We start from the raw sequence: 57,359 nt of genomic DNA, 5'->3' as shown, positions 1-57,359 counted from the left end.
ACTTGATGACGTGGCGTGAGGTAGTCGCGTGACGATGAGTGTCGGCACGCGGGCGGTAAAAGCATCCACCGTGGTTTGCCTCGCCTAGAGCGATGAGCGGGCAGACGGTGACTGTCGTCCTGATCGACGACGAGAAAAACATTCGCCGCGTCGTGCGCGCCGCGCTGGAGGCCGACGGCATGCTGGTTTTCGATGCCAGCACGGGCTTGCAGGGGCTGGCTCAGGCCGCCACCCGGCGGCCAGACCTCGTGATCGTCGATCTCAGCTTGCCGGATATGGACGGCACCGAAGTTATCGAGGAACTGCGCGCGTGGTCGACCGTGCCGGTGATCGTCCTGTCCGGTCGCTGCCGCGAAGAAGACAAGGTGAGGGCGCTCGACGCCGGCGCTGACGATTATCTGACCAAGCCCTTCGGTTTGCCAGAATTGCTGGCGCGCATTCGTGCCCATTTGCGCCGGCAGGCGCGTGGCAGCCGCGCTGCGTTGTCGCGGGTTCGCTTTGGAACCGTCACGCTCGATCTGGGCGAAAGGCGCGTGCTGCGCGGCTCCGAGACCGTTCATCTGAGCCCGATCGAATACCGCCTGCTGTCCGCGCTGGCGCAGCATCCGGGGCGGGTGCTCACACATCATCAGCTCTACCAGGAAGTCTGGGGCCCGACTCGCTCCGACAACTACCACTATCTGCGCATCTACATGAGCCACTTGCGGCAGAAGCTCGAATCCGATCCGGCTCAACCCGAGCATATCGTCACCGAGAGTGGCGTCGGCTACCGGCTGATCGGCGTTGAAGATGGGCCGGCCGGGTAGGGCGCGGGTCACGTCATTACACATTCTTTGCGCCTGACGCGCGCGGTTTTGCGTGTTCTTGACGCGGCCTATGCTGAAATGACGTTGATCCCGCACAGGCCGCATTGCAGCGCGGCCGCACCAACAGTAGAGACTGGTAAGCAATGCAGAATAACGACATCAAGGCTTTGATCGTGGAAATCCAGCGCTATGCCGAGAATCGTCAGAGCGACGTCGCACGCGGCGCGGAAACACCGGCCCTCGCGGCGCTCATGGTGGAGAAATTCGGTGAGGGCATCGCCAAGGCCGCTCAGTTGCTCGGCGTTGCGGATTGCGACGAACTCGGCCGCGAAATCGACCGCTTGGCGCGCGAACTGGATCCGCATTATCCCAAGCATCTTCAGTGCCGTTTCGAGGCGCGGCCAGCGGGTCTTGCGATCAACGGCGCAGCACATTAATCGGGAATGCGAAGGAATAAATATGGCGTTCAAACAGACCAAGGGAAACATGACCGTAGAGGCCTGCGTGTTTCCCGCTCCGGGCCAGATGTTCAAAGGCGCGCTCCGTGTGACCACTACGCGTAACAGCAAAACGCTGCAGCAGATCACAGGGCGCGGCTGTGGCCGACCCATGCGCAGTTCCGACGCGGCGCTGGAATTGGCGGAACTCGAAGCCCGGCGCATTCTTGGCCTCTGAGACAGGCGGCATGCTCTTCGACTGCCTTTCCGGTCGCGTTTGCCCGCATGCGTCGACATGCGGTGGTTCGAGCTGAGCGCGACGGGAAAAGCGGTTGGCACATGCCGAAGATTTTTACGCGATCTTGACGCCGGCTCGTGTAGCCTGACATCAAGCAAACGAAACGAGGGGCGACATGACGCACCCAATGACGAGCCTGCGGGCTCTCCTCGGAGCGGGCAGGCGCGCCGCTCAGCCGCGCTCTCATAGGACGGTGGGCCGCAACGTGATGATGCACGTCACGCTCGACGCGCAACACGCCACACCTTTACGCCAGGCGCTGACCCGCGATTGCGGCGATCAGCCCTGGACCATCCGCGTCGCGCCGCTGCCCGGCAGCGGGCGCGTGCGGCTTTCGCTTTATCTGCCTAAAACAGCGGTCAACGGTGCGATCCAGCGCGTCGCGCACATTGCGCCGACCGCGCAAATGGGCCAACTCTTCGAAGTCCCCGATGCACCCACCGATGTGTGGCGCGGCTTGATGCATGCCGAGCCCGCACCCCGTGCGAACGCGGCCGGCGCCGCGAATGAAGCAGTCGCAAGCGAGGCCGCTCCGGATGTCGGCGGCGACGCAATTGCGCAATTGATGTCGCGGGATCATGTGCTGCTCGGTCTGGACGTGGCGGACCGGGAGGCCCTGTTCGTCGAACTCGGCCGCTTCTTCGAACAACGCTATGCACTGCCGGCGGCTGCGGTTGCGGCGGGATTGGCGGCGCGTGAGGCGCTGGGGTCCACCGGTCTGGGACAAGGCGTGGCCGTGCCGCATGGCCAGATCAAGGGCTTGCGCGAGGCCATGGTGCTTTACGTGCGGCCCGTTACGCCGATTGCATTCGATGCACCGGACGGAAAGCCCGTTAGCGATATTGTCGTCCTGCTGGTGCCGAAATGGGCCAACACGACGCATTTACGGCTACTCGCGGATGTGGCGGAGCGTTTTTGCGACCACAACTTCCGCGAGCAATTGCATGGCTGTGACGATGCGCATGCGGTGCGCCGCCTGTTCGTGGAGTACGACGCGGGTTGATCTCCTGAGCGTCGGCGTCTTTTCAAGCGGCCGCGTCGAGAAAAAACTAACGGGGCTCATCAATATGGCATTGATGGGCCCCGTAGCTATTGTGTAATGCTAATGAATTGCGGGAATCAGTTAAGCGGCCACGGAATCACGTCTGATGCGCCACGCCCACAAACTCCGAGCGCAAATCCTGCAATGCTTCGCGAGCCTCACTCAGGCGTGCGACCAGATCGGCGCAAGCGCGGCTAATCGGCATGCGTGTTTCGTCGGTCATGGGATGATCGAATGCTAGCATGGCCTTGATCGCGGAAGGATTAGGCGCGGCGAACAGCAACCGCAATACCGGCTGCAAGCTTGTGAACAATGCCGTGGCCTGCTCCATGCGTCGGCTGTCGGCAAGTGCCTGCACTTCGACCAGCAGATCCGCGCAACTATGCGCGCTCGCCAGAATGCCACCCGCGCCGCCCTGGCGGATGCAGTCGAGGAAGGCGTCGTCTGTGCCGCACAGCAAACTGACCGGTAGCGTGCCCAGTTTTTCGAAATTCTCCTTCACGCATTCCTTGATCGCGACCACGTTCTCATATTCGGCGAGACGCGCGACGGTATCCGGCGCAATGGCGACGCCCGTGCGATGCGGCACGTTGTACAGCACTACCGGTCGACTGGTTGCGAGCGCAACCTGTTCGAAATGCCATTGCACGCCGGCCTGATCCGGGCAAATGTAAGAGGGGGGTGAGACCAGATAGCCGGCACAGTCCCAATGCTCGTAGCGGCGTATTTCGCGGATCACTTCGCGCGTGTCCGGGCCGCCTACGCCGACCAGCACCGGCAGACGCCCGCCGACCACATCGGTGATGGCCTGCAACACGGTGACCCGTTCGGTTTCCGTCAGCAACGCCGCTTCGCCGGTTGTGCCCAGCGCCACGAAACCGCTGATTTCGCTGTGCGCATAGTAGTTCGCCAGATGCTGGAGCGCGTCGATGTCCACCTCGCCGTGGCGCATGGGCGTGACGAGCGGCAGCCAGATGCCTGAATACATGATTAGCTCGCCTCCCTGGCCGCATGGCGGCGCTTGAGCGGTCCGATCATGGCATAGGGGAGCGTGGTGATGAGCGCGTGCATCGTGAAGTCGAGGTCGTCGGACGCGATGTCCAGGTTCAGATGAACGTGGTCGTGTACGACTTCGGTACTGACGACATACACGCCCAGTGGCGAGTGCAGCAGCGTCTTCAGTTGGGTGCGCACATCGTCCTCGGAGACCCCGAGGAGGGTGACCGGCAGCCGCACGCGCGGCGAAGGAAAGGGGATGACGTTCTGGTGTGCAGCAGGTTGCGCGTTCGGCGCACGTTCGGCTTGTTGAGGACCGGCATCGAAGCGGTGAGTTGACAGGGGAAGAGCCATAAGAAGTTAGTCGCGGCAGTGGTTGTTCAACACAGTGACTAGGGTAGACCCCTCGGTGTAAACATCTCGCTAAAATCCGCGTCCCCGGCAGAAAAATGCGGTGCGGATCACGCCGCGCCTCTTATCCAGACAAACCCTGATTGCTGCATGGAATTAGCCGCTGCTATCGTTCGCAGGTCTTGTGGAAGCGCTTCCACTGCGCTTCAACCCAAGCGGTCCAACGATCAAGCGTGGAGAGAATCCGTGGCAAACGACGCATCCGCCCAGTCCCGAGACCCCAACGGTGATCCGTTTTCGCCGCCGGCTAATTCCGCGCTTTGGCGCAAGCAATTCCTGCTCGGCGCGGCCACCGCGTCGTATCAGATCGAAGGCGCCGTGCATGAGGACGGCCGCCTGCCGTCGATCTGGGACACGTTCTCCGCCAAGCCCGGCAAGGTGCTCGCCGGCGACACCGGCGAAGTGGCCTGCGATCACTATCATCGCTGGGAAGGTGACCTCGACCTCCTCTCGTCGCTCAATTTCGAAGCCTACCGTCTCTCGATCGCCTGGCCGCGCGTGATGGATGAAGCGGGCCGGCCGAATCAGAAAGGGCTCGATTTCTACAAACGTCTGCTCGACCGTCTCAAGGAGAAGGGCCTCCAGACCTTCGTCACGCTGTATCACTGGGATTTGCCGCAGCATCTGGAGGATCGCGGCGGCTGGCTCAATCGTGATGTCGTGTACCGCTTCGCCGATTATGCGGATCTGATGAGCCGCGAACTCGCGGGTAAGGTCGACGCGTGGATGACGCTCAACGAGCCGTGGTGCTCGGCGTATCTGGGCTATGGCAACGGACATCACGCGCCGGGTCTCGCAAACGGACGCTATGCCACCCAGGCCATGCATCATCTGCTGCTCGCGCACGGCACGGCGATTCCGGTGTTGCAGGCGAACGACCCGGCGTCGAAGAAGGGCATCGTCGCGAATGTCGGCCGCGGCACCGCGAATTCGGCCAGTGCCGAAGATCAACGCGCGGCGCATCTGTTCGAAGTGCAACATAACGCGTGGATTCTCGACCCGCTGCTCAAAGGCGCTTATCCGAAGGATCTGTTCGAACTGTGGCCCGGCACCGAGCCGCTCGTGCTGGACGGTGACCTCAAGACGATCGCGGCGCCGCTCGATTTCCTCGGTATCAATTACTACTTCCGCACCAACGTGAAGAGCGATGGCGCACACGGTTTTACCGAAGCGCCGCCGGAAGGCGTCGAACGCACGCAGATGGGATGGGAAGTGCATCCCGACGGCTTGCGCGATCTGCTGATCGGCTTTCACCGGACTTACCCGAACCTGCCGCCTATCTATATCACCGAAAACGGCATGGCGTCGGACGACAAGGTGATCGAAGGCCGCGTCGACGATCCGCAGCGCATTTCTTTCCTCAAGCGCCACTTCGCCGCGGTGGATAGCGCGATCAAGGAAGGTGTCGATATTCGCGGTTATTTCGTCTGGTCGTTGATGGATAACTTCGAATGGGCGTTCGGTTATGAACGGCGCTTTGGTGTGGTGCACGTCGACTACAAAACGCAAAAACGCACCGTCAAACGCAGCGCGGAACTGATCGCAAAATTTCTTGAAGAGCGAAAATCGCGCAACTGAACAGGCGCCCGCTGCACGTGCCTGTTTGCACGCGCCCGCTGCGCGCGCCCGAACACACAGAGCTGGTTCGTATGTCCACCTGAAACAAAGGCGCAAAGCCTGGAGGAGACGGAATGCACAGCAGAAGGAAACTCGTAAGCGCCATAGCTTTGGCGCTCGCGCTCAATGGTGTAGCGGCCCACGCCGATCCGTTGAAAGCCAACGTGATCCACTGGTGGACCTCGGGCGGTGAATCCGCCGCCATCAAGCAGTTCGCGGACGCTTACGACAAGGCCGGCGGTCAATGGGTCGACAACGCAGTGGCCGGCGCCGATCAGGCGCGTTCAACGGCGATCAACCGCATCGTCGGCGGCGATCCACCGACGGCGGCGCAGTTCAACACCTCGAAGCAGTTTCATGACCTGATCGATCAGGGCATGCTCAACAATGTCGACACGGTAGCGGCCAAGGAAAACTGGAACGCGATTTTCCCGCAGTCGATTCTCGACTCCATCAAAGTCAACGGGCATTTCTATGCCGCGCCCGTCGACATCCACATGCAGGACTGGTTTTTCTATTCGAAGCCCGCGTTCAAGAAGGCCGGTATCAACGGCGAACCGCAGACCTTCGATGAACTCTTCGCCGATCTCGACAAGCTCAAAGCGGCCGGTCTGATTCCGCTCGCGCTCGGCGGCCAGGCGTGGCAGGAGAAAATTACGTTCGACGCGGTATTCGCCGACGTGGGCGGCACCGACCTGTATATGAAGGTCTATCGCGATCACGATCAGAACGCAGTCAATTCGCCTGCCTTCAAGAACGTGCTCGCCACTTTCAAACGTCTGCACAACTATGTGGATGCCGGCTCGCCCGGCCGCAACTGGAACGACGCCACCGCGCTCGTGATTTCGGGCAAGGCCGGCATGCAGGTGATGGGCGACTGGGCGAAGGGCGAGTTCTCGGCGGCCCACCAGGTGGCGGGCAAGGACTTCGGCTGCTTCCCGGGTTTTGGTCCGAAATCGCCGTATATGGTGGCGGGCGACGTCTTCGTATTCCCGAAGACCGACAACGCCAATGCGATCAAGGCGCAGAACCTGCTTGCCACCGTCATGACTTCGCCGGCGGCCCAGGTGGCATTTAGCGCGAGGAAGGGTTCGATTCCGATTCGTCCCGACGTGGACACCAGCAGCCTCGACATCTGCGCGAAGGAGGGCATCGCGATCATGAAGGACAAGTCGCGTCAGTTGCCTAATCCGGAAATGCTGATTTCGCCGGATCTGCAAGGCGCCTTGACGGACGTCATCACCAACTTCTGGAACAAGAACGAGTCGGTCGACGATGCGCAAAAGGCCTTCGCCAGCGCACTGAAAAGCTGAGTCCACGATGCGCGCGCTCGGGCTGACCTCCACCCCCGCGACACCGGCCAGGCGCTCGAAGCCGCTTGGCCGGCGCTGGCCACTGGCCGCGTGGATAGCCTTGCTGCCGATGGTGGCGACGGTGATCTTCGCCTACCTCGGCACCATGTTATGGACCGCGCGGGTTTCGCTGACTCTCTCGCGCACCTTCCCGTCCGACCACTTCGCGGGCGTGACGCAGTACGTGCGGCTGTTTCATAACGACCGCTGGATGGTGTCGCTGCAGAACATCATGATTTACGGTCTGTGCTTCATCGTCGCATGCATGGTGATCGGCTTGCTGCTGGCTATTTTCATCGATCAGCGGGTGGTGGCGGAGGGCGCGCTGCGCACCGTGTTCCTGTATCCCTATGCGATGTCGTTTGTCGCTACCGGGCTCGTGTGGCAGTGGATTCTCAATCCACAGCTGGGCGTGCAGGAGGTCTTGCATCGCATGGGTTTCGTGCATGCGCGCTTCGACTGGATCGTCGATCAGGACTGGGTTATCTACACGCTTGTCATCGCCACGGTGTGGCAGGCCTCGGGTCTGGTGATGGCGTTGCTGCTGGCGGGCCTGCGCGGCATCGACGACGAGATCTGGAAAGCGGCTCGCATCGACGGCATTCCGCGCTGGCGCGTCTATATGAGTATCGTGGTGCCGATGCTCAAGACCTCCATGTCCACGGCATTCGTGCTGCTGTTCGTGATGGTCGTCAAGCTCTACGACGCGGTGGTGGCGATGACCCAGGGCGGTCCCGGCACGGCAAGCGAAGTGCCGGCCAAATTCATCATGGACTATCTGTTCGGCCGCGCCAACATCGGTCTGGCTTCGGCGGCTTCGATCGTTCTGCTAACGACTGTGCTGGCGATTCTCGCACCGTTCTTCTATCTGCGTAGCCGCGCCGCCTTGCGAAAGGACGTCTGATGAATACGGTCCCTTCAGTTGCCGAACCGGCTGTTCCGCCTGTCCAGGCTGCCGCAGGACGCGCCGCCGGACCCGCGCCGAAACGGCGCCGCCCGCGCTTCACCCCGGCGCGTTTGGGCGTGTATGCATTCCTGCTGACGGCCGCACTGTTTTTCCTGTTGCCGCTTTACGTGATGCTGGTGACCTCGGTCAAGCCCATGAGCGAGATTCGCATGGGCAATCTGCTGGCCTTGCCGCTGCATGTCACGCTCGCGCCGTGGCGCGATGCATGGGCCTCGGCCTGCACCGGGCTCGATTGCAACGGCATCCAGGTCGGCTTCTGGAATTCGGTGCGCATCGTGGTGCCGAGCACGGTTCTGTCGATCGCGATCGGCGCGGTGAACGGCTATGCACTGTCTTTCTGGCGTCCGCGTGGCGCCGGATTGCTGTTCGCCATCCTGCTGATGGGCGCCTTCATTCCGGTGCAGGTGATGGTGTATCCGCTGGTGCGCGTGCTGGCGAGCGTGCATCTGTTCAGTTCGCTGCCGGGCATCGTGGTGATTCATACGATCTTCGGCATGCCCATCATGACGCTGCTGTTTCGCAACTACTATGCGTCGATTCCGCTGGAGCTGTTCAAGGCGGCGCGCATCGACGGCGGCGGCTTCTGGCGCATTTTTCTGCAACTGATGCTGCCCATGTCCGCACCGATTATCGTCGTGGCCGTGATCATGCAGGTCACCGGTATCTGGAACGACTTCATTCTGGGGCTCGTTTTCGCGGGCACCAAAAATCTGCCGATGACGGTGCAGTTGAACAACATCATCAACACCACCACCGGCGAGCGTCTCTACAACGTCAACATGGCGGCCACCATTCTCACCTCCATGGTGCCGCTTGCCATTTACTTCATCTCGGGCCGCTGGTTTGTGCGCGGCATTGCTTCCGGCGCAGTCAAGGGATAGAGCATGACCAACGTATCGAACGTGTCGATTCGTAACCTGCGGATCGATCTGGGCGCGAACAAGGTCATCGAGGCGCTCGATCTCGATGTCAACGCGGGCGAATTCGTCGTGCTGCTCGGCCCCTCGGGCTGCGGCAAATCCACCTTGCTGCACAGCATTGCGGGACTGATCGACGTCACTGACGGCAGCATCGAAATCGGTGGCCAGGATATGACCTGGGCCGATCCGAAAGACCGCCGCATTTCGCTGGTGTTCCAGTCGTATGCGCTGTATCCGACCATGAGTGTGGAGCGTAATTTATCGTTCGCACTGCGTATCAATGGTACGCCGAAAGCGGAAATCCAGCGTCGAGTGACGCGCGCCTCGGAGATGCTGCAGCTCGGGCCGCTGCTCAAGCGCAAGCCGGCGCAACTGTCCGGCGGTCAGCGTCAGCGCGTCGCGATTGGTCGCGCCATCGTGCGCGAAGCCGATGTGTTTCTGTTCGACGAGCCGCTGTCCAATCTCGACGCCAAGCTGCGCACCGAACTGCGCCGCGAGCTGAAGCAGCTTCATCAACGGCTCGGCGCGACCATGATTTACGTGACGCACGATCAGGTGGAGGCGATGACGCTCGCCACCCGCATGGCCGTGATGCGCGGCGGCGTGATCCAGCAGATCGGTACGCCTGCGGAAGTCTATGCGCGGCCCGACAATCTGTTCGTGGCGACCTTTCTTGGCGCGCCGGCCATGAACCTGCTGCAGGGGCGGCTTGAGCGGATCGAGGAAGGCGTGCGCTTTCGCACGGCGCATCTCGATCTGGACGTGTCGCGCTATCCGTTCAAAACGCGGCCTGACCCCACGCGGCCGTGCGTGCTGGGCGTGCGTCCCGAGGATGTGCGGATCGGCGCGGACCTGCCGCAGCGAGGCAATGTCTCGCTGGTCGAGCCGATGGGCAACCACCGCGTTATCTGGCTCGATTATCATGGCGCCCAGATCGCGTCGATCGACCAGGACAAATCGCCGGTGGCGTTGGGCGACAACTGTGCCTTTTCGCTCGATAGCGCCCATATTTCGCTGTTCGACGAGGCTACCGGGGCCCGTCTATAAGCAGCTCGATGAGCAGCACGGATCGACGATGGAGCGTGTGTGGCAACCCTGAAAGACGTGGCGGAGCTGGCGGGCGTCGGCATGTCGACGGCATCGCGGGCGATTTCCGGCAAAGGGCCGGTATCGGCCGACGCCGCGCGCCGCGTGCAGGCCGCGATCGAAGCATTGAACTTCCGGCCGTCGTCGATTGGCCGCGCCATGGCGGCGCAATCGCTCGGCATGATCGGCCTGTTCGTGCCGACCTTCTTCGGCTCTTACTACGGCACCATCCTCAAACAGACCGATACCGAACTGCGCGCCGTGCATCGTCACGTGGTGGTGGCAACGGGATGCGGCGAGTCGTCGCCGCGCGAGCAGGCACTCGAAGCGGTGGAATTTCTGATTGGCCGCGATTGCGACGGTGTGATCGTGATCAGCCACGATCTGCACGACGAGGACCTGGTCCGGCTGCACAAGATGCATCCGAAGATGGTGTTCCTCAATCGCAACTTCGGGCAATTGCCCGAGGCTTCGTTTTGCGCGGATCACGAGCGCGGCGGCGAACTGGCCGCGCGCACGCTGGTCGAGCATGGGCACCGGGACATTGCCGTGATTGCCGGGCCGTCTACCGCCTCGGACAATCAGACGCGTATCCAGGGGTTTTTTGCGGAACTGGCGCGGCACGGCATCGAACGTGAGGATGTGACGCTGATCGAGTCGGACTTCTCGCCGGAAGGCGGCTACGCCGCTGCGCAGACGCTGCTCGAATCCAAACGGCGTTTTACGGCGGTGTTCTGCGCCAACGACACCATGGCGGTAAGCGTCCTGGCGCGCCTTCAGCAAGCGGGCATTGCAGTGCCGGGCGACGTCTCGGTGATCGGTTACGACGACGATTATTCGGCCGCGTATGCGGCGCCCGCGCTGACCTCGGTGCACATTCCCACCGCGGATTTGACGCGCAATGCCGTGCGCTGGCTCGTGAATCAATGCTATGGCACGGCGTGGGAGATCTTCCGCGAGTTTCCCGTCACCGTGACCATGCGTGCTTCGGTGGGACCGGCGCCGCGTCGCTCAGCCGCCTTCGCGCAGTGACTGTTCGTGGCGCACGCGCGCCTCTTCCTCGAGACGCGTGTCTTCCAGTTCCTGCAATACCGCATCCAGATCGACCGGTGTCGTGTCGAGTTCGACCCGTCCGGTCAGTTTTGCGTCGACTGTCAGACCGCCGCCTTCGAACAGCGCCCAGATTTCCTTGCCGTAGCTGGCTTCGAGCAGATGCGGCGCAAACTGGCCGAAGTAGGTGGCGAGGTTGTCTACGTCGCGCTCCAGCATGGCCGGCGCTTCGAGATTGCCGGCGGCATCCACGGCTTGGGGCAGGTCGATGATCACCGGGCCGTCGGCGGCGAGCAGGATGTTGTACTCGGACAGATCGCCGTGGATCACGCCGGCGCACAGCATGCGCACCACCTGGTTGAGCAGCAACGCGTGCAGTTCGATTGCGCGTGCCTCGCTCATCTCCACGTCGTTGAGACGCGGCGCAACGTTGCCGTCCGCGTCGGTCACGAGTTCCATCAGCAGGACGCCGTCCGTGCAGATATACGGCTGCGGCACCCGCACGCCGGCATTGGCGAGACGAAACAGGGCATCGACCTCGGCGTTTTGCCAGAGCTGTTCCTGCATTTCACGGCCATAACGGCTGCCTTTTTCGATGGCGCGCGCTTCACGGCTGTTCTTGACCTTGCGCCCTTCGCGGTACGAAGCCGCCTGGCGGAAGCTGCGCTGTTTGGCGTCCTTATAAACCTTCGCGCAACGGGTCGAATCGCCGCTGCGCACGACATAGACGGTGGCTTCCTTGCCGCTCATCAACTGGCCGATGACTTCGTCGATCAGGCCCTCTTCGACGAGCGGGAGCAGGCGTTTAGGTGTTTTCATATCGTCATCGCCTGAGGGTTGCACGATGTTGCAACGCGGGGGCAACGCAGGAGGGTGGGGCGCGTGAGCGAGGCGGCCTGTGCGCAGGCCGCGTGGAGCAGGGATAAAGTCATGCCCGATTATAAGGTGTTCGGGGCGGTTGGCTGAAAAGCGCGCTTCGATTCGCGCGCTCAGGCACGCGCGAACGTCGGCTGCATGGCCCGTTCAATGCAATCGAGCAGATATTCGGCGGGCCGCGTGAGCTGGGCCTCGGGAGGCGAGAGCAGATAAAGCCGCAACGGCGGCGGCGCGACCGGCAGTTGGAGTTGCACGAACGAGCGTCCGAGCTCCGTCTCGGTCAGCGAGTGACGGGTCCACGCGAACACTGCATCGAGGTTCTGCGTGAGACTGTAAAACAGCGCATACGAGGTGCAGCGCGTAATCACTCTGGGCGGCGGCAAGCCGGCCTGTTCGTGGATCTCGCGGATAAAGGCAGGGTAATTGTCCGTGACGTCCGTATGGATCCACTCCGCGTTTTGCAGCGCCGCGAGCGAATCGGCCTGTGCATAGATGCTGCTCGCGCGGGTCACGAAGACGGTCTCGAACGACGACATTTCGCGGATGCCGCCGGTGTCCGAGAGCGGCCTCGCAAACGCCGCAAATGCGAGATCCAGAGTCCGGTTGCGTAATTGTTCGTTCAACTGGTTAAAGCCCAGTTCGCGCAATTCCAGGGTGACGAGCGGCCAGTGCTGGCGAAACTCGACCAGCGCCTCGGTCAGCCCCGTAGTACCCACAATCGGCGTGATGCCGACCACCAGATTGCCGTCGCGCAGCCCCTTCAGATGCGCCATGTCCTCTTCGGCGCGTTCCATTTCCCGCACGACTGTCCGCGCCCGGCTGACCAGCGCCGCGCCTTCCGCCGTCGGAACCACGCCCCATGGATTGCGCTCGAGCAGACGCACGCCGAACTCGGTTTCAAGTTCGCGGATGGCTTTGGTGATGGCGGGTTGAGTCACGTATAGCGACTTGGCGGCGCCGTTGATGCTGCCAGTCGAGGCGACCGCGACCAACGCGCGCAGATGGTGAATTTTCATGATGCGGAATATAGCACTGCTGGTTATGCGCATCAAAATTTGTGCGTTTTTGTTTTTAGTTTCGCTCTTTACGCTTGATCCCAACGGCTGCAGGACAGCCGCATACAGCGGGCGCGGTAGCGGCACCCGTCGTGTCGTGCTCGTACATCAGGCTTGGACGGAGCAAAAAATGACGCAGGCATTTACCCGATTACTCGCAGAACTGCGCGAGTCCGAAGACGAATTCATTTCCATTCGCCACGACATCCACGCGCACCCGGAACTGGGCTTCGCGGAAACGCGCACGGCGGACCTCGTGGCGCGCAAGCTGGCCGAGTGGGGTTATGACGTGACGACCGGGGTCGGCGGCACAGGCGTGGTCGGCCAGTTGCGGCGCGGCAACCCGACTCGCAGTGTCGGACTGCGCGCCGATATGGATGCGCTACCGATCCAGGAGGCCACCGCGCTGCCCTACGCCAGCACGGTCGCGCAGACCATGCATGCCTGCGGTCATGACGGTCACACGGCGATCCTGCTGGCGGCGGCCCACCGGCTTGCCACGCGCGGCCGCTTCGACGGCACCTTGAACCTGATTTTCCAGCCGGCCGAAGAAGGCCTGGGCGGCGCGACGCGCATGATCGAAGATGGCCTCTTCAGGCGCTTTCCATGCGACATGGTGTTCGCCTTGCATAACGCGCCGGGGCAGCCGGTCGGTCATTTCGCGCTGCGCCATGGCTGCATGATGGCCTCGTCCGATTCCGTCACCATTACCGTGACGGGCAAGGGTACGCATGGCGCCATGCCGCAACTCGGCTGCGACCCGATCGTAGCCGCAGCCAACATCGTGCTGGCGCTGCAGTCGATCGTCTCGCGCAACCTCGAGCCGACCCGCGCCGCCGTGGTTACGGTCGGCGCGCTCCATGCCGGCACGGCGCCCAACGTGATCCCCGAGCAGGCCACGCTGCAACTCTCAGTACGCGCGCTGGATGCCGAGACGCGTGACATGGTCGAGGCGCGCATTCGCAGCATTGCCGATCTGCAGGCGCGAACCTACGGTGCCACGGCTCACGTCGACTACCGGCAGATCTCCCGCCCACTTCTCAACGACCGCGGCGCCGCCGAGCTGGCCATTTCGACCATCGCCGCGCTGGCCGGACCGGACGCGCTGACGCTACTGCCTGACGCCGTCATGGGCAGCGAAGATTTTTCGTGGATGAGCGAAGTCGTGCCGGGCTGCTACGTGATGCTCGGCAACGGCGTCGATTCGCGGGGCGGCTGCGCGGTCCATAACCCGCATTACGACTTCAATGACGAGGCGCTGAGCTGGGGCGCCGCCTATTTCGTCGCACTCGTGGAGCGCTATCTGCACGCGGGGTGACGCGATGTTTCGGTCCGGCATGGTGCCGGACCTTGCAAGAGGAGGGAGGGAGACCATGAAAAAACGTATAGCGATGAGCGCGGCGCTGCTGACGCTCGGGACCGGCTCGGCGCAGGCCGAGTCGTATCAGAGCACTTTGCTGTCGGCGGTGCCGGAGTTCAACGGCAAATTGCTGAACGGCGTCGCGCTGTATGGCTCGGTGGATATGGGCGTCAACTACCAGAGCGCCGGCGGCAGGTCGCTCTGGCAAACCCAGAGCGGCGGCGAATGGACCTCGAAGTTCGGCATGTTCGGGCGCGAGGACCTCGGCGGCGGGTGGCGTGCCGAGTTCAATCTGGAAAGCGGCTTTCTCGCCAACAACGGCGCGACGCAATCCAGCACCGCATTCTTCAATCGGCAGTCGTGGGTCGGAATCGGTTCGCCGGTCTATGGACGCTTGCGTTTCGGCGAGCAGATCGGCACGGGGCTGCCGCTTTTCATCGACGTGTTCGGCACGGTGGGCACCAATTCGGTGTACACGTGGCTCGGCACCGCCGTCGTGCAGACAGCCAAAGGCATCGGCTACAACAGCGATCTCGGACCGGGCGCGACGCAACTTCCCGCGCGCGTCAGCAATGCGATCACCTATCTCTCGCCGACCTACGCGGGCTTGAGCACCGAGCTGATGTACGCGCCCAGCAACGTCGCGGGGCGCTCGCCCACAGCCTCGGCGCAAGGCGCCTTGCTGCAGTGGTACAACGGCACGGCCTACGTGTCCGGCAGCTACAACCAGGTGTGGGGACAAAACGGCATGAGTACCGTGCGCAACGACCTGTATGGCATCGGCGCGGTCTACGACACGGGCAAGGTGGTGCTTTCCGCGGCCTTCAATCAATATGCGCCGCGGCTCGCGGGCGACGGCATCGCGCGGGTCTATACGCTCGGCACCATCGTGCCGGTTGGACACCACGCGTTGCGCGCCTCGGTGGTGTATCGCGATACATCGGGCGTGCGCGATGCGCAGGACAACCCCGGCAAAGACTCGGCGCTAGGCGTGATGCTCGGCTACGACTACACGCTCTCGAAGCGCACGGGCCTTTACGCGCGGGCGGGATTCATCCGCAACTACGGCATTTCAACGGTACTCCGGAACAATAACCCGCTGCCGACGCAGCCAGACAGCACCGTGCCGCAAACCGGTATGACGCCGGTCACGGCTTCGGTGGGCATGTATCACAACTTCTGACTGTGGAGAGCGTAAAACTGCCATGACTGCCATGAACGCCATCAACCAGACAGCAGGCGCCGCGGCGCCTGCTGCCAGTGAAGCCGCCCGGCGCACGACGCGCCGGACCATTCTCGCCACCGCGCTCGGCAACGGGCTGGAGTTTTTCGACTTTACGGTCTTCAGCTTTTTTGCGGCGCTGATCGGCAAGCTGTTTTTTCCGGTCGGCTCCGAGGTGGGCGCGCTGATGCTGTCGCTCGCCACCTTCGGTGTTGGCTTCGTCGCACGGCCGCTTGGCAGTATCGTGATCGGCGCCTACGCGGATCGGGCGGGACGCAAACCGGCGCTGGTCCTGACCGTGTCGTTGATGGCGCTCGGCACCGGCACCATTGGGCTCGCGCCGACTTACGCGACGATCGGCCTCGCGGCGCCGCTGCTGATCGTGGCGGGCCGCTTGCTGCAAGGATTCTCGGCGGGCGGCGAGGTAGGCGCGGCGACGGCTCTGCTGATGGAATCGGGAGGCGCCGGCCGGCGCGGCGCGTTGGTGAGCTGGCAGATGACCAGCCAGGGTGGTGCGGCGCTGGCCGGAGCGTTGGTGGCCGCGACGCTGTCCGGGACACTGTCGCATGAAGCATTGTTGGCATGGGGATGGCGTGTGCCGTTCCTCGCCGGCATGTTGATCGGCCCGGTGGGCTTTTATTTGCGCCGTCACCTCGACGATACTTTGCCGGCGGCGCAGTTGGAGCATGAAGCGCATCAGGCCCGCGAGGCTCGTGAGACGCATCAGGCTGCGCCAGCCGTGAAGTGCCGCCAACGTATGCCCATGCGGCAGATCGTGGCGGGCACGATGCTGGTGATCGGCGGCACCTCGACCATGTACACCATCGTGTTCTTCCTGCCGTCTTTTCTCACGCTGACGCTCGGCATGCCTGCGGCCGTGTCGCTGCTGGCCGGTTGTACCGCAGGCCTCGTGCTGCTGGTGGGCTCGCCGTTCGCCGGGCGTCTCATCGACCGTGTGCCGCGTCGCAAGACGCTGCTCTACGCGGTGTCGATCGTGTCGTTGAGCGTGCTATTGCCGGCGTTTTATGCCATCCGCACGTGGCCGTCCATCTATACCGTCATGGCGGTGGTGTGCGTGCTGATCGGTCTGATGACACTCTCCAGTCCCGCAGCGTTTGTGCTGATTCTCGAAGCGCTGCGGCCGGAGATTCGCGCTACCTCGCTCGGTGTGATCTACGCATTCGGCGTGACCGTGTTCGGCGGTTTCGCACAGTTGATCGTGAGCGGCCTATGGCGCATGTCCGGCAGTTTCTATGCGCCCGCATGGTATGTGCTGGCTTGCGGTCTGGTAAGCCTTGCGGGGTTACTGCTTTTTAGGGAGACCGACCACGTTATTGCCTAAACCGGCGAACGGGCGGCGGCTTCGCGAATTATTACGGAGTGAAAGATGCCAGTCACGCTGATGATGATTTGTCCGCTGGGATTGCCGCATGGTTCGGCTTCGCCCGGATCGACGATCCGCTCACCGGACGGCTCAAACGCTAGTTGTGGGTGGGCCGCGCGCCAAGCCGCGACGGGGTCATACGGCCCGCTCGGCCCGGTTGCGAGCCTGCCGGTTGTCGTACTGTCTAGTGTCTGTTCGACAATCGGCTCTTGCACTGTCATGCCCACTCGCGGCAGGATGCGGGATTCTCCACCCGATTGCGACGTCATTCCTGCATGCAAGCATCCCTGGAAAAACTAGCTTCACGTTTCGGCCTCTTGAAAGGCATCCTGCCGTTGCATCGCGCCGCTGCGCTGCGCGATGTCTTTGCCGGCATCACGCTGGCGTCGATGGATATTCCACAGGTACTCGGTTACGCGCGCATCGCCGGCATGCCTGCGGTGACCGGTCTGTACACGGTGTTTCTGCCGCTGCTGGCGTTTGCGTTCTTTGGTGCGTCGCGTCACCTGGTGGTGGCTGCGGACTCCGCGACGGCCACCATTTTCGCCAGCCAACTCTCCAAAATGGCGCCTGTTGCCAGCGGCGAATACGTCGCACTCGCCGGCGTGGTCGCCTTGCTGACCGCGATTCTGCTGCTGGTGGCGCGCGTGTTCAAGCTCGGTTTTCTCGCCGATTTTTTATCGCGCACCGTGCTGGTCGGTTTTCTCGCGGGTGTGGGGGTGCAGGTCGGCATTGCGATGCTCGGCGACATGCTCGGCATCGCCGTGTCCTCGCCGCGTAGCGTCGGGCAGTTGGCGCAGGTGGTGAGCCATCTAAGGCAAATCAATCTTCCCACGCTCGCCATTTCATTGATCGTCGTACTGAGCATTCTCGCCGCGAAACGCTTTCTGCCGCGCTTGCCGGTGCCGTTGCTGGCGGTGGTGGGCGGCATCGCCGCCAGCGACCTTTACCGGTTTTCCGCGCACGGCGTGGCGATTCTCGGCCCCGTCGCCGGCGGACTGCCGCCCTTGCGCCTGCCTTTCGCGCATTGGCGCGAGATTCTCGATCTGGTGCCGGTGGCCGCATCGTGCTTCGTGATGATCGTCGCGCAGAGCGCGGCCGCCGGACGCGTGTTCGCGCAGCGCTATCACGAGGAAGTCGATCTGAACGCCGACATTCTCGGTCTCGCCGCCGCCAATGCGGTGGCGTCGATCTCGGGGGCATTCGTCGTCAACGGCAGTCCGACCCAGACCGCGATGGCCGACCGCGCCGGTTCGCGCAGCCAGTTGGCGCAAGTGGCGTTTGCGGGTGTGGTGGTCGTGGTGCTGCTGTTTTTCAGTCGCTATCTGCAGTATCTGCCGCATTGCGTGCTGTCCGGCATCGTGTTCACCATCGCGATCGGGCTGATCAATGTGCCAAGCCTGCAGGCGATCCGGCGCGAGACGCCGGGCGAATTTACGCTGGCGGTGTTTACCGCGGTAGCGGTGGTGGTGTTGGGTGTCGAGCATGGCATTCTGACTGCCGTGGCGCTGTCGCTGCTGCGTCACGTGCGCCACAGCTATCGGCCGCATACCATGATGCTGGCGCCGGGGCCCGACGGACGCTGGCAACCGGTGCCAGCGCAACCCGGCAAGGAGACCGCACCGGGGCTGATCGTCTATCGCTTTGGCGCCGACCTGTTCTATGCCAATGATCACTTCTTTGTCGAAGACGTGCAGCAGTTGATTGCTCAGGCGCCGGACAAGGTGCGCACGTTCGTCGTCGACGCGAGCGCGATCACGGATCTCGACTATTCGGCGGCGCGTTCGCTGACCGATCTGCTCGAAACGTTGCGGCAACAGCACGTCACGGTGGTGTTCGCGCGGGTGAATCGTTATCTGCGATCGGACATGGACCGGCATGGCATCACCGAGGTCGTCAAGGCTTCGTGCATCTTCAGTACCCTGCATGAAGCTCTGGCGGCGGCGGGAGTGGCGGCGGATCCGCAAACTCAAGGCGTGCTGTAGCCGCGAGCGCGGCACGGGCCGGCGTGTTTTCTATCCGGCTTCCGGCGATGCCTCGGGCGTGTGGTGGTTGCCGTTGCGGTTGCCTTTGCAGTTGCCGGCCATATTGTCGCCCTTCCTATTTGACGAAATCGTCAGGGACTTCGGTCACGCGGCGCTGTGAGATGTGGTTCACCCACTCCGTGCCGCTCACGTTGCTTTTGACTACCGACGGTGAGGCGACTGTCGCGCCAGGCGGGCGTGCCTCGGTTGGCATCGTGACGGACGCGTATTCGTCGCTGCCGAGTCGCGCTGGCGCGAACGGCGAGTAGCCGCCCGCCGTCGACGGGCGAGCCAACGGCCGACGATGGGCAGCCAACGATGCCACCCGATGTGCTTCAGTGGACGCGGCCGCTGTCCGGCCATGCCGCGTCACCTTGAGAGTTTGCGAACCTGCTGGGTGGTGCTTGCGATGCACGCTATGACCCGTCTGCGTCATGTGTGAGTGCGTGTGGCGCGTGACATCCAGACCCGGCAAGCCGGGAAGCGGCGGAAGGAGTGGTATCGGCTCCTCGTGACCGGCGTCAGCCGGCGCTGTACTCGCGGACAGGTCGGGGGCGGCCAACGTATGCTGCGCCGTTTCGACGCGAGGTGGCGCGGTGCGCTGCTGAAGATAGCCGACCGCCGTCCAGGCGAGAATCGCGGCGCCGCCCAGCACACAGGCTCCGGCAATGTATCCACCTCGCGCGATGCCGCCGCCTCGGGACAGTTTTGATTCACCCGCCGTCGCGGATGGCGCCTGCGCGGACCCAGACCGACTCTCGCCAGCCGGCATGGCGACGGGTGCAAGCTGCTCGACCCCGCGCACAGCTGGTTGCCCCGGCCAGGTGGACGACCAATGGCACATCGACCACATGGTTTCATCGTGCAGGCAAAACGTTCGCAGCAGCGCGCTGAGATCGGCCCGCATGCCGCCGTCGGGCGCAAGCAAGGACCATTCGGCACCGAATGGAGGCGGGAAGGAACCCGCTGCGGCAGACCGCGGCTGACTGATACTGCCTTCGATTCGTACGAAAGGGCTGATCGTTGACATAAGGTTCAAGCGCATATTCAACAGCGAGTGCCGGCCCGATGCGCCTCAGCGGCCGTCGAAGTGCTGTTCAAAAAAGACGCCCGCCGGAGGCGGGCGCACTCATGAGCTACGACCCAGGGAGGTCGAAGCGCGCGGGGAAACCTCAAAGGACAGTACGATTTGAGTGTAATGGAATTTTGAGAAAAATCGGAAAAAATCTTATAAAAAATCGTGAATAAAAAATTTGAGATGTCAGAATTTCATAAGCCTAAATTATTTATATAATTGTTTCTATAAGGTTAAAAAAGAATGCATCCCGGTGATCTAAGTTAATATTTATTAAATAAAGATAATATGACTTATAAAATTATTTGACTGACGGATTGGATGGATCTGTTTCATGCGCGTCTTGATATTTACGTTTTACTTTCTATTTTATTTCAATTTCCATAAAAGCCGACGAGCGCTGACTTTTTCTAAGCTATTCATCGCGAAATCTGAAACAAAATGTCCTGATTAAGGTAATCAATTATCCTGCTTTTGACATCCCGTTATGGAAGCTAAATTGCGATTCCGATCTTCCCTGCGGATTAAAAATTGCGTATCGTACTTTCCTTGCCGTTCCTGTAGTCAATCAAAAGTTTGCGGTTCCAGGAGATCGTCAATGAAAACGCCCACGCGCGATACGAAAGTCTTTAGATCCGTTATCACCAGCGGTGCTCAATTCGAGGAGTACGTTAACGGCATCGGCCGGCCGCGCTTTGCCGTCAGTTGCGGCGGCGACGATTCGGGCGGCGCGCAGGCCAATCCCGACGAATGGCTGTTCGCCAACGATATCGATAGCCTGATGCGGGCCTTTCTGGACTGGGACGCCCGCGGCATTCGCATGGAGTACGGCCAGACGGCTGGCGAAGACGCGGACCTCGTCGCAAGCTGGAGCGTGGTGGGACTGCCGAATCACTTTAACGACGCGACGTCGAACCTGAATAGCGGTCTGCTCGGAGTGATGTGCAAGGCGATGGGGCAGGATGGGGCGCGCACGGCGTTCCTCGAGTCTCTGTTCAGCGACGCATGGGCCTACGATTTCGTTGCGCTGCGTTCGAGCCGCTACGACAGCTTTATCGAAGAGTGGAAGGCGGACGATGACAAGAATGCCCGGCCCGAACACTATCGGGCGCAGAAGCATTTCGGGGTGATCGTGGATGCCGGCGGTCTGGGCGTCGCCAATCGGCCGCTGCAGTACTGGGTGTACATCGGCGTGGCAAGTGGCAGCCTGACGGCTCAACAGCTCAATGATTCCGGATTCAGCTGCGAGGGGCTGATCGGCCAGGCGTGCGTGATCAATGGACTCGGCGAGGTCGAACGGGTGGGCAATTATCGCGTCACGGAGCGTGATGCCGCCTAGTGCGGGCGCGGCGGGCCGGTTATGAAGCATCGCCGTGATGCGTGACCCGGCGCGTTAGCCAGGGGCACGCGGCGGCGCAGGCGTGGTGGCCGCTGCGCCCGCACCTGGCGCCACCGTACCTCGCAATCAACGGTACAGCTAACGATCCCGATCGTCGGTCTGGTCGATCTGGTCTGTCTCGTCAGGCAAGGGCTCAAAAATCCGCGTATGTCCCGCCCAGAAACAAAGGGCGGCCACCGTGGCGCACAACGCCGCCACCGTATAGGCGAGCGGTTTGCCGTGCCAAAGACCGTCAAACCATTGATGAAGCCCGGCCATCGCCACTTCCGCGTTGCCGCCGATCCGTTGCAGTTCGAGGGTGTAACGCGGATCGTTGCTGACGCCGTAGATCAGTTCCGCGCGGTCTTTTTCTGGCGCCATGGCATAGATGACGACGGCGCCTGCGAGTCCCAGCACGAGAATGACGATGCTCGCCAGATACAGCCGAATCTGCCATGACGAGTAGCGTGCCTGTCTGTCCTGACTGCTCATGCGGTTTCCCGTTGCCTTGCGCCGATGCGAGACCGTCACAGTAGCGCAAAGCGGCGCCGCGCGGATGCTGCAAAAGCCGTCTAGCTGCGCGAGGTCAGCAGCTTGATGCCGGCCACGCTGAACACGATCGCCAGCGAGCCATCCAGCCAGCGGCGGATCGAGCCGTAGACGCGGCGCGCGGTTTCGGTCGAAAACAGCACGGCATAGCTGCTGAACACGAATACGCCGATCCCCATGCAGCCGAGCACGACCGGCGCGGTATGCGCAGCGCCACCGGTAGCCGGCACGGCCAGCGAGACAATCGAGAGCCAGACGAGGATCGCCTTGGGATTGGTGAGATGCAGCAGCAGGCCGCGCACGTACAGCCGTCGCGACGAGTCGGGCGCGCGCATTGTGCTGGCGGGCGGCATCTGCGGGGTGAGCGCCGAGCGGGCCGATTTCCACGCCAGCCACAGCAGGTAAAGGCCGCCCACCACGCGGATGGCCACCAGCAACTGCGAATAGGTGGCGAGTAGGGCGGACAGGCCGAGAGTCGCCAGCAGCGCCCACGAGAATGAACCGGACATGACGCCGAGCGCGAAGGCGAACGCCGCCTTTCTGCCCGAACCCATGGCGAGGGACATGATGGCGAGATTGCTCGGGCCGGGGCTCGCCGTGCCGATGAAATAGGCGGTGTAGGCGAGCAGGACGTTGGCCGACAGGAAGGCGCTGGCAGTCATGGAACGGGTTTCCAGGAGCGGGTTAGGGGCGGTGCTGCCGGTGACACGTGGCGGTTGGTGGCTAAGACCAACCTGAAGGCACCAATCTGAAGGTACCCATCTTCACGCAGCCGGACGGAATGCACGTCCATTCTGCATCAGGGCGTGGCCGGCTTCACAGAGACAGTTGGCGTCCGGCCGAGCATGACAATCCCAGAAGCGCCCACAAACGCCCGCTTGATTCATCAATTTTCGCGTTACTCACACCAAAAAATTATCGCTATTCAACAAATTCAGGAATGTCTAAACTGGTCCGCCAGGCATTATTTTTCTGTTCAACTTCCGGGTCTTGATCACCATGAGCACAACCGAAGCTGTTTTGCCGCCGTTCCATCTGGCGTTTCCCGTTCATAGCCTCGCTGCCGCCCGCGAGTTTTATGGCGATTTGCTCGGCTGCCCGGAGGGCCGCAGTTCCGACGAATGGGTCGACTTCAATTTCCACGGCCATCAGATCGTCGCGCATCTGGCGCCCGAAGAGGCCGGGCATCGGCAAACCAGTGCGGTCGATGGCGACGCGGTGCCGGTGCGCCACTTCGGCGTGGTGTTGCCAATGGAGCAATGGCAGGCCGCTGCCGACAGACTGCAAAGCGCCGGCATCAGCTTCATCATCGAGCCGCATGTGCGCTTCAAGGGCGAAGTGGGCGAGCAGGCGACGATGTTCTTTCTCGATCCGTCGGGCAACGCCCTGGAGTTCAAGGCGTTCGCCAATCTCGCTTCGCTGTTTGCGAAGTAAATCGCAAATGAGCGGGAAATAAGCCGTCTACCGGTTGACCAGCCGGGCGGGGATGCAGGCAAGAATCAGCACGGCGGATAGCGTCAAGGTCCCCGCCACGACGAACAATCCCGACGACAGCGTGTGCGTGTGGGTTTTCAGCCAGCCGATCACCGCCGGGCTGATAAACCCCGCCAGATTGCCCGTGCAGTTGATCAGCGCGATCCCGGCCGCCGCGCCGGTGCCGCCGAGAAACGCGGTGGGCAGCGCCCAGAACATCGGCAAGGCGGTGACCACGCCCGCCGCGGCGAGCGTGAGGCCGAGCATCGACAGCGCGGAACTGTCGCCGTTTAGCGCGCACACGCAAAAGCCGCTCGCGGCGACCAGCGCGGGCAGCACGATATGCCAGCGGCGCTCGCGCGTGCGGTCGGCGTGGCGGCCCGTGGCGATCATCGCAACCAGCGCCACGGAGTAGGGGATCGTCGTGAGCAGGCCGATCGTCAGCGGATCGCTCACTCCAGTGCCGCGAATGATGGTGGGCTGCCAGAAACCGATTGCGTAAGACCCCATCACCACGCCAAACAGCACGAGACACAGCAGCCACACCCGCGCCGAGACGAATACGGCGCGCACCGAGCCGTGAGTGCGCACGGCGGCGTCGGCGTCGATTTCGTGCTGGATCTGGCTTTTTTCCGCGGCGCTGAGCCAGCCGGCGTCGGCGACGCGATCGTCGAGATAGCAGTAGATCATGATGCCGAGCACGATCGAAGGCAGCGCCTCGACCACAAACAGCCACTGCCAGCCGTCGAGTCCCCAGACGCCGTGCAGCGCGTGCATGAGGTAGCCCGACAGCGGGCCGCCGACGAGTCCCGAGACGGGATTGCCGGCCATCAGCAGCGCCACCATCTTGCCGCGCCGGTGCGAGGGAAACCAGTAAGTCAGGTACAGGATCATGCCGGGAAAGAAGCCTGCCTCGGCGATGCCCAGGAAGAAACGCACCACGTAAAATTCGAGCGGCGTGCTGACCCATGCATTGGCCATGGAAAGCAGCGCCCAGCTGAGCATGATGCGGGCAATCCAGCGCCGCGCGCCGAGCTTGTGCAGCAAAAGATTGCTTGGCACTTCGAACAAAAAATAGCCGATGAAGAACAGACCCGCGCCGAGTCCATAGGCGGCTTCGCTCAGATGCAGGCTGTTGAGCATCTGCAGCTTGGCAAAACCGACGTTGACCCGGTCCAGATACGCGACCACGTAGCCGATGAACAGCAACGGCATGAAGCGCAACGCGACACGCCGGAACAAGGCGTCGGCGGGGTCGGTTGCGAGTGCGGGAGACAGCGGGGTGCGGATGAACATCAGGCCGGCCCGCTTGCTTCGTCCGCTGCCAGAGCCAGCGCGACGGCATCGGGAATTTCGAAGCCGATTTGCGCTAGCGACGCCTGCAGGTCTTCGCGCTGCGCCGCGTCGAGTTCGACGAGCGGCGGGCGCATGTTGGCCCAGCCCGGGTCGCCCGCTTGCCATGCAATGGCGGCCTTCATTGCCGCGATCATCGGAAAGCGCTGAAACACGGCGCGCGTGGTGTCGAGTTGCTGCTGCTGGCCGGTGGCGTCCGCGTCGCGCCAATGGGCGGCGAGTCGCGCGATGGCGGCGGCATTGACATTGCCGGTGGCGGTGATGCAGCCCGCGCCGCCGCCTTGCAGCGTGCGCAGCAAAAACGTCTCGCTGCCGGCAAACACGTCGAAGCCCGCCGGCTGGAATTCGCGCAACAAACCGGCGGTGTTTTGCCAGTCGCCCGAACTGTCCTTGATGCCCGCCACCACGCCGGGATAGCGTTTCAGCAGACGCGCGATCAGGCCGAAGCTGATCCCCACCTGGGCGACCGGTGGGATGTGGTACAGGTAGACACGCAAGCGCGCATCGCCTACCGCGTCGATCACCTGCGCGAAGCTGCGAAACAGGCCCTCGTCGCTCACGCCCTTGTAATAGAACGGCGGCAGCATCAGAACACCGGCGCAGCCGCTCGTCACGGCGTGGCGCGTGAGTTCGACGGTGTCTGGCAGGGCGCATGCGCCGGTGCCCGGCATCATGCGTTGCGGCGGCAAGCCGGCTTCGAGCAGTGCATCGAGCAAGGCGCGCTTTTCGTTCAGGGAGAGCGAGTTGGCTTCGGAGTTGGTGCCGAACGCGGCGAGCCCCACGCGTTGCCCGAGCAGCGCGCGGCAGTGCCGGACGAAGCGAGGCGCGGACGGCGAGCCGTCGGCGTTGAACGGCGTCAGGACGGGTGACAGCACGCCGCGCAAGGCGGGAGCGCCGGCTGGCGCCGGAATAGGGGGGCTCATGGGACGCGTCTCCTTCGATTTCCGTTTTTTGGTCAGGCCGCTTACGCAGTGCATCGAGGTATCAATGCAGTATTGCGTGAGCGCAAACGGCGAAGAAGGGCGGCGCGCTTGCTTCAAACGTTAATTATTTTTGTGTTTGGCGCGCCGTCAGATCCGCAAGAGTCATGTTCAGGCGGCATGGGCCGCTGCAACCGCCTAAGCCGGGCGGCAATAGAAGCGGGTGGCGACCGCGACGGGCCATGCGCCCGTCCGCATGCCTCACGCCTTGGGGATGGTGCCGCGTGGCTGGGCCGCCCGCAAAAAGTCAAAATCGACCCCCTGATCCGCCTGCGTGACGGTTTGCAAAAACAGCTTCAGATAGCCGCGTTCGGCGCTCGGCACGCTGACTGGACGTTCGGCTGCGCGCTGCGCCAACTCGGCGTCGCTGACCAGCAGGCTGATCTCGCGTTGCGCGACGCTCAGGCGGATCGTGTCGCCGTTGCGCACATGCGCAAGCGGGCCGCCGATCGCCGCTTCCGGCGTGACGTGCAGCACGATGGTGCCGAACGCCGTGCCGCTCATGCGGCCATCGGAGATGCGCACCATATCCTTGACGCCGGCGCGCGCGAGCTTTTTCGGAATCGGGATGTAGCCGGCCTCCGGCATTCCCGGCGCGCCCTTGGGGCCGATGTTTTTCAGCACGAGGATGTCGTCGGCGGTGACGTCGAGATCGTTGGCGTCGATGCGGCGCGCGAGGTCCTCGGCGTTTTCGAATACCACGGCGCGGCCGGTGTGTTCCATCAGTTTCGCGTCGGCGGCGGACTGCTTGATGATCGCGCCGTCCGGTGCCAGATTGCCGCGCAGCACGGCGATGCCGCCTTGCGGGTAGATCGGATTGTCGCGCGGACGCACCACGTCCTGCGCGAAACCGGGGCCGGCCGCCTCGATTTCTTCGCCGAGGGTGCGGCCGGTGACCGTCAACGCGTCGAGGTGCAGCCAGGGCTTCAGCTCGCGCAGCAAGGTGGCCATGCCGCCGGCCTTGTGGAAGTCCTCCATGTAATGCTGGCCGGACGGTTTCAGGTCGAGCAGTACGGGCGTTTCGCGGCCCATGCGGTCGAGCGCCTGCAGGTCCACGTCAAAACCGAGCCTGCCGGCGATGGCGCTCAGATGCACGATGCCATTGGTCGAGCCGCCGATGGCGAGCAGCACGCGCATCGCGTTCTCGAACGCCTTGGCGGTCAGCACCTGGTCGACGGTGAGGCGCGTATGCGCCATCTGCACGGCTTGCGTGCCGGTCAGCTCGGCGATGCGCATGCGATCCGCGGTCACGGCCGGCGGCGATGCGCCGCCCGGCACGGTCATGCCGAGCGCCTCGGCGAGACACGCCATGGTGCTCGCGGTGCCCATCACCGAGCAGGTGCCGACGCTGGCGACGAGCTGATTGTTGACCGCGGAGACTTCCTGTTCGTCGATTTCTTCGGCGCGAAAACGGCCCCAGTAACGGCGGCAATCGGTGCAGGCGCCGACCCGTTCCGCGCGATGCGAACCGGTCAGCATCGAGCCGGTGATCAGCTGGATGGCGGGAATGCCGGCCGAGGCGGCGCCCATCAACTGCGCGGGCACGGTCTTGTCGCAACCGCCGATCAGCACGACGGCATCCATCGGCTGGGCGCGGATCATCTCCTCGGTGTCGATGGACATGAGGTTGCGCAGGTACATGCTGGTCGGCTGCGAGAACGATTCGTGGATCGAGATGGTGGGGAAGTCCATCGGCAGGCCGCCCGCCAGCATGACGCCGCGTTTGACGGCTTCGATCAGTTGCGGCGCGTTGCCGTGGCAGGGGTTGTAGGCGCTGCCGGTGTCGACGATGCCGATTACCGGCCGGTCGAGCGCGGCGTCCGTGTAGCCCGCGCCCTTGATGAAGGCCTTGCGCAGAAACAGCGAGAAGCCGCTGTCGCCGTAATGGGTCAGGCCTTTGCGCAGACCCGTGGGGCTGTCGTCGGGCGGCGGGGCGGCGGGCTTGTCGGTCATGGTTTCGGCTCGTTTCTGCTGGATGGGTTGAAGGGGCGGCACATGGCGCACGCATGGCCTCACGAGCGGCATGACGCGCCGCATCGCACGCGCCAGGCTATCGCAGCTTCCAGGCCTGTAACAAGCGGGTCACGCTGTCTTCAGACACAAACATTATTGTGCTCCGGATGGGTGAAGCCTACTTTGCGCGACGGCGCGTGCTCTTGCCGGCCGGGTCGGGCTGCGCGATCGACGCGTCGGGCTCCAGGTCCATGGCGGTTTTGAGGAACGCGTGCACGAGCCGCATGCGCGCCGACGAACGGCCCCACAGCATGCCCACCACGCGCTTCGGAAAGGCGTGCGGCAACGGCCATTTGGCGAGCGCGAGCCCGGTGAAACGCGTCATGCGCCAGTCGGGCACCAGAGACACGCCGAGTCCACGATCCACCAGCACCGCGATCGCATCGAGTCCGTCCAGCTCGCAGCGCTGATGTGGCTTGATGCCGTGCTGGCGCAGATAGCCGTCGGCGAGTTGGCCGCCCACCACATTGCGGTCGTAGCGCAAAAACGGCTCGCGGCGCAGCACTTCGTGCACGTCGCTCACCGGCATTGAAGCCGGCGTGAGCAATACCAGCGGCTCTTCGCGGAACGTGTGCCAGTCGCAGCTTTTGGGTAGATCGAAGAGCGGCTGCACCAGCACCGCTGCGTCGAGATCGCCGCTCACCACCTTGCGGTACAGGTCCACCGAGGTACCCGGCTCGAGATAGATGTCCATGCCGGGATGGCGCGCCAGCAGTTCGGCGAGCACGTCGGGGATCAGGCTCGTCATCATCGTCGGGGTGCCGCCGAGGCGCAGTTCGCCGGCCAGCACGGTGGCGTCGTTCAGATCCGATTTCAGGTCGCGGATGTCGTGCAGGACCGCGCGCGCCCGCTCCAGAATCCGCTCGCCGGCCTCGGTCGTACCCACCGTGCGCCCCGAGCGGCGCACGAGTCTGGCGCCCAGTTCCTGTTCGAGCATCTTGACGCGCTGCGCCACCGCGGCAGGCGTCAGGTCGAGCCTGCGAGCAGCTTCGGCGATCGAGCCGAGCTCGACCACGTAGACAAAGCTTTGCAGATAGCGCGAGTCCATCGAATAAAACTTTTATCTTTTGAAGAAGCCAAAGGATACTGTTTTTGAGGCCTCGCGGCTATCACACTTCGTTTGTGCCCGAGTCACGCTCGACGTGGACGGCGTCTAAAAACGGAGGAGTGTAGACATGCCCAGAATCGAATCGGTGTCGGTTTGCGCGGCCGGCGTGCCGCTGGACCGCGTGACCTCGTTCGCCACCCGCACGGTATCGACGCGCCACTACGGGCTCGTGAAAATACGCTCGGGCGATGGCGTGGAAGGCATCGGCTTTTGTTATGTCGGCAGCGCGGCGGGGGAGTTGCTGCGGGTCGCCGTGGAGCAGTTGCTGGCGCCTGTGCTGATCGGTAAGGATTCCTATGCGGTAGAAGGGCTGTGGCAGGCGATGTACCAGGAGGCGTTGTTGCAGGGCCGCGCCGGCACGGTGATGCGCGCCATCAGCATTCTCGATACGGCCTTGTGGGATCTGAATGCCCGCACGCATGGCGTGCCGTTGCACAAGTACCTGGGCGCGAACGAACTGGAGACGGTGCCGGCTTACGCGAGTGGCGGCTATTACCTGGACGGCAAGACGCCCGGCATGCTCGGCGAAGAAATGGCGCATTACGTCGAGCTGGGTTTCAGGGCGGTGAAGATGAAAGGCGGCCGGCTTTCCCCGCGCGAAGAAGAGGCGCGGGTGCGGGCGGCGCGCGAAGCTGTGGGTCCGGACGTCGAACTGATGATCGACATCAACAACGGCTGGGTCGATCCCACCCAGGCCATGCAGTACGTGCGACGGATCGAGCAATACGATCCGTACTTTATCGAAGAGCCGTTTTCGCCGGACGATATCGACAATCACGCCCGTCTCGCGAAGCTGACGCGGGTGCCGATCGCAACCGGCGAAATTGGCTACGGCCGCTGGTATCACAAGGAACTGCTCGACAAGGGCGGTGCGGCGATTCTGCAAACCGATGCGCTGGTATGCGGCGGCATCACCGAATGGCGGCGCATTGCGGCGACGGCATCGAGTTACGGCGTGGTGATGTGTCCGCACTGGTTCCACGATGCCCACGCGCCGCTGGTGGCGGCGACGTCGAATGCGCGGTATGTGGAGTATTTCTGGGACGACCAGGTGCTCAACTTCCGGCGCCTGATTGACCGGCAGCTCGAACATAAAAACGGCCGCATTGTGCTGCATCAGACGCCGGGGCTCGGGTTTGGTTTTGATGAGCAGGCAGTGGCGAAGTATGGGAAGTGGAGTGAGGTTCGATAGGGGAAAATTGGCAGGGACGCCGGCCGTTGCTGCGCTTCGAACGTTACCTGCCTTTACCGGGTCCCTTTATTTGGCCCTTTACCTGGCCCTTTACCTGGCCCTTTACCTGATCCCAGCCGCGCCCGCCGCCGCAAATACAGGTTGTTGAACACCAGCGCGGCACAGGTCATGGCGCCGCCCGCGATTTGTGCCGGCGTGGCGATCACCCCCGCCAATGCCGAGACGATAAATGTCGTGAGCGGCACGACATCCATGAAGAGCACGCCGTTGAGCGGCGTCAGGATGCGGTTGCCGAGATTCCAGCACAGGATGCCGACGAATCCCGCGCCAAGCCCCATATACAGCAGATGCGGCACGATGCCCACCAGGTCGGCAAGCGCCGGCACGACAATCTCATGCGCTGCGAAAAGCGCGAGGTTCAGCCCAATGATGGTGGTCAGACCGAGGCAGATGGTCATGGTCGTGTACCGCAGCGGCGACCACTCCCTGAAGAAGGTCGCGCCGAAGGTGTAGATGACCCAGCACAGCGCGCCGACGACGATCAGCGCATTGGCCGCATAGTCCTGCGGTTCGCGCAGCAATCCGCCGATATCGCCTTTGGTCACCACCAGCGCTACACCGCAAAACGACAGCACAATGAACAGAAACGAGTAGAGCGGCGGCAATACGCGCCGCACCAGCGAATTCACCAGCAGTCCCAGCATCGGTTGCGTGGCCATCATGATCGAGGCCGTGAGCGCGCCGTCGCGTCCGGCCATTTGCTGGCCAAGAAAGACGAATGCACCAAAACCCGCGAAGCCGATCGACCCCAGCGCCCACGCGCGCAACACTGGCTGGCCCTTCAACCGCAGGGCCGTCGCTCCTTCCTTGTGGCGCAATAACAGCAGAAACGCAGCGCCGGCAACCACGTAGCGTAACGAGGTGAAGGTAAAAGGGTCGATCCGCGTGAGTGCGCTCGTCATCACGGGAAACATCAGGCCGAACGAAACCGTCGCGATCAGGCAGCACAGCAGACCTTTGGCGTAGCTGCCATAGGCATCAACCGACGGCTCGGAACTGGGTGGGGTGTCCTGAGAGGGAGTCAGCGCAGCGGGCGATTCGACGGGTGAATTCATGAATGATTGTTCAAAAATTAGGCGAGAGAGGGAGGCACCGGACCGTTCTTTGCCATGGAACGGGTGCGATTGCATGGCTACTAAAATAGTGCTTATTTAAGGCGAAATACCCAGAATGAATGTCGCCTGGATGATGCATAAAATCCACTGCGTCTGCACCCATTTACTTGCGGACAACGCGGCATTCCGGTCCAATATTATGACTGATCGTTCAATAATACAAGGTACACAGGGGCGGACCAAACTGGGTGCGGGTCGCACCGCTGCAATCTGCTGTAATAAACCGCGTCGCTTGCTGGGATCACACCCGATTCGCGTTGTAATACAAACCCGCTATGCTCGATGACGGTGCTTTATTTGCCAAAACCAATGGCAATCGGGGCGCCAGCGGGGTCGCCGGAATTATCCGTCGAGGCACACCAGCTTGCATTTGCCTTCCTGACAGTTTTGCCATTTTGGTGCCATGCAGACGTTGGTGCGAGGCAATTAGCATAGGCGCAGCTTTACCGTGGCGCGGGGTCGCTTTCGCGGGCAGCCTTGCCGGCGCGATTGTCGATGCGGCTGTTCCGCGCATTCGTCAACGTTGATCTGGCGCGAACGTCGTGTAAGTTCGGCCACGGCGACTTCTCATCCTTCCAGCATTCTTTCGGGCGCGTTTCAATGTGGATTGTCAACGTTGCGCTAAAGCGGCCATACACGTTCATCGTGATGGCTATTCTGATCCTGCTGGCAACGCCGTTTGTCTTGCTGACGACGCCAGTGGACGTGCTGCCGGAAATCAATATTCCGGTGGTCAGCATTATTTGGAGCTATACGGGTCTGTCCGCCGAGGACATGGCCAACCGGATCACGTCGGTCAATGAGCGCAGCCTGACCACGACGGTCAACGACATCGAGCACATCGAGTCGCAGTCGCTCGCCGGCATCACGATCATCAAGCTGTTCCTGCAGCCCACCGCGAATATCCAGACCGCCATCGCGCAGACGGTCGCGGTTGAACAGGCGCAGTTGAAGCAGATGCCGCCAGGCGCGACGCCGCCGCTGGTGATCAGCTATTCGGCCTCCAGTATTCCGGTGATCCAACTCGGCCTGTCGAGTCCGAGCGAGTCGGAGCAGGATCTCAACGACGTCGCGCTCAACTTCCTGCGCCCGCAACTGGTGACGATTCCAGGCGCAGCGGTGCCGTATCCATACGGCGGCAAATCACGCCTCGTTTCGGTCGACCTCGACACGCGCGCCTTGCTCGCAAAAGGCATGACGCCCGCCGACGTGGTGAACGCCTTTAACGCGCAGAACCTGATTCTGCCGACAGGCACCGCCAAGATCGGACCCAAGGAATACACCGTCAACATGAACGGGTCGCCCGCCACCATTGCGGGTCTGAACGACATGCCGGTGCGCACGCTCAATGGCGCCACCACTTATCTGCGGGAGGTCGCGCACGTGCGCGACGGTTATTCTCCTCAGACCAATATCGTGCGTCAGGACGGTCATCGCGGCGTGCTGATGTCGGTGCTCAAGACCGGTAGTGCGTCGACCCTGGCGATCGTGGATTCTCTAAAGGCGCTCTTGCCGACAGCGCGCGCGGCCTTGCCGGCCGATCTCAACGTCAAGGCGCTGTTCGACCAGTCGGTGTTCGTGAAAGCGGCGGTGCAGGGCGTGATCCGCGAGGCGCTCGTGGCGGCCGCGCTGACCGCGGCGATGATTCTGCTGTTTCTCGGCAACTGGCGAAGTACCTGCATTATTGCGGTGTCGATTCCGCTGTCGATTCTGAGCTCGCTCATCGTTCTGCACGCGCTGGGTCAGACCATCAATATCATGACGCTGGGCGGGCTCGCGCTGGCGGTCGGGATTCTGGTGGACGACGCCACGGTGACGATCGAGAATATCGAACGGCACCTGCATATGGGCACGGATCTGCACGAGGCGATTCTCGAAGGTGCCGGCGAAATCGCGGTGCCTGCGCTGGTCTCCACGCTGTGTATCTGTATCGTGTTCGTGCCGATGTTCTTCCTGACGGGCGTGGCGAAATACCTGTTCGTGCCGCTCGCCGAGGCGGTGGTGTTCGCCATGATCGCGTCGTACATCCTCTCGCGTACCTTGGTGCCGACTCTCGCCATGCTGCTGATGGGGCATGCGCACAAGCCGAAAGAGGGCGCCAAACCGAATCTGTTCATGCGGCTTTATCACCGCTTCGACGCCGGTTTCGAGCGCATGCGGGCCGCTTATATCGTCATCCTGAGCACCGTGCTGGTGCGCCGCGGCCGGTTCGGCGCGATATTCCTCGGCTTCTGTATTGCGTCGATGGGCTTGGTGTTCGTGCTCGGTGAAGACTTTTTCCCGGCCGTCGACGCCGGCGACATCCGTCTGCACATGCGCGCGCCCACCGGTACGCGTATCGAAGAAACGGCGCGTCTGGCCGACGAAGTGGAAAAGGTCATCCGTGAGGTGGTGCCGCAGAAGGAGCTGGTGACGATTCTCGACAACCTCGGCCTGCCATATAGCGGTATTAATCTTTCGTACAGCAATTCCGGCACGATCGGCACGCTGGACGGCGAAATTCAGGTGGCGCTTAATGAGGACCACAAGCCCACCCAGACCTATGTCGACAAGCTGCGCCAGATCCTGCCGCAACGCTTTCCGGGCGTGGAGTTTTTCTTCCAGCCCGCCGACATCGTGACGCAGATCCTGAACTTCGGGTTGCCCGCGGCCATCGACGTGCAGGTGGTGGGTAACGACCAGCAGGGCAATTTCGACGTGGCGCGCCAGCTCTACAAGAAAGTGCGGCAGATTCCCGGCACGGTGGATACCCACATCCAGCAGCTGATCGACGAGCCGGTGATCAATCTGGACATGGATCGGACCCGCTTGCAGCAGCTGAACCTCAGCGCCAACAACGTGGCGCAGAACGTGCTCATCTCTCTGTCGGGCAGTACGCAGACAGCACCGAGCTTCTGGTTCAACAACAAGAACGGGGTCGAATACAGCGTGGCGATCCAGACGCCGCAGTACGACATCTCCTCGATCGACCAGTTGTTGCGCACGCCGGTGTCGGCGGCTTCCAACGGGCCGACGCAACTGCTCGGCAACCTCGTGCGGGTCGGTCCGCAAAGCCAGTTCGCACTCGTGTCGCACTACAACATCCGGCCGGTGATCGACCTGTATGTGAGTGTTGAAAAGCGCGATCTGGGCAGCGTGGCCGCGCAGGTGAACAAACTGGTGGACCAGGCCCGTGCGACCTTGCCGCGCGGCAGCCAGATCGTCGTGCGCGGCCAGGTGCAGACTATGCGCACGTCGTTCTTCGGCTTGGGCGTGGGCGTCGCAATGGCCATCGTGCTGGTGTATCTGCTGATCGTGGTGAACTTCCAGTCATGGGTCGATCCGCTGATCATTATTAGTGCGCTGCCGGCGGCTTTGGCGGGCATCATGTGGATGCTGTTCCTCACCGGCACGCACCTGAGCGTGCCGGCGTTGACCGGCGCCATCATGACCATGGGCGTGGCGACCGCGAACAGTATTCTGATGGTGTCGTTCGCACGGCAGCGGCTGCACGCCGGTTCGCTGCCGCTTGCCGCCGCGCTCGAGGCCGGCGCGAGCCGGATCCGCCCGGTGCTGATGACCGCCTTCGCCATGATCATCGGCATGATCCCGATGGCGCTCGGTCTTGGCGAAGGCGCGGAGCAGAATGCGCCGCTGGGCCGTGCCGTGATCGGCGGCCTGCTGTTCGCAACGATTTCAACGCTCTTTTTTGTGCCGCTGGTTTTTGCGGCAATCCATACGCGCCTCGCTCGCCGTAACGGTGGCACGCATGGAGAGCAGGGCCCCGACGACGGCGTTAGCGCCGACGATGGCAAGCACGCGTAACGTTAAATGACGGCTGACTGAGATGACCGAAAAAACTCATGCTTCGCTAGCAATCCCCGCGCGGGACACTGAGGATGGGCACGCTTTGCCGCCCCGCCAACAGGAATGGAAACGCGCCAAGATCGCAATCTGGATCGTGCTGGCGCTGCTCGCGCTCGGTGCAATACGCACCGTGGTGGCCGATATTCTGCAAAATCGTTCGGTGGCCGAAACGACCCAGCAAAACGCCGTGCAATACGTGAACGTCGTGACGCCCAAGCAGGCCGACGGCAGCGGTAACACGCTGCTGCCGGGTACGCTGCGCGGCTATGTCGAATCGCCGATCTTTGCACGCGCCACGGGTTATCTGCTGCACTGGTACGTCGATATCGGCGCGCATGTGAAGGCAGGTCAGTTGCTGGCCGACCTCGATACGCCGGAAATCGACCAGGAACTGCAGCAGGCCAAGGCGCAGCGCGACCAGATCAACTCGAGCCTCGGCCTTGCAAAGAGTTCCTATGAGCGCTGGCAGCAACTGCGCCAGCGCGATGCCGTCTCGCAGCAGGAACTGGATGAACGGCAAAGCACTTACACCCAGGACGTGGCGAACCTCGCCGCCGCTGACGCCAACGTGCGGCGCCTGAACCAGCTCGAATCGTTCAAACGCATCGTCGCGCCGTTCGATGGCGTGGTGACGCAGCGTAACGTGGACGTCGGCGACCTGATCGACGCGGGCAGCGGCACCAGCCGCGCGCTGTTCGCGCTGGCCCAGTCCGATCCGCTGCGGGTCTACGTGCAACTGCCGCAGGCTTATGCGCAGAACGTGACGGTCGGTCAGCAGGTCGTGGTGACCCAGGCCGAATTGCCGGGCAAGCAGTTCCACGGCACCATCACGCACATTGCCGGCGCCATCGACGTGCCGACCCGTTCGCTGCAGATCGAAGTGCGCCTGCCGAATGCGGACGGCGCGCTGCGTCCGGGCGCATACGTGCAGGTGGCCGTACCGTCGACGACGCATGCCAATATCCTTGTGCCGGGCAATGCGCTGCTGTTCCGCGCGCAAGGCACGCAAATGGCAGTAGTCGACAATAATGGCGTCGTGCATCTGCGCAAGGTCGTGATTGCGCAGGATCTCGGCAACACGCTCGAAGTCGAAAGCGGCATCGAGGCGACCGACAAGATCATCATCAATCCGAGCGATTCGATTGCCGATGGCGATCACGTGCAGATCCAGAAGCCGTCGGCCACCAACAAGGGGGCGGCGTGATGCGCGGAGGTTCGATCGCTGTGCCGCCGCTGCGCGTGGTCGCTGCGGCGGTGGGCGCCGCGCTGCTGGCAGCCTGCACCGTGGGCCCCGATTATCACCAGCCGCACGCCGATGCGCCGCCCGAGTGGCGCACCGACTCGTACTGGCGGGTGGCCGAGCCGTCGCATGCGCCGATCGCCCTGACCTGGTGGACGGGCTATAACGACGCGACGCTCAACACGCTGGAAGGTGAGGCGCTCGACCAGAACCAGACGCTGGCCGCCGCGGTGGCGCATTACGAGCAGGCCAAGGCGACGCTCGCCAATACCGCCGCCCAGGAAATTCCCGAGGTTGACGTGGGCGGTAACGCCGAGCGGCTGAAGATTTCGAAGAACCGGCCGCTGACGAGCTATGGGACGCCCAACTCGTCGACCGTGCAAAACGGCCTGATCGTCGGTCCGTCGATCGACTACGACACCGACCTGTTCGGGCGGATTCGCCGCGAAGTCGAAGGCGCAAAGGCCTCCGCCGAACAATCGGCCGACGATCTCGCCAACGCGCGGCTCGTGCTGACCACCGATCTCGCCAGCGACTACTATTCGCTGCGCGAACTCGATTCCGAGATCGACGTGTTGAACCAGTCGGTGGTGCTGCAGCAGAAAGCACTCGACTACGTAACGTCGGAACACGATCTGGGCTCGGTATCGGGGCTCGACGTATTGCAGCAGAAGTCGGAACTCGATTCGACCAAAGTGCAGGCGCAACTGCTGCTCGTGCAGCGCGCCCAGTTCGAGCACGCGATCGCCGCGCTGGTCGGCGTGCCCGCGCCGCAATTCGTGATCGAGCCGAAGGTGGTCGCTTCGCAGGTGCCGGTGATTCCGCTCGGTGTGCCGAGCGACGTGCTGCAGCGGCGCCCCGACGTGGCCTCGGCGGAACGCGCGATGGCGGCGGCCAATGCGCAGATCGGCGTCGCCAAGGCGGCATTTTTCCCGAGCCTGACGCTCACGCCGAGCATCGGCTGGCAGAGCACCAATTTCGCCGATCTGTTGAGCGCGCCGAGCCTGATGTGGACGCTGGGCGCAGCGGTTTCGCAGGTCGTGTTCGATGGCGGCCGCCGCTCGGCGAACGTCAAGTTCGCGAGTGAAGGCTATCAGCAGGCCGAGGCAAATTATCGTCAGACCGTGCTCACCGCATTCCAGCAGGTGCAGGACGGCGTGACCGGTCTCTCGGTGCTGGACGGCGCGGCGAAGCAGTCGCATCAGGCCGTGGTGGATTCGCAGAGCTTGCTCTCGCTTGCCAACGACCGTTATTCCGGCGGCCTCGTCGCCTATCTGGACGTGATCACCGCGCAGCAGACGCTGCTCACCGCCGAGCGCCAGGACGTGCAGATTCTCGGCCAGCAGATGACCCTGTCGGTTGCGCTGGTAAAGGCGTTGGGCGGCGGCTGGGATGTCAGCGCGCCGATCGACGAGAAACAGCAGGCCATGAACCAGTCGAAATGAGTGTCACCTGTTCACCTGAAGAGGATAGGGCGGCCAGCCGACGTAAAAACAAGGTGTTTCGTATAATGTAAGGACTCAGGGGGCGTAATGAAACTGCTCATCGTCGAAGATGAACACAAAGTGGTGGACTACCTGCGCTCGGGTTTGACCGAGCAGGGATGGGTGGTCGACATCGCGCTCGACGGCGAGGAAGGCATGCATCTGGCCACCGAGTTCGACTACGACGTGATCGTCCTCGACGTGATGCTGCCCAAGCGCGACGGCTTCAGCGTGCTCAAGGCGCTGCGCATGCGCAAATCCACGCCGGTCATCATGCTCACCGCGCGCGATCACATCAACGATCGCGTGCGCGGCTTGCGCGAAGGCGCGGACGATTATCTGACCAAGCCGTTCTCGTTCCTCGAACTGGTGGAGCGCCTGCATGCACTCGCGCGCCGCACCCGTTCGCAGGAGTCGACGCTGATCTCGGTGGGCGACCTGTTCGTGGATCTGATCGGCCGCCGCGCCACGCGCGACGGCGTGCGTCTCGATCTGACCGCCAAGGAATTCCAGTTGCTGAGCGTTCTGGCACGCCGCCAGGGCGACATTCTGTCCAAGACCGCGATTACCGAACTGGTCTGGGACGTGAACTTCGACAGCCACACCAACGTGGTCGAAACCGCGATCAAACGATTGCGCGCCAAGCTCGACGGCCCGTTTCGCACCAAGCTGCTGCACACCGTGCGCGGCATGGGCTATGTGCTCGAAGTCCGTGAGGAGGCCGAATTGTCATGAACCGTTCGATTGCCCGCCGGCTTGCCGTGATGTTCGCGCTCGTCGCCTTGTCGGTGTTTACGCTGGTCGGCTCCGGGTTGTTCATCGTGATGCGCACGCAGTTGAACCACCATTTGCGCGAATCGCTCGACGACCGCATGGAGATCGCCAAGATCATCGTGTATCACTCGGTCACGGCGGACAAATGGCGCATGGCACGCGAAAAGCTGACGGACATGTCGCCGCGTGACGGCACCACCACCTACACGGTTTCCAGTTCCGACCCGTCGTTCCATTACGGCACGCCGGTGCAGGGACGCGTGACGGATAGCTGGACGGGCGGTTACATGCGCGTGGAACCCGCCGACGGCGGCGAGGCCATGCTCACGCGCACGATCTCGATACCGGCGAGCGGCGTGCGGCCGGCGGTGCAACTGCAGGTGGCGGCGAGCTGCCAGCCCAACGTGCGGACCATGCGGGCATTCGGCGCGGCGCTCGCCGCGCTGTCGGCGTTGGGCAGCCTCGCGGTGCTGCTGCTGAGTTATTCGGTGACGCGTATCGGACTCGCGCCGCTGCGGCGTCTCACCAAAGACGCTTCCGAGGTCAGCCCGAATAATCGCTCGCAGCGCCTGAATACGGCTTCGCTGCCGTTCGAGCTGAACGATCTCGCTAATTCGTTCAACGGCGCCCTTGAGCGGCTCGACGGTGCGTATGGGCGGCTCGAATCGTTTAATGCCGACGTCGCCCACGAACTGCGCACGCCGGTGACGATCCTGATTGGCCAGACCGAGGTGGCGCTGACCCGCAACCGCTCGGTGGACGACCTGCGTCATACGCTGCAATCGAATCTGGAAGAGTTCGAACGCATGCGCGCGATCATCAACGACATGCTGTTTCTCGCGCGCGCCGATCAGGGCGAGCGGGCGACCGGGCTCGTCGAGGTGTCGCTCGCCACGGAAGTGGCGCGCACCCTGGAGTTTCTGGAGATTCCGTTCGAAGAGGCTCAGGTGCGCGTAGTGTCGCGCGGCGACGCGATGGCGCTGGTGAACCGCTCGCTGTTCGGCCGCGCCTGCACCAATCTGCTGATGAACGCGATCCAGCATTGCGCGCCGCATGACACGGTGCGGGTGACGATTGCCCGCGAGGAGGACACGGTGCGCATCGCGGTCAGCAATCCGGGGCCGCCCATCGATCCTTCGAAGCTCGACCATCTGTTCGACCGTTTCTATCGGGCCGAAGCGTCGCGCACCAACAGCCGCGAGAATCATGGCCTGGGGCTGGCAATCGTGAAGGCGATTGCCGAGATGCATCGCGGCACGGTGTCGGTGGAAAGCGCCAACGGCATGAATACCTTTGCGTTCTCGGTCGACGCATCGCGTATCGACGTGCAAGGTGTGCGTGAGACGGCGGTGACGGTCGAACGTAACGTCAGCGTCAACAGCGGCGCTTGTGCCATCAACGCGGGCAATAAGGTGACGGCCGAGCCGGCCCCGGCAGGGCGCATGTCGATGTAAGGCGAGGGAAATGGAAAACGTCCCCGTCCTCCTACCTACCGATCGCTGTCTGCTCAGACCCGCGGTCGCCTCCGACCACGCGGCGTTAGCCGCGGCGGTCGGCTCAGCGGACTTTCCCTACGATTTGCCGCTCGCCGACCTGCAACGGCGCGGCAAGCTGCAAGCGTGGTTCGAGTCGATGCTCGCCATGTCGGTGGACGGCAAAGCGCGCGTATTTTCAATCGACCTTGCTGGCGGCGCACGTTGCGTGGGCCAGGTGTCGCTCGTGCAGCGCGACGTGCCGGGGAGCTGGAATCTGGCCTACTGGCTGCATCCGTCGCGCTGGAGTGCGGGGCTTGCCGTGGAAGCGGCGCAAGCCGTCATCCGCTACGCGTTCACGGTCATGCAGGTCGGCGAGGTGTGGGCCGGCGCGGCGCTGTGGAACCAGCGCAGCATCCGGACGCTCGACAAGCTCGGCTTGCAGCTTGTCGAACCCAACCAGACGTCGAAGGTGGTGAGCAGCGCGCCGAGCGATCTGCACATCTGTTCGATCTCACGCGCGCGCTGGCTTCAGACATGGGGCGAATCGGACGGCGGGCTGGCGTAAGCCGGGCGCGCGCACGAGGCGACCTGCCGGGCAGCGATGCCGGCAGCCGCTTAACCGCAAGCTCAATTGTCCCCGAAAGGATTGCCCTTTTTCTCCGCCACGGTTTGCGTCTTCGTCGCAAGATGATTCTGCAGCCAGAACGACGCCTTGTTCAGCCCTAGCGTGTGCCAGTCCTGACCCACCTCGGAGATGAACAGACGGTCGTCAGGCGCGGTTGCCGCTGAAAACGCGTTGGCGAGTTCTCGCGCGCCGCGGTCCGTGTTGAGCACCAGAAACGCGCCCATCTGATGCAGATGCAGGAACTCGTAGTCGCCCGCGGAGATTTGCGAGGCGATGTCCTTGATCTTGGCGTGCCGCTCCGTGGGCGTGCCAATGAAAATGCTGACGAGATACGTCACTTTCTTGCTGATGCGTTCCGTCATGGTTGCCGCCGTTGTGCGCAGATCACGCGTATGTGTTTTCAGGCGTGGCGATCAACGCGCACGCCGCTCGCGTGCCGCGCGGGCCAGCGTCTCGAGCACCGGCTCGGTCTGCACCCAGCTCAGGCACGCATCGGTAATCGACACGCCGCAGCGCAGCGGCACGCCCGGCTTCAGATCCTGGCGGCCTTCCTCGAGATTGCTCTCGATCATCACGCCGATGATGCGCTTTTCGCCAGCCGAGAGCTGACGCGCCAGATCCTGCGCCACGTCGATCTGCTTCAGATGCGACTTGCCCGAATTCGCATGCGAGCAATCCACCATCACCTGCTCGCGCAAGCCGGCCGCGCGCAACACGGCGCAGCTTGCTTCGACCGATGCGGCGTCGTAGTTCGGCCCTTTCTTGCCGCCGCGCAGGATCACGTGGGCGTCGTCATTGCCGCGCGTTTCGAAGATCGCCGCCATGCCCATCTTGGTCATGCCCATGAAGGCGTGGCTTGCGGCCGCCGCGACGATCGCGTCCGAGGCGATCTGCACGCCGCCGTCCGTGCCGTTCTTGAAGCCGATCGGGCAGCTCAGGCCGGAAGCCAACTGGCGATGGCTCTGGCTTTCCGTCGTGCGCGCGCCGATTGCGCCCCATGCCACCAGATCCGCAATGTATTGCGGGCTCAGCAGATCGAGGAATTCGGTCGCGGTCGGCAGGCCGAGCGCGCTGATTTCCAGCAGCAGTTGCCGCGCCCGGCGCAGCCCTTCGTTGATGCGGAAGCTGCCGTCGAGCCGCGGATCGTTGATGTAGCCCTTCCAGCCCACCGTGGTGCGCGGCTTTTCGAAGTACACGCGCATGACGATCAGCAGGTCTTCCTGCAGCGCGTCGGCGGCCTGCTTGAGGCGGCGCGCGTAATCGATCGCCTGGTCGTGATCGTGAATCGAGCAGGGGCCGACCACCACCACCAGCCGGTCGTCGCGGCCGTGCAGGATGTCGGCAATCGCCACGCGGCTTTGCTCGACGAGCGTCTGCACGCGCGGCGGCACCGGCAGTTCGTCCTGCAGCAGGGCGGGCGAAATGAGCGGACGTACCGCGCCGATCCGCGTGTCGTCGATGCGGGTGGTGTCCTGGGTGGCGTCGGCAACGCCGACTTCCTGGTCATGTAAAGGATTGTCGATGCCGCTCAAAATACTCTCCTGGGTGCGCGGTGGTAGCCCTCGATTATCGCATCTGGGGCGCTCAAGGCGTCTACCGCATGCACGCCGGGCCTATTCAGACGTGCAGATGTTCGTGCCGGGGCGTGTCGTCGCCATGAGGATGTTCGGTGTGCTCGATGGTGACCGGAATCGTATGCAGATGCGCGTAGCGCACGCCGCGCTGGCTTGTCAGGCTGTCCGCGAAGGCCGCGACGTCATGCGCGCGGCCTCTTAGCACCGACGATTCCAGCAGGCTTTCATGGTCGAGATGGACCCGCATGCTGGCCACCGCGAGATCATGCCGGTCATGATGCGCCTGGGTGATGCGGCGCGCCAGCTCGCGGGTGGCATGGTCGTACACGTAAGTCAGGGTCGCTACACATTGGCTGTCCGGCGCTGTCTCGCGCGCATGCGCCTGAGTTTCGCGGACGATGTCGCGAAACGCCTCCGAACGGCTCGTATAACCGCGCTGCGCCACCAGCGTGTCGACCACGGCGAGCAGGTCGTCGTCGATGGTGATCGTGATTCGTTGCATGGCGGGTCCTCGCGGCGGATCGTGGGGTTATCCCATCGTAACCGAACCATCGTAACTGAACCATCGTAACCGAACGCGCGCCACGCCCATCGAAAAGCAGGAAAAAGCCCGCGCCGCGATATGATCTTTTTTGAAAAAAGTATTATTGAGGCGAGCGACTCGTTTCGCGCTCACGACAACGGCCCGTGGCAGACAGGAACCCCCTCATGACAGACAGGATAAAAGCGCTGTTCGGCGCCGGCGGCGGCCCGCTGCGGCAGAAAATCGTCGGGCTCTATGCGTTTCTGCTCCTATTCAACGTGGCCGCGTGGGGCTGGGCCTTCATCGCCTTTCACCATTATCCGCTGCTGATGGGTACGAGCCTGCTGGCATACTCGTTCGGCCTGCGGCACGCGGTGGACGCCGACCACATCGCCGCCATCGACAATGTCACGCGCAAGCTGATGCAGGCCGGCCAGCGGCCGGTCGGCGTCGGGCTGATGTTTTCACTGGGCCATTCCACCATCGTGGTGCTGGCCTCGGCGGGCATCGCCGCTACCGCTTTGGCGCTGCAACACCGCATGGATGGGCTGAAGGAGGTCGGTGCGGTGCTCGGCACGATCGTCTCCACGCTGTTCCTGTTTGCGATTGCGCTGATGAATCTGGTGATCCTGCGCTCGGTAATACGCGCATTTCGCCGCGTGCGCAACGGCGAGCCTTACGTGGACGAAGACTTCGACCTGCTGCTCGCGAGCCGCGGTTTCCTGGCGCGCATCTTCCGGCCGCTGTTCAGCCTGATTACGAAAAGCTGGCATATGTACTTTCTGGGCTTTCTGTTCGGTCTCGGCTTCGACACGGCAACGGAGGTCGGCCTGCTGGGCATTTCCGCCGCCAGCGCGGCGCAGGGCCTGCCGATCTGGTCGATTCTCGTCTTTCCCATCTTGTTCACGGCGGGGATGACGCTGATCGATTCCACCGACAGCATCCTGATGCTCGGCGCCTATGGCTGGGCCTTCGTCAAGCCGATCCGCAAGCTCTACTACAACATCACCATCACGACGATTTCCGTGCTGGTGGCGCTGCTGGTGGGCGGCATCGAGGGGCTGGGGCTGATCGGCGACCAGTTGCATCTGTCCGGCGCGTTCTGGGGCGCCGTCGGCAGCCTGAACGACAATTTCGGGCTGATCGGCTACATGATCGTCGGCGTGTTCATTGTCAGCTGGCTGCTGTCGGCGGCGATCTATCGCTGGAAGCGTTTCGAGGACGTCGACGTGCGGGTCGAATCGACCTGACGCGCAGCGGCTTACGGCATTACGCTTAGCCGGAGTGCGCTTTACCGGTTCGATTATCGCGTGCCATTGCGCAGAAAATCGCGCTGGGTGGTCGCTTCGATGCGATTGCGGCCGCCCTGTTTGGCGCGGTAGAGCGCCTGATCGGCCGCTTCGAGGATTTCGGCCATGCTGGTTTGCGGCGCTTCGAACACAGCCGCGCCGACGCTGACGGTGACAAACAGCCCCGTCGAGCTTTCGTTGCGGATTTTCAGCGACTGGATCGCTGCCTGCATCGCCGAGGCCACGAGGTAGGCGCCGGCTTCGTCGGTGGCGGGCAGGATCACCGCGAACTCCTCGCCGCCGTAGCGTGCCAGCAGGTCGCCGGCGCGCGGCAAGGCGGACTGCAGCGCGAGGGCGACGGAGACGAGGCAGCGGTCGCCGGCCGGATGCCCGTAGCGATCGTTAAGCATCTTGAAGTAATCGATATCGATCAGCAGCAGCGCCAGCGGATGCCGGTTGCGTATCGCCCGGTTCCATTCGTGCGTCAGCGCCTCATCGAAGCGGCGGCGGTTGGCGGTATTGGTGAGCGCGTCGGTGAGCGCCATCTGTTCGAGGCGGTCGCGAGCCTCGTGCAATTCGCGCTGCACGCGGATATAGCGGCCTTGCAGCGTGGTCGAACGGGTCGCGTAGACCACCAGCGCGGTAAACACACCCACGGTCCCGACATGGAAGTGCTGGCGCATCAGCGAGATGCTCAGGACGAGCAGCGCCACCGTATAGAAAATCGGGCTGACGTTCTCGATGAACAGCGCGAGCGTCTGTTTCTGCGGCGCTTCTTCGACGTCGCCGCGCAGCCATCGCTGCGCCATGGTGGCCACGGTGAGGAACAGGAACGGCACGTCGACGAGGGCGTCGATGGCGAAATGCTCGTCCGTCTGCACGGCCGAATTGTTATACACGTAGGCTGCAATCGCGTAGATCCACAGGAAGCTGCACAGGACCACGTAGAAGCGGCGCTCCCGTCCGCGTGGCTGGGCGAACAGGCGCAGCGTCGCGGCCGCGGCCAGAATGCAGTTCTCGGCGTTGTAGGTGAGGACCAGCGTCGATGCGGAAATCGGCTCAAGCGGGGTGTCCGAAAACGGCAGCACCGAAAAGATCGCGACATAGGCGAGGAAGCCGGTCATCAGCGCCTGGGCGGCGTCCATCCAGATGAAGAACGGCATGCGCTGTTTCGCGGAGACAGACGAGGTCGCCAGCAGCACCGGCACGCCATACAGAAAGTACGTGAAGTCGGAAAACCACGCGACGCTCTCCGGGAGATGCTGGAAAATCTCTTCCCAGGCGCTGAGGACGATGCCGCAGGTCCATAGCGCCATGCCCGCACTCAGCAGAATCCACGGCGAGCGCGTCGCGCGCTCTTCGACCGTGGCCCGCCAGAGGCAACTCGCGCAGGCCAGCAACGGCGCCAGCACCATGAACGGATACGTCACCAGCGTCGCCTGGTAGGCCAACACCCGCAGCGCGATCACGTGCAGCGCCAGGAACGCGACGGCGAAAAGCACGAGATGTGTCAGCTTGGGCAAGCGGCGCACGGTTTGACCCCGGAAGTCAGGAAGGGGAGCGAAAGTCGTCAGAGAGGCTTTGGCCGGTTCACAGCTTTCTTGGCTGCGTTTTATGCGGGAGTCCACATAATCTGATCTACGGCAGGCGGGGCAATAACTTGAATCTCACGGATTGAATGCCGGTGTGCCCCATGGTTATCCCCTATATGGAACGGCGTCATAATGGACCCGAAAGCCATACGCATCGCAAACCGCCGTTTGATTTTTACAGAAGCCGAACCGCGAGGCGCGCTGATCGGTTGTGGCTGCTGCTTTTCAGGCAGTGTCGCATCTTTCTCTTTATTCCGACAATCCCTTCTTTATGGAACACGCGTTTTAATCTTTAACGAAGTTATCGCCTGAAGCGGTCGATTTTCCGCTTTACGGTTCGTCGTAGATAGAGGGCGATTTTGTAGGCGAGGCGGTACGAATAATACGCTGCCGCTTTGCGCCCTCATTTTCTCTCAACCTGTCAGGAGATAACCGATGAGCGACACGAACAAAGCATTGCGACCGGCCACTCAACTGGCGCAATTGCCGCCGCGCTTTCCGGGCGAAAGCGCGCAGTACCGCGAGGCGCGCAACGCGCTGCTGGCCGAGGAAATCGAGCTGCGGCGCCATATCGAACGGGTCGCGGCCCAGCGGCGTGCCTTGCCGCCGGGCGGAGTGGTGCCGCAGGACTACCGCTTCGAGGGCGAGCATGGCCCTGTGACGCTCACGCAAATGTTCGGCAAGCACGACACCTTGGTGACCTACAACTGGATGTACGGACCGAAGCGCGAGCGTTCGTGCCCGATGTGCACGTCGACGCTCGGCGCACTCAACGGCGAGATGGCCGATATCCTGCAACGGGTGGCGTTTGCGGTCATCGCTCGCTCGCCGGTCGAACGCCTCCTCGCCTTCAGGGAGGAACGCGGCTGGCGCCATTTGCCGGTGTATTCGTCGGGTGGCAATAGCTTCAATCGCGAGTATGCGGGCGAGGACCCGGATGGCGACGACGTGCCGGCGTTCAACGTCTTCACGCGCGCGGACGGCGTGCTGCGGCATTTCTGGGGCGCCGAGATGGGTGCGGAGTCGGCTGACCCCGGTCAGGATCCGCGTGGCGCGCCCGACATCATGCCGCTGTGGACCGTGCTCGACATGACGCCCGGCGGCCGCGGCGCGGACTGGTATCCGCAGCTCGAATACGACACTGCGCCGGGGACGCCGGGAGGCGCAGCCGGCTCGTGCTGCTGCGACTAGCCATGGCGGGTCATACCCGGGTCCGTAGCGGTGCCAACGCCACGCCGGCCGGCTGACCGGCGTAAGATACGCGTTCGCATGACGGATGGCCTCATCGGCGCAACGCCGGGCCGCTCCGTTCCCTTGGTTTCCGCTACGGACTGCATCATGTTTCAGGTTTCCACCGCTTCATCGACACTTTCCAAACCGGCCCACTACGAAGAACTCGTCGCCCAGGCGCGCTCGCTGCTCGCCGACGAAAGCGATCGCATCGCCAATGCAGCGAATTTCTCTTCGCTGATTTTCAACTCGCTCGAAGGACTGAACTGGGCCGGCTTTTATTTCTTCGACGGGCGCGAACTGGTGGTCGGACCGTTTCAGGGCAAGCCGGCGTGCGTGCGCATCGCGCTCGGCCGAGGCGTGTGCGGAACCGCCGCGCAAACGCGCGAGACGCAGGTGGTGCGCGACGTCCACGAGTTTCCGGGCCACATTGCCTGCGATTCGGCTTCGCAGTCGGAAATCGTAGTACCGCTGGTTGCCGCCGACGGCACGCTGATCGGCGTGTGGGACGTGGACAGTCCGCTGATCGCCCGCTTCGACGACGAAGACGCCAAAGGCATGGAAGCGCTGTGCCGGGTGTTTGTCGAACTGGCATGGTCGCGCGGCGCGGCGAAGTAATACTCATCCCGCGTGGGCGTTCGCCCATGCGCATCTCTGCATAGAGTAGAGGCCCGCTGAGGGATGGGTTCGCCCGCCGCATCCCGCGTTTCAGCGCGCGGCCACGCAGCCGCGCAACTGAACTTTCGACAGCCACGGCTGGGAGATTCTCAGCCGCAACCAGCATCGAATCACGATGCGGGAAACCGCGTTACTGCGCCTGAGCCTTTTTGGGCTTGGGCGGCGATTGCACCTTGGCGTACTGGAACTCCGGCGTCGCCTTGAGCGCGTCCTTGGTGGCGCCCGGCAGATACAGATTGCCGCTGCGGACATCGAGTGCGGCGATCGGCACGGCGACGTCATGCGTGGCGACGCCGAGGAAACCGCCTGCCGAAATGATGGCCGCCGAAACGGAGCCGTCCGGCGCGACGATCAGATCGCGCACCGAGCCGATCTTTTCGTTCTGGTCGTTATAGACCGCTTTGCCCAGCACGCTTTTCTTCACGCTCCAGCCCTGCAGAAGCGCGTTGGACTGCTCGACGGTGACGCTCAGAGGCTGTGTGCCGGCGACCTGTGCGTGCGCGTTGATCGATGCTGCTAACGCCACTGCTACCCATACTGCCTTGTGCAAAGCCATATCGTTCACTCCGTGGTTAGATTCGGTTTTTGGCAGGTCTTGCATCCCGCTTGCCGCGACGCCGTTCACTCTGCGTCACGGCTATGCAGCACGCCCGCGATGGATGATCCACAGGGACGGCCGGTCATCATACCTTTCAGGCGGCTTTGCTGCACTAAAGTGGCTGTTCCGACGAATAGCGGCTTGGCGTCGCGCCCATCGCGCGTCTGAACATGGCGATGAAGGCGCTGACGTTGTCGTAGCCGAGTTCGAGCGCGACGGTCGTGACCGGCGTCTGCGCCGCGAGCATTTCGAGCGCGCGCAGCAGACGCGCCTGTTGCCGCCATTCGGCGAAACTGAAACCCGTCTCTTCGACAAAACGGCGGCTCAAGGTGCGCGGCGAAAGCGCGGCCCATTGAGCCCATTGTTCGAGGCGCCGGTTGTCCGCGAGATCGTCCATCAGCGCCTGGGCGATGCGTTGCAAGCGCGCGTCTTGCGGCATCGGCAAACCCAGACGCTCGCGCGGCAGGCTGCGGATTTCATCGACGATCACGCCCGCCACGCGAAGCTGGGCATCGTTCAGGATCGCGTCGTGCCAACTGGCGGCACGCCGCACGGCTTCGCGCAACAATCCGGACATGCGAACGGTGCAAGGCTCTGCAGGCAGCGCTGCGCAAGCCGCTTCCTCGACATAGACGCTCCAGCCCGCATAGGCACCGTGCGAACGCAGCGCATGCGGACGACGGGGCGGAATCCATACCGCATGAATCGCCGGCACGACCCATTGCTGCTGGTCGACGCCAACCGAGAGCAGCCCGTGCAGTGCGCCGAGCAACTGGCCGCGCGCGTGAGCATGCGAGGGCGTGACGCGGATGTCCGCGCCGGTCTGTTCGACCGCAATGAGGAACGGACCGTCAGCGGACTGCGCCTGTTGCGGAGAAATCAAAGGTTGGGTCATGGCCGAAACGACGTATCGAATGGCCTTTATACCGGAGACGCGTCTGACCCGTCCACCTAGAGTGGAGTCTTTCCAACCGCAACCAAGCTGGGACAGACCATCATGAAAGCACAAGACCTTTTGCCGGACCCTATCAATCAATGCGACCTCGACGGCGTGACCGTTCGCAAAGGCACCGTGGGCGCTTTTCTCATCAATGCCCGGACATGGATGGATAACGCCGCCCCCGCGCAAACTCGCGCCGGCGCCGAACGCGATATCGTCGATGCATTGCCGGCGCTGCGGGCCTTAGGGATCTTCGACGTGCTGGAGGTCCGCGATGCGGCGCTGCGTGATCTGGTCGAGGCGCATTGAATCAGTGGCGTAAGCGGGCGATAATCGCCGGCCCACTTTAGCGGCCAGGCTCATGACACAACCCGCGTTTTTCCCTTTCCACGATCTGGCTAAAACCCTGCTGTCACACGCGGGCGACGCGCATGGCGACGGTTCGCACGACAGCTCGCATCTGCAGCGCGTCTGGAAAAATGCGGCGGCCATTCAGGCGCAGGACGGCGGCGATGCACAGGTGCTGTGCGCGGCGACCATCCTGCACGACTGCGTGCCGACCGAAAAGAATTCGCCGCAGCGTGCGCAGGCCTCGCGTTTGTCAGCTGAAAAAGCCGCGCGCGTGCTAGCCGAACTCGACTGGCCACCGGCGCAGATCGAAGCCGTGGCGCATGCCGTCGCCGCACACAGTTTTTCGGCCGGCATCGAACCGGTGACATTGGAGGCGAAGACGTTGCAGGATGCGGACCGGCTGGATGCGATCGGCATGCTCGGCGTGGCGCGATGTTTTTACGTTGCCGGCCGTATGGGTAGCGCCTTATACGACCCGTCCGATCCGCACGCGTCGGAGCGGCCACTCGATGACCGGCGCTATGCGCTCGATCATTTCCGCGTCAAGCTGCTCAAGCTGGCGTCGGGGTTTCGAACTACGACAGGTGCCCGGCTGGCGAGCGTGCGCCATGAGCGCCTGCAGCGCTTTCTAGATGAATTCGCGGATGAAATCTGATTGAGGAATGCGCAAAAAAAACCGCTCCGGTGAGAAGGGAAGCCGGAGCGGTTCGAGAGGAACATCAGATTAGTACTGCTTGTTTTACTGCGTGATTAGAACTTGTAGGTTGCGCCGATCTGCATGAAACGGCCAAGGTACGTGTACAGCGATTCGTCGTAGCCGGTCAACGTAGCCGAATTTGCATTCAGCCATGACGGATCGTACGGAGGCGCCTTGTTGAAGATGTTGTTGATGCCGCCGTAGATCGTCCAGTGCTTGAAGCCCGTATACGCCACATTCAGGTTGAACTGGCTGAACGACGACGGAGAGTAATCGGCAAATGCGTTTGCGTACGGCCCCGTGTACTGCCATGCCAGATCGGCATTCCACTGGTGGTACGTCCACGACAGGTCCGTATTGCCCTTCCAGCGCGGGAACGAACCACCGAACGGTTGGGCGAAGGTCAGGTTGTTACCCGCGCCGTCTTCCGAAGTCACGCCAGCCAGACCGTCGATCTTGAAGTGCCATACGTAGGCCCAGTCAGCCGAGATCTTGAACGTACCGATCTTGGTCGGCAGCGATTGCGAGAACGTCGCCTCGAAGCCATCCGTGTCGAACGAGCCCAGGTTTTCGTACGTGTTGACTTCGTACGCAATCGAGCCGTCTGCGTTGAAGACCGTAGCCGCCGGATCGGAGGCCGTACCGATTGCCTTGTCGACGTGAATCTTGTACCAGTCGAAGCCCACGTCGGTCGTACGGGTCGGCGACAGTTCGAAGCCGACGTTGTAATTCTTCGTACGCTCCGGCTGCAGGTTCGGATTGCCCTTGGTGATGACGTTTTCTTCCAGACCCGTAGTTTGGTCCGGTTGAATGCCGAGGTTCGACGAGTTCGTGTTCTCGAGGAATTCCGGTGCGCGGAACCCACGGGTGTACGAAGCGTACGTCGTGAACTGCTGGATCGGCTGGAAGCGCAGGGCGAAACGCGGCGAGAACGCACCGCCGAAGTCGCTGTAATGGTCGTAACGGCCCGACTGGCTGAACGTCAGCATCTTGTTGATCAGCGGAACGTCAACCTGGTAATACACTGCGGCAACGTTGCGTTCGCCGGCCACTTCCTGCAGGTTCGGGTTTAGCACCGCACCTGTCGTGTAGGCACCGCCTTCCTCGATCAGCTCGCTTTCGTGCAGGAACTGCGCACCCAGACCAAAGCCGACATCGCCGGTAGGCAGATGGAACAGGTTCGGCGTCGCCAACGTCGCATCCACAGCATCCAGCTTCGAGATACCGAGGTTGTCCGCCGATTGCAGAATGCTGTTGAGGACACCCGGCGTGGCCGACGGATTGAAGAAGTCGTACGTACCGTTATTGAGCGCGTTGTTCAGGCCATTCACGTTGACCACACCGTTGAGCGTATTGCTTACCGTGCTCATCGAATGCGTGTACGCCGCGTTCCAGTCCCAGTCTTCCTTGCCGACCGAGAAGGTGCCCTTTACGCCCATCGCCGCGCGCCAGAAGTTCGAGTCCGTCACCGAGTTATACGTCGAGGGCAGGGAACCGAACAGTTCCTGCGCCACGCCGGTGGAGTTATACGGATTGTTGGCGGGGAGAATCGTCGAATACGGGCTAACTGTCTTCGTGGCTGCGTTGTACTGCAGACCGTTGCCGAGGAGCACGGGGCCGTCGCTCGTCGTCGTCTTGTTGTTGCTTTCCCACAAGTCGGCATATGCCGTCGTCTGGTCGTTGATCTTGAAATCGCCGTGGACCTTGAAGCTATAACGTTCGGTCATCGGGTCGACCGAATAGTCTTCGGCCGTGTTCTTCAGGCACACGTTACCCGCCGTGACCGCGCCCGCCTGCACCACCGGCAGACTGGAGGAGAAGGGCGCCACCGTGCCGGTGCAATTGAATGGCACGGTCGACAGACCCGTGGCTGCATTCAGAAGATAGGTCGGCGTCTGGACGTTGCCGCCGAAGGCGCGGCCCGTGAAGTCCTGATTTTCGGTCGTGTCGCGGTCCGCGAGCGTAAAGCCGTTGTCTTTGTAGACGCTGGCAGTCGCAGTGATGTTGTAGCCATCCGATGCCAGGTTGCCGAAACCGGCGAGGACGCTGAACTTGGTCGTGCCAGCGCCGCCGTCCGTGGACGCACCATAGCCGCCGTCGAGTTGCAGGCCCTGGAAATCGTGCTTGGTAATGATGTTAACGACGCCGGCGATAGCGTCCGAGCCGTACTGCGACACCGCACCCGTCTTGACGACCTCGATGCGATCGATCGCGCTCAGCGGAAGCGTATTCAGGTCGAAGAACTGGTCTGTGCCGTTGACCGCGAAGGCGAACGGCGCAGCACGTTGCCCATCGACGAGCACCAGTGTGTACTTTTCGCTCAGACCACGCAGCGCGATACCGGAGCCGCCTGCAGCAAAGCTGTCGGCATTGGCTTCACCCCAGCTGTTAGCCGAATTGGCCGTAACCGAACGCATGTAGTCTGCCACGCTCTGCTCGCCCGAACTCTGGATATCCTTCTGCGAGACCACCTGGACCTGGTTGAACCCGACCTTGTCCGCCTGGCGGATCAGCGAACCCGTCACCTGGAACGTTTGCAGCTGCTTGACGTTCTTGTTGTCCGTCGTGGTTGCCGCGCCCGAAGCGGCTGCCGGAGCAGCTGCAGCCGCAGTACCCGAAGCCGCTGCCGCTGGTGCCGCCGGTGTACTTTGCGCAAACGCCGGAGCGGCGATCGCGGTCGTCAGTGCCAACTCGGCCCAGATTATTCTTCGGATGGCGACTGCTAATGCCCTTTGTTTCATCATTCCCCTCACACTTGTCAGTAAGGCCATACGCTGTTGTGTGAAGAGAGGCCTTTTGGACCTCTCCACTCTATGCACGGCGAGCATCCGCCGGATTCCGTCAGCAGCTTTCCTCACGCGGGGCTGCGCGCATCGCACGGCCCGGCCAACGAGGAAGCCTGGTATTTAGTAGTATCGGACTGCTAAACATTTATTATCGGATTGCGCAGCGTTTTTTATCTTGCTAGGCGCGTATCGAGATTCAGCCTCTTTCGGGCTAACGGCGATCGCACCTTTTTGTCAAGCACACAAAAATAGTTTGCATTCCTTACGAAATGCTTTATTCGAATCCTGTTCGACTGATGGGCTCAGCGGTTTGCCGGGTCTGTAACGCGTCGTTCCAGCTGCGAAGAACGGCTTTCTTGCGTTACCGCCTTTTGGCGACGCTGCTAAAACAGCGTCTTTTACCGCCCCACCAAGTCTCTTTTCGATCTGCCTTACGATTGGTTGCAAACATTATCAAGCCACAATGGCGCAGTCAAAATTTGTTTGATAGAAATAAATTTTGTTGTTTTCTTGCAGATGTGACCACCGCACGCGCGTCTAGAGGATTTTCTCTAATCCCTGCGCGCGGCGGTTTTCGCTGCCACGTCGTCACATCCTCACATGGCTTCAAGAACCTCGATGCCTAACAGCCCGAGTCCCGTGCGCAGCGTATTGGCGCTCAGGCGGCATAGCTGCAAACGGCTGGCGCGTGTCTCGCCGCTTGCATTGAGCACCGGACACGCCTCGTAAAAGCGCATGAGAGACGCGGCGAGTTCATAGAGATAGGCACACAGGTAATTCGGCAATGCATCCTGCGCGACGGCCAGCACGGCGTCGGCAAAGCGCGCCAGTTGCAGTGCGAGTTGCCGCTCGGCAGGTTCCGCGAGTGTCACTTCCGTATTGGCGTCCCACTCGCCGGCGCGGCGCAGCACGCTCTTGATTACGCGTGTAAGCGTATTGAAGGTAAGGCGCGGTGTTGCCTTCGAAGGAGAGCATGCTGGCCCAGTCGAAGACGTAATCCGTACTGCGGTTCCTGGCGAGATCGAAATATTTGATCGCGCCGATGCCCACGACCCGGGCCACCGCGCGCCGCTCGGCTTCCGGCAACTCCGGACTTTTTTCGGTGACGAGATCAAAGGCGCGCTGGGTGGCTTCCGCGAGAAGCTCGGCGAGTTTGACGGTGTCGCCGCTGCGGGTTTTGAACGGCTTGCCGTCGTCGCCCAGCACCACGCCAAAACCCACATGTTCCAGTTGCACGCCTGCCGGCACATAGCCCGCCCGGCGCGCTACGGCAAAGGCCTGCTGGAAATGCAGTTTCTGGCGGGCGTCGACCACGTAGAGCAGGCGCGTGGCCTGCAACGCGGTGGTGCGATAGCGTATTGCGGCGAGGTCGGTGGTGGCGTAGAGGTAGCCGCCGTCCTGTTTCTGCACGATGTACGCGGCCGGCACGCCGTCCTTGCTGCTGAACTCGTCGAGGAACACCACCTGGGCGCCGTCGCTGGTGACGGCGAGGCCTTTGGCCTGCAGATCCGCAACCACCACGGGCAGGTCGTCGTTATAGGCGCTTTCGCCGTGCACGTCGGCCGGTGTCAAGCCTACATTGAGCTGGCGGTAGATTTCCTCGCAATGGCTCATCGAGGCGTCGAGAAAACGCTTCCATAGTTCGAGCACACGCGGATCGCCGCCCTGCAGTCTGACCACGTAGTCGCGCGCGCGATCGGCGAAGGCGGGATCTTCGTCGAAGCGTTTTTTCGCGTGCCGGTAGAACACTTCGAGGTCGGCGAGGGCGAGGCTCGATGCATCGTCGTGACTGGCTTCGTCCATGCAAGCCGTCAGCATGCCGAACTGCGTGCCCCAGTCGCCCACGTGATTTTGCGCGACGACCTTGTGGCCGACGAAGCGCAGCACGCGCGCGAGCGCATCGCCGATGACGGTCGAGCGCAGATGGCCCACGTGCATCTCTTTGGCGAGATTCGGCGACGAGTAATCGATCGCGACGCATTGCGCGTCCTGACCGCTCACGCGCGGCACGGCGAGGCCGCTCGCATCGTCGAGCGCGGTTCGCACCCAGCGCGCCAGATAGTCCGGTGCAATCGTCAGGTTGATGAAGCCAGGGCCCGCGATCTCAACGCGGCTGACAATGCCGTCGAGCTTAAGGTGCTCCACCACCGACTGCGCCAGCTCGCGCGGATTGAGCTTGCGCGACCTGGCTGCGGCCATGATTCCGTTGGCCTGATAGTCGCCGTGCTCGGGACGGCTCGCGGCTTGAACATTGGCGCAAGCGTCCGCACAGCCTGCGGCCGCGAGCGCTTCCTGGACGCGGGCATTGAGAAGTTGTAGCAGGGTTTGATTCGGCATCGATCGGCGTAGTGAGTTTTCGTGTTGAATTCCATGACGGCGGCGCCGCTTGCGGACGTATGCAGGAAACCCGCAACCTCGACGCCGCGCCGCACTCCCGAATGTAACTCAACCGCTCACACAACCGCTTTGCCAATCTGCGCTTCAGAGCCTGAAGCGCGACACCGCCAGTTGCAGCGTCCTCGCCTGTTCATCCAGCGAGAGCGCTGCTGCCGTCGTTTGTTCGACCAGCGCCGCGTTTTGCTGGGTCACTTCGTCCATCTGCGAGACGGCGCGGTTGACCTGCTCGATGCCGTCGCTTTGCTCACCGGATGCCGCGGCGACCGCGGTCATGATGTCGCTGACGCGGCGGATCGACTGCACGATCTGCTGCATGGTGGTGCCGGCGGTTTCGACGAGACCCGTGCCGTCGTCGACGCGCGTGGCCGCCGCCTGGATCAGGCTCTTGATTTCCTTCGCCTCCGCGGCCGAGCGTTGCGCGAGCGTGCGTACTTCGCTCGCGACCACCGCGAAACCGCGCCCCTGTTCGCCGGCCCGCGCGGCTTCGACCGCGGCATTCAGCGCGAGGATGTTGGTCTGAAAGGCGATGCCTTCGATGGCGCCGATGATGGTCGACATCTTTTCCGATTGAACGTGGATATCGGCCATCGTGCCCACCACCTGATCCATCACGCCGCCGCCGCTCGCGGCGATCTCCGAGGCCTGGCGCGCGAGTTCGCTGGCGTGGCTGGCGTTGGCGTTGTTCTGCTTCACGGTGGCTGTCAGTTGTTCCATGCTGGCGGCGGTCTGTTCGAGCGCCGCAGCCTGCGATTCGGTGCGCCGCGACAGGTCCGCGTTGCCGGCGGCAATTTCCTGGGTGGCGGTGACCATGCTTGCGCTGCCGTCACGCACGGACGACACCGTGCCTGACAAGCCGTCGCGCATGGCGGCGAGGGCGCGCATCAGATGCCCCATTTCGTCGTGACCGGCGTTTGCGATCGGATGCGTGAGGTCACCCTTCGACATCGCTGAGCAGGCGCGTACCGCATCGGCGAGCGGCACGGAGATCGCCTTTTGCAGGCCCCACGCGCACAAGGCGGCGACGGCGACGCCCAACAGCATCGCCGCAGCCGATACGATGCTCATGGTCTTGAGCGTCTGCTGGAAGCCGTCGTAGTTGTCGGCGCCGCGCTTGAGCAGATAGGTGTTCAGTTGATCGGTGCTTTTGGTCAGCGCGAGCGACAACACCGGCATGGTGTTCATCGTGATCGTGTCGGCCGTTTTCGCGTCGCCGCGCTGCAGCGCCTGCACGGCGGGATCGATGCCTTCGCTGACCAGCTTGTCGAAATTGGCGGATACGAGATCGGCGCGGCGCTGCTCTTCGGGGTCGTGAGGCTGGGCGAGATAGCGCGCGAGGGCCTGTTTGGAGGTGGTCAGATAACCGTGTACCTTGGCGATCAGCGTCGGCAGATCGGGCGATTCGGGGTGCAGCAGCGCGCGGTCCATGGTCACGCGGGCAATCGCAAGGTTGTACTTGCTGTCGCCCATCGCGACCGCCGAGGCGAGCTGGACGGAATAGGTTTCACGCAGGGCGGTGCGGCCGGAATCGGTGCTGAACTGACTCAACACGCCAATCGCGAGCAGAAGCGCGACGAGGCATCCCACGGTCGCCCAGATGCGGACCTTGATCGAAAGTCGGGAAAACATAAGGGGAGGGCGCTCCGGCAAAGTTGACGTCCGGACCAGACAGTCCGGTATTACCGTCAATATCGGCGGCGCGCGGCGAAACTTTATGTTTGCCGGCTAATATCCCGATCCGTCGCCACCTGTACCAGCACCTTGCCGAAGTTTATTCCGTCGAGCATATTGAGGAATGCTTGCGGTGCATTTTCGAGGCCGGCGGTGACATCTTCCTGATGTTTGATTTTTCCTGCGCGCAGCAAGGCGCTGACATCATGCTGAAACGTATCGAAGTACTGCTCCGTGAATTCGTAGTTGATAAAGCCGCGGATCTGCAGACTGCGCGTAAGCACGGCGCGCATCGTTACGGCCAGATGATCCGTCGAGGTGTCGTGCTCCAGCTTGCCGGACTGCTGCGCCATCAGCCCGCATACGGGTACTCGCGCGTACTGGTTCAGCAAC

General features: G+C 62.7%; 51 protein-coding genes (1 of these 51 cut by a window edge). 28 read left to right on the top strand and 23 right to left on the bottom strand.

Features of this window, described 5'->3' with window-relative positions; genetic code table 11:
- The first annotated feature begins 92 nt into the window (after positions 1–92).
- From FQ755_RS04755 to FQ755_RS04740, 4 genes are all read left to right on the top strand, one after another.
- On the top strand, positions 93–806 hold the full coding sequence (locus tag FQ755_RS04755) for a response regulator (RefSeq protein ID WP_144151433.1): 714 nt from the start codon (positions 93–95) through the stop codon (positions 804–806).
- Between the two features lie 143 nt (positions 807–949).
- Entirely contained in the window at positions 950–1,243 is a 294-nt protein-coding gene (locus FQ755_RS04750) for a hypothetical protein (protein WP_144151431.1), read from the top strand.
- A gap of 22 nt (positions 1,244–1,265) precedes the next feature.
- On the top strand, positions 1,266–1,481 hold the full coding sequence (locus FQ755_RS04745; RefSeq protein WP_144151428.1) for a hypothetical protein: 216 nt from the start codon (positions 1,266–1,268) through the stop codon (positions 1,479–1,481).
- A gap of 175 nt (positions 1,482–1,656) precedes the next feature.
- On the top strand, positions 1,657–2,544 hold the full coding sequence (locus FQ755_RS04740) for a PTS sugar transporter subunit IIA (RefSeq protein ID WP_144151426.1): 888 nt from the start codon (positions 1,657–1,659) through the stop codon (positions 2,542–2,544).
- Positions 2,545–2,680: 136 nt separating this feature from the next.
- On the opposite strand, the gene FQ755_RS04735 is transcribed toward FQ755_RS04740, so the two are convergent.
- Together FQ755_RS04735 and FQ755_RS04730 are read right to left on the bottom strand one after the other, a co-directional pair.
- Positions 2,681–3,571, bottom strand: coding sequence for a 4-hydroxy-tetrahydrodipicolinate synthase family protein (locus FQ755_RS04735; protein WP_144151424.1), 891 nt, complete (start codon positions 3,569–3,571; stop codon positions 2,681–2,683).
- A gap of 2 nt (positions 3,572–3,573) precedes the next feature.
- A complete protein-coding gene (locus FQ755_RS04730; RefSeq protein WP_144151422.1) occupies positions 3,574–3,933 on the bottom strand; it encodes a hypothetical protein in 360 nt (119 codons plus the stop codon).
- 243 nt (positions 3,934–4,176) lie between these two features.
- On the opposite strand from FQ755_RS04730, the gene FQ755_RS04725 reads away from it, so the two are divergent.
- The 6 genes from FQ755_RS04725 (at position 4,177) to FQ755_RS04700 (ending at position 10,964) form a co-directional block, all read left to right on the top strand.
- Complete coding sequence (locus tag FQ755_RS04725) at positions 4,177–5,568, top strand: GH1 family beta-glucosidase (protein ID WP_260858302.1); 1,392 nt, start codon at positions 4,177–4,179, stop codon at positions 5,566–5,568.
- 113 nt (positions 5,569–5,681) lie between these two features.
- The gene (locus FQ755_RS04720; protein WP_144151418.1) at positions 5,682–6,920 is read left to right on the top strand and encodes an ABC transporter substrate-binding protein; all 1,239 of its coding nucleotides are present in this window, start codon (positions 5,682–5,684) and stop codon (positions 6,918–6,920) included.
- Between the two features lie 7 nt (positions 6,921–6,927).
- A complete protein-coding gene (locus tag FQ755_RS04715; protein ID WP_144151415.1) occupies positions 6,928–7,863 on the top strand; it encodes a carbohydrate ABC transporter permease in 936 nt (311 codons plus the stop codon).
- On the top strand, positions 7,863–8,807 hold the full coding sequence (locus tag FQ755_RS04710; protein ID WP_260858300.1) for a carbohydrate ABC transporter permease: 945 nt from the start codon (positions 7,863–7,865) through the stop codon (positions 8,805–8,807). Before FQ755_RS04715 ends, FQ755_RS04710 begins: the two co-directional genes overlap by 1 nt.
- A gap of 3 nt (positions 8,808–8,810) precedes the next feature.
- Positions 8,811–9,893, top strand: coding sequence for an ABC transporter ATP-binding protein (locus tag FQ755_RS04705; RefSeq protein WP_144151413.1), 1,083 nt, complete (start codon positions 8,811–8,813; stop codon positions 9,891–9,893).
- Positions 9,894–9,932: 39 nt separating this feature from the next.
- Positions 9,933–10,964, top strand: coding sequence for a LacI family DNA-binding transcriptional regulator (locus FQ755_RS04700; RefSeq protein ID WP_144151411.1), 1,032 nt, complete (start codon positions 9,933–9,935; stop codon positions 10,962–10,964).
- Here FQ755_RS04700 and FQ755_RS04695 read toward each other — a convergent pair.
- Positions 10,944–11,801: a PA4780 family RIO1-like protein kinase gene (locus FQ755_RS04695; protein ID WP_144151409.1), complete on the bottom strand. Its 858-nt coding sequence runs from the start codon at positions 11,799–11,801 to the stop codon at positions 10,944–10,946. The two genes, FQ755_RS04700 and FQ755_RS04695, sit on opposite strands and share 21 nt — an antisense overlap.
- Positions 11,802–11,971: 170 nt before the next feature.
- Positions 11,972–12,874 carry a LysR family transcriptional regulator gene (locus tag FQ755_RS04690; RefSeq protein WP_144151407.1) on the bottom strand — a complete coding sequence of 301 codons (903 nt, stop codon included), beginning with the start codon at positions 12,872–12,874 and terminating at the stop codon, positions 11,972–11,974.
- Positions 12,875–13,043: 169 nt separating this feature from the next.
- Here FQ755_RS04690 and FQ755_RS04685 point away from each other — a divergent pair, with 169 nt between their 5' ends.
- From FQ755_RS04685 to FQ755_RS04670, 4 genes are all read left to right on the top strand, one after another.
- On the top strand, positions 13,044–14,231 hold the full coding sequence (locus tag FQ755_RS04685) for a M20 aminoacylase family protein (RefSeq protein WP_144151405.1): 1,188 nt from the start codon (positions 13,044–13,046) through the stop codon (positions 14,229–14,231).
- A gap of 55 nt (positions 14,232–14,286) precedes the next feature.
- Positions 14,287–15,456: a porin gene (locus tag FQ755_RS04680; protein WP_144151403.1), complete on the top strand. Its 1,170-nt coding sequence runs from the start codon at positions 14,287–14,289 to the stop codon at positions 15,454–15,456.
- 31 nt (positions 15,457–15,487) lie between these two features.
- On the top strand, positions 15,488–16,837 hold the full coding sequence (locus tag FQ755_RS04675; protein WP_144151549.1) for an MFS transporter: 1,350 nt from the start codon (positions 15,488–15,490) through the stop codon (positions 16,835–16,837).
- Between the two features lie 317 nt (positions 16,838–17,154).
- The gene (locus tag FQ755_RS04670; protein WP_144151401.1) at positions 17,155–18,864 is read left to right on the top strand and encodes a SulP family inorganic anion transporter; all 1,710 of its coding nucleotides are present in this window, start codon (positions 17,155–17,157) and stop codon (positions 18,862–18,864) included.
- Positions 18,865–18,979: 115 nt separating this feature from the next.
- Here the strand turns inward: FQ755_RS04670 and FQ755_RS04665 are convergent, their stop codons facing one another.
- The gene (locus tag FQ755_RS04665; protein WP_144151398.1) at positions 18,980–19,810 is read right to left on the bottom strand and encodes a hypothetical protein; all 831 of its coding nucleotides are present in this window, start codon (positions 19,808–19,810) and stop codon (positions 18,980–18,982) included.
- A gap of 766 nt (positions 19,811–20,576) precedes the next feature.
- On the opposite strand from FQ755_RS04665, the gene FQ755_RS04660 reads away from it, so the two are divergent.
- Positions 20,577–21,317, top strand: coding sequence for a hypothetical protein (locus tag FQ755_RS04660; RefSeq protein ID WP_144151396.1), 741 nt, complete (start codon positions 20,577–20,579; stop codon positions 21,315–21,317).
- A gap of 138 nt (positions 21,318–21,455) precedes the next feature.
- Here FQ755_RS04660 and FQ755_RS04655 read toward each other — a convergent pair whose 3' ends face one another.
- Both FQ755_RS04655 and FQ755_RS04650 read right to left on the bottom strand, forming a co-directional pair.
- Positions 21,456–21,848, bottom strand: coding sequence for a hypothetical protein (locus FQ755_RS04655; RefSeq protein ID WP_144151394.1), 393 nt, complete (start codon positions 21,846–21,848; stop codon positions 21,456–21,458).
- Positions 21,849–21,928: 80 nt separating this feature from the next.
- Entirely contained in the window at positions 21,929–22,567 is a 639-nt protein-coding gene (locus tag FQ755_RS04650; protein WP_144151392.1) for a LysE family translocator, read from the bottom strand.
- Between the two features lie 337 nt (positions 22,568–22,904).
- Between FQ755_RS04650 and FQ755_RS04645 the strand changes: the two genes are divergently transcribed.
- Positions 22,905–23,339, top strand: coding sequence for a VOC family protein (locus FQ755_RS04645; protein ID WP_144151390.1), 435 nt, complete (start codon positions 22,905–22,907; stop codon positions 23,337–23,339).
- Positions 23,340–23,366: 27 nt separating this feature from the next.
- Here FQ755_RS04645 and FQ755_RS04640 read toward each other — a convergent pair whose 3' ends face one another.
- From FQ755_RS04640 to FQ755_RS04625, 4 genes are all read right to left on the bottom strand, one after another.
- Positions 23,367–24,674, bottom strand: coding sequence for an MFS transporter (locus FQ755_RS04640; protein WP_144151388.1), 1,308 nt, complete (start codon positions 24,672–24,674; stop codon positions 23,367–23,369).
- Positions 24,674–25,654 (bottom strand): dihydrodipicolinate synthase family protein, encoded by a 981-nt coding sequence (locus FQ755_RS04635; protein WP_144151386.1) that lies wholly within the window; start codon positions 25,652–25,654, stop codon positions 24,674–24,676. The genes FQ755_RS04640 and FQ755_RS04635 overlap by 1 nt, the downstream gene beginning before the upstream one ends.
- Positions 25,655–25,912: 258 nt before the next feature.
- Positions 25,913–27,664, bottom strand: coding sequence for an IlvD/Edd family dehydratase (locus FQ755_RS04630; protein ID WP_144151384.1), 1,752 nt, complete (start codon positions 27,662–27,664; stop codon positions 25,913–25,915).
- Between the two features lie 178 nt (positions 27,665–27,842).
- Positions 27,843–28,772: a LysR substrate-binding domain-containing protein gene (locus tag FQ755_RS04625; RefSeq protein ID WP_144151382.1), complete on the bottom strand. Its 930-nt coding sequence runs from the start codon at positions 28,770–28,772 to the stop codon at positions 27,843–27,845.
- A 127-nt stretch (positions 28,773–28,899) separates the two neighbouring features.
- Between FQ755_RS04625 and FQ755_RS04620 the strand changes: the two genes are divergently transcribed.
- Positions 28,900–30,024 (top strand): mandelate racemase/muconate lactonizing enzyme family protein, encoded by a 1,125-nt coding sequence (locus tag FQ755_RS04620; protein WP_144151380.1) that lies wholly within the window; start codon positions 28,900–28,902, stop codon positions 30,022–30,024.
- Between the two features lie 53 nt (positions 30,025–30,077).
- On the opposite strand, the gene FQ755_RS04615 is transcribed toward FQ755_RS04620, so the two are convergent.
- Entirely contained in the window at positions 30,078–31,139 is a 1,062-nt protein-coding gene (locus tag FQ755_RS04615) for a DMT family transporter (protein ID WP_144151378.1), read from the bottom strand.
- Positions 31,140–31,799: 660 nt separating this feature from the next.
- Between FQ755_RS04615 and FQ755_RS04610 the strand changes: the two genes are divergently transcribed.
- The 6 genes from FQ755_RS04610 to FQ755_RS04585 all read left to right on the top strand — a co-directional run bounded on the left by FQ755_RS04610 (position 31,800) and on the right by FQ755_RS04585 (position 40,583).
- Positions 31,800–35,003 carry an efflux RND transporter permease subunit gene (locus FQ755_RS04610; protein ID WP_144151376.1) on the top strand — a complete coding sequence of 1,068 codons (3,204 nt, stop codon included), beginning with the start codon at positions 31,800–31,802 and terminating at the stop codon, positions 35,001–35,003.
- A 22-nt stretch (positions 35,004–35,025) separates the two neighbouring features.
- A complete protein-coding gene (locus FQ755_RS04605; RefSeq protein WP_144151374.1) occupies positions 35,026–36,249 on the top strand; it encodes an efflux RND transporter periplasmic adaptor subunit in 1,224 nt (407 codons plus the stop codon).
- On the top strand, positions 36,249–37,730 hold the full coding sequence (locus FQ755_RS04600) for an efflux transporter outer membrane subunit (RefSeq protein WP_144151372.1): 1,482 nt from the start codon (positions 36,249–36,251) through the stop codon (positions 37,728–37,730). Before FQ755_RS04605 ends, FQ755_RS04600 begins: the two co-directional genes overlap by 1 nt.
- 87 nt (positions 37,731–37,817) lie before the next feature.
- Entirely contained in the window at positions 37,818–38,504 is a 687-nt protein-coding gene (locus FQ755_RS04595) for a heavy metal response regulator transcription factor (RefSeq protein WP_074295923.1), read from the top strand.
- Positions 38,501–39,997, top strand: coding sequence for a heavy metal sensor histidine kinase (locus FQ755_RS04590; protein WP_144151370.1), 1,497 nt, complete (start codon positions 38,501–38,503; stop codon positions 39,995–39,997). Before FQ755_RS04595 ends, FQ755_RS04590 begins: the two co-directional genes overlap by 4 nt.
- Positions 39,998–40,007: 10 nt before the next feature.
- On the top strand, positions 40,008–40,583 hold the full coding sequence (locus FQ755_RS04585; RefSeq protein ID WP_144151368.1) for a GNAT family N-acetyltransferase: 576 nt from the start codon (positions 40,008–40,010) through the stop codon (positions 40,581–40,583).
- 62 nt (positions 40,584–40,645) lie between these two features.
- Here FQ755_RS04585 and FQ755_RS04580 read toward each other — a convergent pair whose 3' ends face one another.
- From FQ755_RS04580 to nikR, 3 genes are all read right to left on the bottom strand, one after another.
- Positions 40,646–41,005: a hypothetical protein gene (locus FQ755_RS04580; protein ID WP_260858297.1), complete on the bottom strand. Its 360-nt coding sequence runs from the start codon at positions 41,003–41,005 to the stop codon at positions 40,646–40,648.
- A gap of 51 nt (positions 41,006–41,056) precedes the next feature.
- On the bottom strand, positions 41,057–42,175 hold the full coding sequence (locus tag FQ755_RS04575; RefSeq protein WP_144151366.1) for a 3-deoxy-7-phosphoheptulonate synthase: 1,119 nt from the start codon (positions 42,173–42,175) through the stop codon (positions 41,057–41,059).
- An 85-nt stretch (positions 42,176–42,260) separates the two neighbouring features.
- Positions 42,261–42,719, bottom strand: coding sequence for a nickel-responsive transcriptional regulator NikR (gene nikR, locus FQ755_RS04570; protein WP_144151364.1), 459 nt, complete (start codon positions 42,717–42,719; stop codon positions 42,261–42,263).
- A 206-nt stretch (positions 42,720–42,925) separates the two neighbouring features.
- Between nikR and FQ755_RS04565 the strand changes: the two genes are divergently transcribed.
- Entirely contained in the window at positions 42,926–43,990 is a 1,065-nt protein-coding gene (locus tag FQ755_RS04565) for a HoxN/HupN/NixA family nickel/cobalt transporter (RefSeq protein ID WP_144151362.1), read from the top strand.
- Positions 43,991–44,043: 53 nt separating this feature from the next.
- On the opposite strand, the gene FQ755_RS04560 is transcribed toward FQ755_RS04565, so the two are convergent.
- Positions 44,044–45,552: a diguanylate cyclase gene (locus FQ755_RS04560; RefSeq protein WP_144151360.1), complete on the bottom strand. Its 1,509-nt coding sequence runs from the start codon at positions 45,550–45,552 to the stop codon at positions 44,044–44,046.
- Positions 45,553–46,056: 504 nt separating this feature from the next.
- On the opposite strand from FQ755_RS04560, the gene FQ755_RS04555 reads away from it, so the two are divergent.
- Both FQ755_RS04555 and FQ755_RS04550 read left to right on the top strand, forming a co-directional pair.
- Positions 46,057–46,812 (top strand): DUF899 family protein, encoded by a 756-nt coding sequence (locus tag FQ755_RS04555; RefSeq protein ID WP_144151358.1) that lies wholly within the window; start codon positions 46,057–46,059, stop codon positions 46,810–46,812.
- 147 nt (positions 46,813–46,959) lie between these two features.
- Positions 46,960–47,469: a GAF domain-containing protein gene (locus tag FQ755_RS04550; RefSeq protein WP_144151356.1), complete on the top strand. Its 510-nt coding sequence runs from the start codon at positions 46,960–46,962 to the stop codon at positions 47,467–47,469.
- Between the two features lie 190 nt (positions 47,470–47,659).
- Here the strand turns inward: FQ755_RS04550 and FQ755_RS04545 are convergent, their stop codons facing one another.
- Both FQ755_RS04545 and FQ755_RS04540 read right to left on the bottom strand, forming a co-directional pair.
- Positions 47,660–48,085 (bottom strand): PRC-barrel domain-containing protein, encoded by a 426-nt coding sequence (locus FQ755_RS04545; RefSeq protein ID WP_144151354.1) that lies wholly within the window; start codon positions 48,083–48,085, stop codon positions 47,660–47,662.
- Positions 48,086–48,239: 154 nt separating this feature from the next.
- Positions 48,240–49,022, bottom strand: coding sequence for an AraC family transcriptional regulator (locus FQ755_RS04540; protein WP_144151352.1), 783 nt, complete (start codon positions 49,020–49,022; stop codon positions 48,240–48,242).
- A 102-nt stretch (positions 49,023–49,124) separates the two neighbouring features.
- Between FQ755_RS04540 and FQ755_RS04535 the strand changes: the two genes are divergently transcribed.
- Both FQ755_RS04535 and FQ755_RS04530 read left to right on the top strand, forming a co-directional pair.
- Complete coding sequence (locus tag FQ755_RS04535; protein WP_144151350.1) at positions 49,125–49,376, top strand: hypothetical protein; 252 nt, start codon at positions 49,125–49,127, stop codon at positions 49,374–49,376.
- Between the two features lie 52 nt (positions 49,377–49,428).
- On the top strand, positions 49,429–50,073 hold the full coding sequence (locus FQ755_RS04530) for an HD domain-containing protein (RefSeq protein ID WP_144151348.1): 645 nt from the start codon (positions 49,429–49,431) through the stop codon (positions 50,071–50,073).
- A gap of 95 nt (positions 50,074–50,168) precedes the next feature.
- Here the strand turns inward: FQ755_RS04530 and FQ755_RS04525 are convergent, their stop codons facing one another.
- The 5 genes from FQ755_RS04525 to FQ755_RS04510 all read right to left on the bottom strand — a co-directional run.
- On the bottom strand, positions 50,169–52,856 hold the full coding sequence (locus FQ755_RS04525) for a TonB-dependent receptor (RefSeq protein ID WP_144151543.1): 2,688 nt from the start codon (positions 52,854–52,856) through the stop codon (positions 50,169–50,171).
- A gap of 641 nt (positions 52,857–53,497) precedes the next feature.
- On the bottom strand, positions 53,498–53,773 hold the full coding sequence (locus FQ755_RS37955) for a DALR anticodon-binding domain-containing protein (protein ID WP_260858296.1): 276 nt from the start codon (positions 53,771–53,773) through the stop codon (positions 53,498–53,500).
- Positions 53,655–55,238 carry an arginine--tRNA ligase gene (gene argS / locus FQ755_RS04520; protein ID WP_222105709.1) on the bottom strand — a complete coding sequence of 528 codons (1,584 nt, stop codon included), beginning with the start codon at positions 55,236–55,238 and terminating at the stop codon, positions 53,655–53,657. Before argS ends, FQ755_RS37955 begins: the two co-directional genes overlap by 119 nt.
- Positions 55,239–55,382: 144 nt before the next feature.
- Positions 55,383–56,924 carry a methyl-accepting chemotaxis protein gene (locus FQ755_RS04515; protein ID WP_144151346.1) on the bottom strand — a complete coding sequence of 514 codons (1,542 nt, stop codon included), beginning with the start codon at positions 56,922–56,924 and terminating at the stop codon, positions 55,383–55,385.
- Positions 56,925–57,007: 83 nt separating this feature from the next.
- A protein-coding gene (locus FQ755_RS04510) for an NADP-dependent oxidoreductase (protein WP_144151344.1) crosses the window boundary here: on the bottom strand, positions 57,008–57,359 show its end. 704 nt of this gene lie beyond the right edge of the window; 352 of the gene's 1,056 nt are visible here — the last part of the coding sequence; its start codon lies beyond the right edge, outside the window — the gene reads right to left on this strand; the stop codon is at positions 57,008–57,010.

Origin of the sequence: Paraburkholderia sp. BCC1885 (assembly GCF_900996235.1) — a bacterium.
GTDB lineage: Bacteria > Pseudomonadota > Gammaproteobacteria > Burkholderiales > Burkholderiaceae > Paraburkholderia.
This window is presented reverse-complemented; position numbering and strand designations above follow the sequence as displayed.

Bases quoted from the DNA above. Each gene is read 5' to 3' on its own strand.
- FQ755_RS04600 (WP_144151372.1), top strand. From the start codon at position 36,249: ATGCGCGGAGGTTCGATCGCTGTGCCGCCGCTGCGCGTGGTCGCTGCG.
- FQ755_RS04525 (WP_144151543.1), bottom strand. From the start codon at position 52,856: ATGAAACAAAGGGCATTAGCAGTCGCCATCCGAAGAATAATCTGGGCC.
- FQ755_RS04540 (WP_144151352.1), bottom strand. From the start codon at position 49,022: ATGACCCAACCTTTGATTTCTCCGCAACAGGCGCAGTCCGCTGACGGT.
- FQ755_RS04720 (WP_144151418.1), top strand. From the start codon at position 5,682: ATGCACAGCAGAAGGAAACTCGTAAGCGCCATAGCTTTGGCGCTCGCG.
- FQ755_RS04615 (WP_144151378.1), bottom strand. From the start codon at position 31,139: ATGAATTCACCCGTCGAATCGCCCGCTGCGCTGACTCCCTCTCAGGAC.
- FQ755_RS04655 (WP_144151394.1), bottom strand. From the start codon at position 21,848: ATGAGCAGTCAGGACAGACAGGCACGCTACTCGTCATGGCAGATTCGG.
- FQ755_RS04670 (WP_144151401.1), top strand. From the start codon at position 17,155: ATGCAAGCATCCCTGGAAAAACTAGCTTCACGTTTCGGCCTCTTGAAA.
- FQ755_RS04710 (WP_260858300.1), top strand. From the start codon at position 7,863: ATGAATACGGTCCCTTCAGTTGCCGAACCGGCTGTTCCGCCTGTCCAG.
- FQ755_RS04610 (WP_144151376.1), top strand. From the start codon at position 31,800: ATGTGGATTGTCAACGTTGCGCTAAAGCGGCCATACACGTTCATCGTG.
- FQ755_RS04640 (WP_144151388.1), bottom strand. From the start codon at position 24,674: ATGTTCATCCGCACCCCGCTGTCTCCCGCACTCGCAACCGACCCCGCC.
- FQ755_RS04730 (WP_144151422.1), bottom strand. From the start codon at position 3,933: ATGGCTCTTCCCCTGTCAACTCACCGCTTCGATGCCGGTCCTCAACAA.
- FQ755_RS04660 (WP_144151396.1), top strand. From the start codon at position 20,577: ATGAAAACGCCCACGCGCGATACGAAAGTCTTTAGATCCGTTATCACC.
- FQ755_RS04645 (WP_144151390.1), top strand. From the start codon at position 22,905: ATGAGCACAACCGAAGCTGTTTTGCCGCCGTTCCATCTGGCGTTTCCC.
- FQ755_RS04695 (WP_144151409.1), bottom strand. From the start codon at position 11,801: ATGAAAACACCTAAACGCCTGCTCCCGCTCGTCGAAGAGGGCCTGATC.
- FQ755_RS04555 (WP_144151358.1), top strand. From the start codon at position 46,057: ATGAGCGACACGAACAAAGCATTGCGACCGGCCACTCAACTGGCGCAA.
- FQ755_RS04630 (WP_144151384.1), bottom strand. From the start codon at position 27,664: ATGACCGACAAGCCCGCCGCCCCGCCGCCCGACGACAGCCCCACGGGT.
- FQ755_RS04680 (WP_144151403.1), top strand. From the start codon at position 14,287: ATGAAAAAACGTATAGCGATGAGCGCGGCGCTGCTGACGCTCGGGACC.
- FQ755_RS04705 (WP_144151413.1), top strand. From the start codon at position 8,811: ATGACCAACGTATCGAACGTGTCGATTCGTAACCTGCGGATCGATCTG.
- FQ755_RS04650 (WP_144151392.1), bottom strand. From the start codon at position 22,567: ATGACTGCCAGCGCCTTCCTGTCGGCCAACGTCCTGCTCGCCTACACC.
- FQ755_RS04595 (WP_074295923.1), top strand. From the start codon at position 37,818: ATGAAACTGCTCATCGTCGAAGATGAACACAAAGTGGTGGACTACCTG.
- FQ755_RS04545 (WP_144151354.1), bottom strand. From the start codon at position 48,085: ATGGCTTTGCACAAGGCAGTATGGGTAGCAGTGGCGTTAGCAGCATCG.
- FQ755_RS04665 (WP_144151398.1), bottom strand. From the start codon at position 19,810: ATGCGGGCCGATCTCAGCGCGCTGCTGCGAACGTTTTGCCTGCACGAT.
- FQ755_RS04635 (WP_144151386.1), bottom strand. From the start codon at position 25,654: ATGAGCCCCCCTATTCCGGCGCCAGCCGGCGCTCCCGCCTTGCGCGGC.
- FQ755_RS04750 (WP_144151431.1), top strand. From the start codon at position 950: ATGCAGAATAACGACATCAAGGCTTTGATCGTGGAAATCCAGCGCTAT.
- FQ755_RS04625 (WP_144151382.1), bottom strand. From the start codon at position 28,772: ATGGACTCGCGCTATCTGCAAAGCTTTGTCTACGTGGTCGAGCTCGGC.
- FQ755_RS04685 (WP_144151405.1), top strand. From the start codon at position 13,044: ATGACGCAGGCATTTACCCGATTACTCGCAGAACTGCGCGAGTCCGAA.
- FQ755_RS04755 (WP_144151433.1), top strand. From the start codon at position 93: ATGAGCGGGCAGACGGTGACTGTCGTCCTGATCGACGACGAGAAAAAC.
- FQ755_RS04735 (WP_144151424.1), bottom strand. From the start codon at position 3,571: ATGTATTCAGGCATCTGGCTGCCGCTCGTCACGCCCATGCGCCACGGC.
- FQ755_RS04745 (WP_144151428.1), top strand. From the start codon at position 1,266: ATGGCGTTCAAACAGACCAAGGGAAACATGACCGTAGAGGCCTGCGTG.
- FQ755_RS04565 (WP_144151362.1), top strand. From the start codon at position 42,926: ATGACAGACAGGATAAAAGCGCTGTTCGGCGCCGGCGGCGGCCCGCTG.
- nikR (WP_144151364.1), bottom strand. From the start codon at position 42,719: ATGCAACGAATCACGATCACCATCGACGACGACCTGCTCGCCGTGGTC.
- FQ755_RS04675 (WP_144151549.1), top strand. From the start codon at position 15,488: ATGAACGCCATCAACCAGACAGCAGGCGCCGCGGCGCCTGCTGCCAGT.
- FQ755_RS04515 (WP_144151346.1), bottom strand. From the start codon at position 56,924: ATGTTTTCCCGACTTTCGATCAAGGTCCGCATCTGGGCGACCGTGGGA.
- FQ755_RS04690 (WP_144151407.1), bottom strand. From the start codon at position 12,874: ATGAAAATTCACCATCTGCGCGCGTTGGTCGCGGTCGCCTCGACTGGC.
- FQ755_RS04620 (WP_144151380.1), top strand. From the start codon at position 28,900: ATGCCCAGAATCGAATCGGTGTCGGTTTGCGCGGCCGGCGTGCCGCTG.
- FQ755_RS04605 (WP_144151374.1), top strand. From the start codon at position 35,026: ATGACCGAAAAAACTCATGCTTCGCTAGCAATCCCCGCGCGGGACACT.
- FQ755_RS04740 (WP_144151426.1), top strand. From the start codon at position 1,657: ATGACGCACCCAATGACGAGCCTGCGGGCTCTCCTCGGAGCGGGCAGG.
- FQ755_RS04550 (WP_144151356.1), top strand. From the start codon at position 46,960: ATGTTTCAGGTTTCCACCGCTTCATCGACACTTTCCAAACCGGCCCAC.
- FQ755_RS04530 (WP_144151348.1), top strand. From the start codon at position 49,429: ATGACACAACCCGCGTTTTTCCCTTTCCACGATCTGGCTAAAACCCTG.
- FQ755_RS04585 (WP_144151368.1), top strand. From the start codon at position 40,008: ATGGAAAACGTCCCCGTCCTCCTACCTACCGATCGCTGTCTGCTCAGA.
- FQ755_RS04715 (WP_144151415.1), top strand. From the start codon at position 6,928: ATGCGCGCGCTCGGGCTGACCTCCACCCCCGCGACACCGGCCAGGCGC.
- argS (WP_222105709.1), bottom strand. From the start codon at position 55,238: ATGCCGAATCAAACCCTGCTACAACTTCTCAATGCCCGCGTCCAGGAA.
- FQ755_RS04580 (WP_260858297.1), bottom strand. From the start codon at position 41,005: ATGACGGAACGCATCAGCAAGAAAGTGACGTATCTCGTCAGCATTTTC.
- FQ755_RS04590 (WP_144151370.1), top strand. From the start codon at position 38,501: ATGAACCGTTCGATTGCCCGCCGGCTTGCCGTGATGTTCGCGCTCGTC.
- FQ755_RS04535 (WP_144151350.1), top strand. From the start codon at position 49,125: ATGAAAGCACAAGACCTTTTGCCGGACCCTATCAATCAATGCGACCTC.